Raw genomic sequence first — 56167 nt, 5'->3', positions numbered from 1 at the left:
CAAACGCGGTCGCTATCAGGGTCAGCATCAATCTCCGCTCTATGATTTCTGTGGCTGTTGGCAGTCGATCTAAAAAAGCGACCCCAAAAAAGATCAGTAAAATGTAGGTGCCACTGAACAACAGACCGACCTTAAACTCATTAATTAATACCAGAGTGGCGACAATAGGATATAGCCATAACATTTTGCCTGACGGAGCGTCGTTATACAGAAGTAACAATAACCCTTCGAACATTAAGACAGCACTTAGCCATAAGTCGGCGTATTGATGGTGCCGCTGGACTTTTATTACATAACTGATTGCTAAGCATGCCAAGGCACACAAAGCATGGAAAAAGCTTAAACCCCAGTTATTCTCAAGTGATTGAGCAATGGAACCATAAGTTAAACAGGCAGCGGCGATACTGGAGCATAAAAAGACAATTTTCTTTTTTCTTGTTGAGCGGATGTCCGCCATTTCTTCTAAGCGCGCTCCAGCCAATGTCGACATTACGTATCCTTGCTTAATTAACGTGTACGCTTATTCTAGGCGGTATTTTCGCGATAAATAGAACAACAAAGTTTCCAAATGTGATATCAGTCATTTTTAGTGCAAAGCCATCAGTGTGATTTGGTGCGAGTGTTCAAAGAGGAATGGTGGCGCATGCAGGTTTTCATGACGGTTCTTCATGGCTCTATATGGTTGGAATGATAACTCAAAGTAATGTATCTAGTTAGACGAATTTGTATTGATTATCCTAATTCTGTTCGGTGCTCGTTGATTGAGAGTATTGTTCACCAATCTCTGCTCTACGTATCGTCAAGGCATATGTCGTTTCGAAAATGCATTAGAAATATTTTTCCGAAACAGGGCGAAATATTGTTGTCGTTATGACCAATATGCGACTAGAATCCGCGCTAAATCACAACCTCATATCGAGCTTCGTTCGAGTCACTATTTTTAAACTGCTTCACAAAATTGTGAGGCAGTTTTTAGTTGTAGGAAAGGTTACAAGCATGCCTAAAAGCCAAAACATCAACCAACGAATGTCCATTGTGGCATTAGCTTGGCCAATTCTTGTCGAAATTTTGCTACGGACGGCTTTAGGAACCAGTGACGTGTTCATGCTGAGTGGCTACTCAGACAAAGCCGTATCCGCTGTTGGTGTGATCACGCAGATTACCTTCTTTTTAATCATCGTTTCGACGTTTGTCAGTAGCGGTACGGGGATTTTGATTGCCCAATACAATGGCGCTGGACGCGAGCAAGAGTCAGTGAGCGTTGGTGTTGCGAGTATTGCGTTGTCTGTGCTCGTCGGTGTGCTATTGAGTGTGATTGCCGTGCTTGGTGCGATATATCTACTCCCGTATTACGGCTTGGAAGCGCAAGTTGAGCAGTACGCTCATGAATATCTGCTGATAAGCGGTGCGATGACGTTTAACGTTACGATTGGCGTTGTTTTTACAACTATTCTGCGTAGTCATGGTTATTCACGTTCCCCAATGGTGGTGAATTTGATCTCGGGTGTGTTCAACATCATTGGTAACTATATTGCGCTTTACCAGCCATTTGGTTTACCTGTGTATGGCGTGCAAGGCGTGGCAATAGCAACCGTCGTCAGCCAAGTCATCGGTACGTTAATGTTATGGTTTATTCTCGCGCGCAGCAGCATTGAGCTACCAATGTCGACTATGAAACAAGTGCCCGTAGAGATTTACAAAAAGATCTTAAAAATCGGCGGCATGAACGCGGGTGAGGTGCTGTCTTACAACGTGGCGCAAATCTGCATTGTGTATTTTGTGGTGCAAATGGGGACGGCATCGTTAGCGGCTTTCACTTATGCGCAAAACATTGCCCGTTTCTCGTTTGCTTTCGCGCTGGCAATTGGTCAGGCAGCGCAAATTCAGACTGGTTACTACATCGGTAAAGGTTGGGTGAGCAGCATTTTAAAACGCGTACAAATCTACTTCTTAGTAGGATTTGTGGCATCAACGGCGGCAACCACACTGATTTACCTGTTTAGAGAAGAGATTCTGCGCGTATTTACCGATCAACCAGAGATACTCGCATTGGCAGGTTCGTTAGTCATGGGCTCAATTTTGCTCGAGGCCGGACGTGTGTTTAACCTGATTTTTATCGCGGGGCTCAAAGGCGCGGGTGACATCAAGTTCCCAGTGCAAATGGGGATTTTGAGTATGTGGGGACTAGGTGTGCTTTTCTCTTACATCTTTGGCATTCACATGGGGTATGGCGTTTTAGGGGCTTGGATGGCAATCGCACTCGATGAATGGGTGCGTGGTATCATCATGGCAAGGCGTTGGCGCTCTCAGGTGTGGACCAAGTTTAAGGTGAGCTAACGGTTTTCGGTATCGCGCATCACGCTTATTCTGTTGTTAGAAACCAAAAAAGGCACTGATAGTCAGTGCCTTTTTGTTATTTAAACTCGGGAAGACGTTAGAATTCGCACTCAGCTTTGAACACCATGCGCTCTTTGCTGTATGGATGATCCAGCTCTAGCATCTCAGCATGCAGGTGTAAGCGGTTGGCTTTTTCGCCGTATAAACCATCACCAACCATCGGCATGTTTAACCCCATGTGATGAGCACTGTGTACACGTAGTTGGTGAGTTCGCCCGGTTTTCGGATACATGTATACCTTGCTGCGCCCATCTTTGACTTCAATCAGTTGCCAGTAGGTTTCTGCATGTTTCCCGTGTTCAAAACACACCAGTTGACGTGGGCGGTCGTCGGGGTCACCACGCATTGGCAGTGAAATTTCCCCTTCAGGCTCGTTTAATACGCCTTCGAGCAGTGCCATATAACGTTTTTGTACGCCGCGAGCCATAAACTGTTTTTGCAGACTTTTGTTCGCGCGCTTAGTTAAGGCAAACACCAAAATGCCAGAGGTCGCCATGTCGAGACGATGAATCACAAACGGCCCTTCCACATCAGGGTACATCGCTTGTAGGCGCGTATAAGCAGAGTCCTTGATGGTTTTACCAGGCACTGAAAGTAAGCCCGAGGGCTTGTTGACGACGACCATAGCGTCGTCTTGGTAGATTATCTCTAGTTCTTTGTCTTCTGCCCAATTCTCCGCCAATGGATTAGGTTCGACATCCAGCCCTTGCATCATATGGCCCAAAATCGGCTGACATTTGCTGTTGCACGATGGGTAGAATTTTTTGTGTTGGCGAACTTCAGACTTTGGCGACACACCCCACCAAAATTCTGCCAGCGCCAGCGGTTTGAATCCGTATTTAAACGCGTATTGGAGCAGTTTTGGCGCAGCACATTCCCCTGCACCTGCTGGTGGTATTGGGTTTGTGGTGTCCGCAAAAATGTCCACCAAGTCGCGTGCTTCGCCATGGCTGTTTAGAAAGCGGTACTGTTTATGCAGTTTGTGCTGTAAAGCGTTGGAGAGCGTTTTGCGCTGTTCTTTCAGATGAGCAAGTTGCTGCTCTAACTCAGCCAAGCGCGCTTCTTTGATTGCAAGCTTTTCATCCCACGCTTGCTTTAAGTATTTGAGAACGTTTTTCTCGGCGACACTTTGCTTACCCAACTCATCCAATAAGATTTTGAGGTCATCGGCATTGAGTGTTTGCTCGCCCTGTTGACGCTGTCGTTTGCGTGCGGCGCGGCCGTCAATCATCACTTGGCGCTGTGTTTGCTCCTCTTGCTGATAAGCGGCGCGGTCGGCTTGGATTTGCGCTTTAAGATCCGCCAATTCCGGATTCGCGGCACAGGTTTTGTACTCCGTATTGGCGGCGTTGATGGCATCCGTTTCTGCGCGGAAGAAGCCTTCATCGGTCAGCATGTCGTACACAGGAGGGACAAATCCTGGAATCAAGTTTTGGTCAGCAATTTTGCCAGAAAACGCACTTAAAAAGCCGAGCTCGCCTTGAGGGCTTTCTACCAGCAATACGCCAAACATTTTGCCTCGCCCCGTTTCTTCATTAACCAAACCAAAATCGTGTTCGAAGTCGGTTTGCGCTAATAAATGCTGTTGCAATTGCTTTGCGGCTATAACGCAAAGAGGATGCGGCGTGTAGTAGAACGGAAACGTAAACTGCGTTGGTAATTCATAATCAGAAGTATCAGCAGTAAAACGAGTAAAACAATGTTCAGGCGAGTGCATGGTGGGTATCCGCGCGAGTAAAAATTCGAGCGAGGATTGTACCTGTTTGAGTCAGGATTGCCATGTCGGTGTTGGCACTCGCTCTTGGATTAAGAACAAGAGCGAGTGGGGAAGAGCTTATTGCAGTTTTTGTAATGCAAGCTTCCACAGTGCCGGTTTGTCGTAGTAGGTCGAGTGCGGCAAGGTCAAGTACTCGCCATTTACTTCTGCAATCATGGTTGGATAACCACCAACGTGTAACTGGCGCATCAACTGTCGGCTAGAGTGAATTCTCTCGTTTAGCTCGGCTTCGCTTAACGTCATGTTTTGCTCCCACGCATCACTTGCTAAACCTAGCGATTCTGCAATGGCTTTGAGTGTCGATGCTTCATTCACTTTTAACCCGAGTTGATAATGCGCAGATTGGATGGTCTTTAGCATGTGCCATGGATTCAGCCCCATTTTCTCCGCACTCAAGATCGCTTGTGTTGGTAGATAAGAATCAAGAACAAACGCATCTTCGCTTTTCACGCGTTGTAGATATGCTTCACCAAACGTTGCTCCGGTTTCGGTTGCGATACGAGCGTCACTGTTGATGATGTGCTGACGAAATTCAGGCTCAATTGCGCGCTTCTCAATCATGCCGCCGGGATGAAGCTCCACCTTAAATTGAGAGGTGTCCATCAAGGCTTCGATGAGTGGTGATGCCCCGTAGCACCAACCACACATGGGATCGAAGAAGTAATGCACGGTTACCATGACATTTCACCAGTATGCACTTTCGCACCGATTTCTAGCGCGATTGGCAATTGAGCTTCTGGGTATTTTGCAGACATGGTGTCAATGAGTTGAACGCTGTTATTGCTGTGTTTTTTCGCTTGCTGAAAATCCTGCAAGTATTGTTGCGAGTAGCGAATGGTGTCTGCGTTCAGCTTTGTGCCTGCTTTCATGTGACCAGGAATGACCACTTGAGGTTTAAGCGCAAGCATCTCGCTAAGTTGCTGCTCCCAAGCATTGATGGCGGTTTGGTCAGCGGCATCTGCCATCCACAAATGTACGTTTGAGTACACGGCTACGTTACCTAGAATTGCTTTGTTATCTGGAATCCATAGGTAAGGGCGGTGTGCTGATGTGCCATGGTTACCACGAATTTCAATCTTATGACCTTCTAGTTCCAATGATGCTTTGTCGTACGCGACAGGGATCACTGGTTTTACCGGTGCGTTTGCGCCAAGCTTTGGTCCCCAGTACGCCAGCTTTCCAGCCAATTTCTCTTTAATAATTTTTTGAACCGCAGGCGTTGTGATGATCTGCGCATCAGGGAACTGTTGGTGTAAGGCCTCTGCGCCAAAGTAGTAGTCTGGGTCCGCTTGGCTGATAAAAATGGTTTTAAGCGTTTTGCCTGAGTCCAGCACTTTAGCGGCAATGCGCATCGCGTCAGCTTTGGTGAAGCCAGTGTCGATAACCATGGCGTCAGTCTCACCGTATACCAAGGTTGAGTTTACGTGGAAGCTGTTACCGTCGGCGTTGTAAACCTCAAGAGTAAGGGGAGAGTGGTTTGCCGCTAGAACAGGACTTGCCATTAAAATGGATGCAGCAATCAAAGTGAATTTTTTCATAATAAGCTCCTAAAGAATTTGGGGCCAAGCGACTATGGCTTGGGTACGGGAGCTATATTAGGAAATTGATACGCTCGGAAAAATACACAATAATGTGCATCACTATTTCTTATTTCGAGCAAATGTATGGATAGAGTAACGGCAGCAAGAGTATTTGTAGATGTAGTGTATTCTGGCAGTTTTACCGCGACCGCCGAGCGGTTAGACATGTCTCGGCCAATGGTAACTCGTTATGTAGAGGCGATGGAGAACTGGCTGCAAACTCGTTTGTTACACCGCACCACGCGCAAGGTGTCCCTCACCACCGCAGGGGAGCGCAGCTTGCCTCAGATTGAGCGCTGGTTAAAACAGGCCGATACATTAACGTCGAACATTGCCGCTGATGGTGAGCTGTCCGGAAAAATCCGTCTTGCGTCTAGTACTTCATTTGGATTCTCACAGTTGATCCCCGTAGTAAACAGTTTCATGCACAAGCACCCCAAAGTGCATATCGACATAGATCTGCAAGATTCAGTGAGTGATCTAACCGAACAACGTATCGATCTGGCGATCCGAATTGCGTCAGATCCCGATCCTTCTTTGATTGGTAAGCCGATTGCGGTGTGCGAATCGGTGTTGGTAGCATCACCGCAATATTTACAAACTCACCACGCGATCGCGCATCCGCGAGATTTATCTTCACACGACTGTTTGGGATACAAAAACTTTGAGCGTCACGTGTGGCATTTGTCTCAGGGCGACCAGTTCGAATCGGTGGGAATTGAGTGTCGCCTAACCAGCAATGAGGCCACGGCGTTATTGCATGGCGCTTTACAAGGCATGGGTATTTCGATGTTGCCAACTTACTTGAGCAATATCTATCTCAAATCGGGTCAGCTTGAGTCGGTGTTGCCGGATTGGAAGCCAAATGGTCTCAACATTTACGCGCTGTATTCATCACGTAAACACTTGTCTCCTGCGGTGAGAGCTTTCATCGATCACAGTGAAGATTACTTTAAACAGCATCCTTGGTAATAGCGAAAGGCGTCGTCATCCCGACTTGAGATTCATACAAGATCCTGTACCTTACATGGATATATTTTCGCAGCGTCATTTAGAGTTTTAGTTAATGTCACAAGTTCGCATCAAATTTATTGCTTCCGATATGGATGGCACATTGCTTGACCAATACGGTCGTTTGGATCCGGAGTTTTTCGATCTGTTTTTGCAACTGGAAGAGCAAGGTATTTTGTTCTCCGCTGCGTCTGGTCGTCAGTATTACAGTCTGCGAGACACGTTCGCGCCAATCAAAGACAGACTGTTGTATGTGGCTGAAAACGGCACCTTAGTGATGTACCAAGACAAAGAGCTCTACAGTTGTACCATTCCTAAAGCGGAAGTGTTGGAGATTGTGAAAGCGGCTCGTGAGATTGACGGGGCGAACATCGTATTGTGTGGCAAGCGCTCGGCGTACATCGAAACGCATGATCAGCAATCGCTGGAAGAGTTTCAAAAGTACTACCACCGCTGTGAATATGTGCCGGATTTGCTTGAGGTCGAAGACGAGTTTATTAAGGTAGCAATTTGTCACTTTGACGGTTCGGAAGAGCTCCTGTTCCCGACCATGAACGCGAAGTTTGGCGCAACGCATAAAGTCGTAGTGAGCGCAAAAATTTGGCTGGATGTGATGAATGCCGAGGCGTCTAAAGGCGCGGCCATTCAGCACCTTCAAGAGACGATGAATTTTACTCCGGCAGAAACAATGACGTTTGGTGATTACCTCAATGACCTCGAAATGCTGCAAGTCAGTGAGCATTCGTACGCGGTTGCCAACGCGCACGAAGAGATTAAGAAAATTGCTCGTTATTCTGCGCCAAGCAACCAAGAGGCTGGGGTACTCAAAGTGATTAAAGAGAAAGTGTTAGCGAAGTAACGCTCATTTTTTCGATGTTATTTTCTTCTTCACGTAAAAGTCCCGCAGTGCATGCGGGGCTTTGTTTTTTGTGTGTGTGGTGGGAGGGGGTAGTAATGTTCCCGTTTTTTAGCGCACGTAGTTGGCAGTTGCGCTGACCAAAAAGTGCTGCAACTTTCCATCCGATTTTGGCACCCACAAGTCGTTATGATAATGGTAAATACGGCCATTGACGGTCACAGACAAGGTATTATCACCCGTTTGCTCCATGCGAATAAACTGATCCGAAGTGACCAAAAACGGCTCTTGCTCTTCAATGCTCTGGCCCGTTGCCAATACGAAGTAGCCGAATCGGTTGCCAGCATCCGGATCGGTTGAGTAGATTCGATGCCCAACTAGGCTGTAGTCGTCGTTGAGTGCCTGCTCAAGCGTTTTTTGCCCGATGGTTTCGTGCGATGGAATAAATACCCAAGCCAACACACCTGCCGCAATGACTGCCAGTAGAAGCAGTACTTGCATGAACTTTCTCATCATATATACCGTTTAACGTTGAAATTTCATTTTGTACATGCGCTTATCCGCTATGCTGATAAGAAAGTCAACATTGTCACTGTCTTTAGGGTATTGCGCTAAGCCCATGCTTGTTGAAAGTGTTGAGACTTTATCGGAGTTTAATATTTGTGCATCAAAGACGGTATTTATCTGCTCACGTACGTTCTCTTCATTGAGATGTTCACCTTCAAGGATAACCGCGAACTCATCTCCTCCCATGCGATAAACAGTAAAATCATTGAGTGCCATAGAATTAAGCCGCCTAGCGATTTCCCGCAGTACAGTGTCGCCAACTTGGTGTCCGTGTGTATCGTTGACTTCTTTAAAACCATTTAAATCTAGAATCCAGAGAGAAAAGGGCCTTTTTTCTTGAGTAAATTTGTTTAGGGTTATGAATAGTGCATTGCGGTTCCCTAGGTTCGTCAAAGGGTCGCTTAGCGCCAATTTTCTATGAAAATGGGATTCACGATAAAAGAAATAAGTTAGAGAGATAATCGACAAAACGAACGTCGCAAACAACATATATTGTGCTTGCATTAAGCGCTGGGTTTGACCTTTTTGTGCTTCATAAGCTTTACTGCTTAGACGAAAGTTTTGATTAACGAAGTCTATTAAGCCTAAATATAGTGTTTGAGTTGAACGATAAAATGCAGCAGCAGCTTGGCTATCACCTGTTCTAGCTTCTACTAGTTGTTTTTCTAGCTCTTTGAACTCTTCAAAAAGGTTAATGAAGTAAAGGTGCATGTTGTTCCGAGAAAAGAACTTATTGGCTTTCGTGCTACTGGTCAATAAGTCAAAGCGACTCCACGCTAACTCGTATTGAAGCTCTGCACCATCAATATTCAATACGTTTTCATCTAACCGTCTGGCCTCGCCGACAAGTTCTGATAGTTCTTTGGAGAGTTGGAATAAAAACCAAGTCGCTTGTTTTTGTTCGTTATTAAAATTTTGTGAGAGTGAACGTGTTTGCTGTAAAAGCACGACATTCGCGAGAAGCAAAGAAACGGCAAACACCACCAGCAGCATTTTGCTGGTGGTAGAATATTGCAATATTCTTTGTTTCTTAGAATAGGGTTCTGATAACTTCATTCTTATTATTTTTCTTTTATTTCATTTACTTGCCATACCATTTGCGCATGATATTTATTGTAGTTTAGCTCTGGATAGAGATTGAGTGGATATATCACCCAGAAAGGGCCTTTATTCCTGACTTTTATGTAATTCTGATCTTGTTGATAAGCCAGTATTGGTTGATATCGAAGAATATCTTGTCGGGACAATGTCGAGTGATAGTCGTTTAAGCTGCTGATATCAACCTGCTCTGGTACCTTTCCGTAGACGTGTGTAAGAAGCGTGCTGAGTTTAACGCCTAAAAACTCTGACGAGGCAGGAAGCCAAGGCAATGTCATCGTGTAGCTAGTGGTAGGTAAAGCTTGGATCTCTTCCAGTTCCAGTATGACACTAGGCTGCTGGCTACTACTAAATACGATCGTATTTGCAGACAAGAATGGCGCAACAAAAAACAGACCTAGCGCGACTATCTTTTTCATCATATGCCCTTTTGAGTTTTATTCTTTTTTCTTAGCTAGGACAAAGGTGCTAGCGGTAATTTATTTATAATTATAGAGCCAACCGGATGAGATTTTATAATACGTTATGTTTCAAAAATAACTGTCGGTTTACGTCACGTCAAGGTTATTAAGTTGCTTCTTAATTAAAAGCTCAGAGTATTGGGATGATGGTAGAGTTTCGTAATGATTTCGCGGTATTTAATTGGTTTTTAGTGCAACTTTGTGTCATTTTTAATAAAGATACTGTGTCGGAAATGAGAATTTAATAAGGCGAGAAATGGATGTCGAATTTGTTCTTAAGTTACATTATTTTACATATTTAAATCATCGATATTCAGATATGTATTTGTTAGTACGTAAAGAAAATAAAGTCACCTAGTTTTGGTGACTTTATTTTTTATTTCATGAGCTTACTTAAATTAACTATGCAAACAAATATTTTGCATGGAAGTTGAGGTGCTCTTCAATAAAGCTTGAGATGAAGTAATAGCTATGGTCATAGCCTGGTTGCATTCTCAAGGTTAGGTTTGAATCGTGTATTTTTGCCGCAGCAATCAGCGCTTCCGGTCTAAGCTGCTCATTTAAGAAGCCATCAGCATCACCTTGATCAATCAAAATTGGTAATGGTGATTGTTGTTGTTTTAGAAGTTCACTTGCATCGTATTGCTTCCAGCTTTCAAGCTCCTTGCCTAAGTAAGCAGTAAAGGCTTTTTGTCCCCAAGGGCATTGCATTGGGTTACTGATTGGACTGAACGCTGAAATAGAACGGTACTGTTCTGAATTTTTCAGACCAATGGTGAGCGCTCCGTGGCCGCCCATGCTGTGACCCGAAATCGACTTCACGTCAGAGACTGGGAAGTTACTTTCGATGATCGCAGGCAACTCCTCAGTCACATAGTCGTACATACAGTAATGCAGTGACCAAGGTGCTTGCGTCGCATTAAGGTAAAAGCCAGCTCCTTTTCCTAGGTCATAGCTTTCGTCGTCAGCGATACCTTCGCCTCTCGGACTTGTGTCTGGTGCAATGATCGCAATGCCAAGCTCGGCCGCCATACGAAATGCGCCCGCTTTCTGCATAAAGTTCTCATCGGTACACGTTAAACCAGAGAGCCAGTATAGCGCGGGTACGGGATTTGATTTCGTTGCGTTAGGTGGCAAGAATATCGCGAAGCGCATGGTGCAGTTTAGGGCATTGGATTCGTGTGTATATTGCTTGTGCCAACCGCCAAACACTTTGGCTTGGCTTACATTTTCAATGGTCATGAATAAACTCTCTAATTAGCAGAAGGAATTCAGGCTCCCCAAAAGGAGAGCCTGAGGCAGCATTATTGATCCATATGGATAACTGTTCGGATGCTCTTACCTTCATGCATCAGATCAAACGCTTTGTTGACGTCTGCTAATCCCATTGTGTGGGTAATGAACTCCTGTAAGCCGAATTCACCAGCCATGTAACGGTTTACGATTTCTGGAAGCTCAGAGCGACCTTTAACGCCACCGAAAGCGCTGCCACGCCATACACGACCAGTTACCAGTTGGAATGGACGAGTTGAGATCTCTTGACCTGCACCAGCAACACCAATGATGACTGACTCACCCCAACCTTTGTGACAGCACTCAAGTGCTTGGCGCATCACGTTTACGTTACCGATACATTCGAATGAGTAGTCAACACCACCGTCTGTCATTTCAACAATCACTTCTTGAATTGGCTTGTCGAATTTTTGTGGGTTGATGCAATCAGTTGCACCAAGTTGTTTCGCTAGGTCGAATTTGCTTTCGTTGATGTCTACACCGATGATGCGGCTGGCACCAGCCATGCGAGCACCGATGATTGCAGAAAGACCGATACCGCCGAGACCAAAGATTGCCACTGTGTCGCCTTTTTCAACTTTAGCTGTGTTTAATACCGCACCCATACCAGTGGTTACGCCACAACCTAGAAGACAAACTTCTTCAAGTGGTGCTTCTTTGTTTACTTTCGCTAGTGAGATTTCTGGAAGAACCGTGTACTCAGAGAAAGTAGAACAACCCATGTAGTGGAAGATAGTTTCGCCGTTGATAGAGAATCGGCTTGTGCCATCTGGCATTAGGCCTTTACCTTGCGTTTCACGAACGGCCTGACATAGGTTCGTTTTGCCAGATTTACAGAACTTACACTCACCACATTCAGCAGTGTAAAGTGGGATAACGTGGTCGCCAACTTCAACGCTTGTTACGCCTTCGCCAACCATTTCAACGATACCGCCACCTTCGTGACCAAGGATTGAAGGGAAGATACCTTCTGGATCGTCACCTGATAGTGTGAATGCGTCAGTGTGACAAACACCAGTTGCTACGATGCGTACTAGCACTTCGCCGGCTTTTGGAAGTTGTACATCCACTTCTTCCATTTTAAGCGGCTCACCTGCAGCCCAAGCGACCATTGCTTTTGATTTTATGTGAGTTTGACCAGGTTTGATTTCAAGCGACATTGGATGTTTCCTTTATATTTTCAGTATATGGAGTGACGTAATAAGCGTAGTTAAGGTTTGCTTACCGCGCTTCGTCGTTTTGTTGGTGCTCATTTTAGGTGTTTCAGTAAAAATGATAATCCGTCCATTTTGAAAATGATTTTTACATATGTGTAATAATGATAAGGTGAGCGTGTAAAAAGAGTGCGATGCCTCCTTAAAGCGGAAGGGAAATGGAAAAGGTGATTGACCTGAAGTTAGATAGAGGGGCTAAAGTAGAAAACTGTCAAACCATCAGCTAAGTAAGAGTGATTATGAATAAGACGGATCTGAGTGCCTATTTAACCAAGCTAGGCTTGCCTAGTGAATTGCCCGCCGATTTGGAGTCATTGCACAGAATTCACGTGGCGCAGCATCGTTGCCTGCCGTTTGAGAATTTTGACATCGCATTGCAGCGAGGCGTCTCTGTTGAGATTGAAGATATTATTCAAAAAACCGTGTACCACTCTCGCGGTGGTTACTGCTTTGAATTAAATGGTTTAATGCTTGATGTGCTCAACACTCTTGGGTTTGAAGCGCGAAGTTTGCTAGGGCGTGTACATGTGTCTGGTACACCAACAGGTCGTAGTCATCAAATCACGTTAGTGACTTTAGAGGAACAAACATGGATTGTCGATGTGGGTTTTGGCTCCAATACCCCTCGAGCGCCATTGCCATTTATCCTTGACCAAGTGATTCAGACGGATTTACAAACCTTCCGTTTTGTCAAAGATGCTCAGTTTGGTTATTTCCTCCAAGTGCTTTCAACCGATGGAACGGACGTGTGGAGCAATCTATACAGCTTTGACTTAGAGTTCGTGTGTGCTGGTGACATTGCATGTAGCAACTTCTTTACCTCGACTTCGCCTAATTCGCGTTTTACTAGCGCAAGAGTCGCTGCTAGAGCGACAGAAAGTGGGTTGGTGACGCTGCTTAACTACACACTCAGATGCGCCAATCATGAAGCGCTAACAGAAATAGAGCTAGAGCCAGGTCAAACCTACCTGGATGCGTTGAAAGAATATTTTGGCATTGAGCTTGATGCGCAATACGACGAACTTCGTCCGTTACCTGACGCGTAAAGTTTTCCCGTTTTCAAAGCGTAGCGCGACGAGAACAATGTAATCACTATTTGTCTAGAAGAGGTCGACAGGAATACAGCATGGCGAATTGGGAAGGAGTCAGCGAGTTTGTTGCCGTAGCGGAAACTAACAGCTTTACAGCTGCCGCGGCTAAACTGAAAACGTCAGTGGCACAAATCAGTCGCCGCGTATCGGCACTTGAAGAGCGCCTTGCGGTTAAGTTACTGCATCGCACGACGCGAAAAGTTTCTCTGTCTGAAGCTGGACAGCTTTATTATCAGCAGTGCAAACACTTGGTCGAAGGGCTAGAACTAGCTGAGCTTGCTGTAACGCAAATGCAAACCGAACCGCGAGGTTTGCTGCGTGTGACAGCGCCTGTGACCTATGGGGAAATGAACCTCGCACCGCTCTTGCATCAGTTTTTGGAGAAGTACCCGCGTGTGGACCTCGATTTAGTTCTGACCAATCAAAAACTGGATTTGATAGAGCAAGGGGTAGACGTGGCGATTCGTCTTGGCCGCCTGCAAGATTCTAGCATGATCGCAAAGCGTCTTTCGTCGCGTCAAAATTACGTGTGTGCTAGCCCTATGTATTTGGAGCGATTTGGCGAGCCTCACACATTATCCGAACTGGCTCGACATGAGTGCCTAGTTGGTTCGGTCGATTATTGGCATTTTAAGGAAAATAAACGCGATAAGTCTTTGCGCGTATCGGGGAGGATTAAATGCAATAGTGGTTTTGCGCTAATGGGCGCCGCCAAACGTGGTTTGGGTTTAGTGCAGTTGCCGGACTATTACGTTCAAGAAGCCCTAGATAACGGTGAGCTAGTCGAGGTGCTGACCGATTACCGAGACGACCGTGAAGGCATTTGGGCACTGTATCCACAAAGCCGAAATTTATCGCCCAAAGTGAGGTTGTTGATCGACTTTTTAGCGCAGGAACTAGCGGATTAGAGTTTTCATGAACTTTAATACAACTGAAGTTGCTAAAACGCCCGGTGATGCCGGGCGTTTTTATTAGGATGAGAGCTGGAATCGAAAAGACATGAATCACTATTGGTTGGATTCCGCGTCTTCACGTTTAATCACTTTGTGCCCATCTTCAGACACGCCTTGCTTCCAATAGCTGCTGATGTAGATATTCTCGCGATCGACTTCTTTTTCGTTGCGGAAATATTGGCGCAGCGTACGCATTGAATCGAACTCACACGCACACCATACCGAAGCGTTACCATCTAACCACTCGAGTTCGCGAACGCTATCAGCCAAGGTTTGCTGTTCAGTTAGCCAAATCAACTCCATACCGGCTGGCGTGTTTAGGGGTTGAATGTCGGCTGGAGACATCACGCTGATCACTGCATAGCCTTTGGCCTCTTCTGGCAGCGTACGAATTTTCGCAGAAAGTGCTGGAAGTGCCGTCATATCGGCAGCCATGAAGAACCAATCCGCCTCAGTATTTAAGTTGGAGATGCTACCTGGCCCAACAATGCTGATCGTGTCGCCTTTTTGCGCGGCCATTGCCCAACGCGCTGCAAATCCGCATTGCAGATCTTGCGTTACGTGTCGGACGAAATCCACTTCGATTGAACTGGTTTCTGGATGAAAGCGTCGAATTGTGTAAGTGCGCATGATTGGTCGGTCGTCTTCTGACAGGATGCTCAGATCCGAGCCACCCATATCGTTAAACAGTAATTTGATGTAACTGCCTTCGCAGTCACGAGGAAAGTGGCTCAGCGCCTCACCTTGCAAGGTAATGCGCTGCATGTTTGGAGTGATGGTTTCTGTGTCTGTGACAACAAGCGTTTTAGGTTGAGGCTTCTTTTTCATTGTTACTTTACTCGATAATTATTCTCTTTCTCATTTAAAGATTATCAAGTTCCCTAACAAGAGGGTAGCGTCTTTAAACAAATTTACACTGTGAATTAACGCCAAAGCCTCAAGAAAAATATTACCTCTATCCTTTCTCTAACCACGTAAAGTGAGTCATTTTTAACCATAAATGGACTTATATCATTGGAATCGTAGACAAAAGCAACAGCGCAGCCATGCTGTAGTTGAACCCCTTAACGCGTTTATCGGTGGTCAACCAACGCTGCAATTGCATACCTGCCGCCGTCCAAAATGTCACCGATGGCAAGTTGGCTAAACAGAAGATACCGGCGATAAAAGTCAGTTCGAGCCAAGAACCGCCACTGCTGTATACCGTAATGGCCGTCAACGCCATCGACCAACCTTTTGGGTTCACCCATTGGAATGCCACTGCCCCTAAAAAAGACATTGGGCGAAAATCGTGTTTTGCTTCGGTTTTGTCGCTGGTGGCGATTTTGTACGTCAAGTACAGCAAATAACTCAAGCTCAACACTTTCAAAATGGAGTGTGTAATTGGATATGCGTGGAACAGGCTCATCAAGCCAATACCCACCAAAATTAGCATGGCACCAAAGCCGAAGGTAATGCCCAACATGTGTGGGATAGTGCGTTTAAAGCCGACATTTGCCCCTGAGGTCATCAACATAATGTTATTGGGACCCGGCGTAAAAGTGGAGACAAAAGCGAACAACGCCAAAGCGCCCAGTTGATGATATTCCATAGATTGTTCCTTGAATCAGTTCTCGATAAGTTGAGAACAACTATAAGTAGAACTGAGGTCAATATTGTGCTTTTATTTGATGATTAGAAACTAAATAAGCAATGAAACATCATGATGGATAGATTTGACGAAAGAATATTGCAAGTGCTCAAACGAGACGGAAGAATCTCCAATGTGGAGCTGTCGGAACGCGTTGGTTTATCTCCGTCTGCAACCTTACGCCGAGTGCAAGATTTAGAGCGTAAAGGCGTGATCAAAGGCTACCGAGCAGTACTGGATAATCAGCAACTTGGCGTGGGTTTTGTCGCTTATGTGTCGATTGGTTTGGCCTCGCACTCTAAGCAGGCACAGCTGGGTTTCGAAGAGCATGTGCGTTTTGTAAACGAGGTGGTGGAATGTCACAACATTACGGGATCTAACGAATATCTCATACGCGTAGAGACGCAAAATCTCGCCGCTTATAAAGCGTTCCATGCTGATGTGTTGGGTGAGTGCGAACACGTCAAGTCGATCACAACCATGGTGGTGATGGACACACCAAAAGACGAGCGATAGCCAAACGAGGGTGACAGTTTTTGTGGCACATGAATTTGAAGTGACTCGAAAGAGTCAGTCGAGTATGAGAATGGTTCACAACAAATGCTGGAAAGCAGATGGCACTCTTACAATTTCCATATTTATTCTCACCTTCTAAATAATCCCATCCTGCTAGTTTTGCTTAAACCGCTTGTGTTTCAGAGCGGCGAGTCAGCAAAATTAAGGATGAACGATGAAATCACATGTAACACTTCCTCTTTTGAGCTTAAGCGCTGTTGCCGCATTGAGCTCATTTAACGTCAACGCCCATGGCTGGGTAGAGTTTCCAAGTGCTCGTCAAAATACGTGTTATTTAGACGGTGGCTTTTGGACCAACGAGATCCCTAACCAAGCGTGTAAAGCGGCTTTTGATGAATCTGGCGCGTATCCGTTTGTGCAGCGTAGCGAAATTGCAGCAAACGTACCAAATTACCGAGATATGGAGCATGTGAAAGCCGTGGTTCGCGACGGTGAGCTATGTTCTGCTGGCGATACAGCTAAGAAAGGCTTGAACATTCCTTCTCCAAACTGGCAGCGCACCAATGTTACGCCAGATGCAAATAACCAGATTGAATTGGTGTTTTACGGCAAAGCGCCGCACAACCCATCGTACTGGGAATTCTATCTCACCAAGCCAACTTATGATGATTCAAAACCTCTTACTTGGAGTGATTTAGAGCTGATCGACACCGCAGGTGATGTGTATGTTGATGCGGAAAAACGCTACCGTATTCAGGTGACTTTCCCTGCTGATCGTTCGGGCGATGCGGTGCTTTATACTCGTTGGCAGCGTATTGATGTTGCCGGTGAAGGTTTCTACAACTGTAGTGACATTACGTTAAACGGAACGGGCACGACGCCACCGACTGACCCTGTTGATCCAACCGAACCGGGCAATAATCTGACATCTCTGGGCTACTTTGTTCAGCAAGGTTTCGGACCAATAGAAGCGGGTGACACCATCCGTTTTCGTACGTTTAATGCGACAGGCAATGAAATTGTCGATATTTCACTACCAATCAGTGCAAACAATACGGCGACTTGGGCGGCAGAAATTGCGGATCAATTTAACGCGCAGCAAACGGGCGATTGGTATGTGGGCATTTGGCATCAAGAGATGAACCACTACATGTTCGATAATAAGAACGTGAATGCGAACCAAGTATTAGCGCCAAGCGCAGACTTCAGTTATGCGTTGTCACTGATCAAAGCGGATGTCACGCCACCAGTTGAACCAACCAACTTGTGGGACAAGACGGCCGTTTACAACCAAGGTGATGTGGTGACGCACAACGGTAAAGAATGGACTGCCCAGTGGTGGACGTCTGGTGAGGAACCAGGCACAACGGGTCAGTGGGGTGTATGGCGTTAAGCCATTTATTCGGGCCCTGAACAATAAAACCCTTCTCATGTGAGAAGGGTTTGTTTTTTCAGTCTAAAACGACCACTTTGGTTGAGTGGCTGTCTTGAAAATCAGAGCACATATCGTTATTCGCTTGCTCTCCACTCGCTCCAGTTGAGCATCGCGTAGTCTGCCAGTTTGAGCATCGGAATGTCTTCATGCGTATCTCCGTAGGCATAAACAGACGCAAACTCGTCGAGCGAAAACGCCGCTTTCACGCGTGAGACTTTTCTTTCTAAACTGCAATCACCTTGCTGGTAAAAGCCACTCAGTTTTGGCTGTTCTGAGATCAGTTCACTGCACAGCAAGTGGAAACCGTTCGCCTCACACCAAGGCTTGAGATACGCATTGAGTGATGCCGACACCACTACGATGGTATCGCCTCGGTGTTGATGCCAAGCAAGCCTTTCCATCGCTTCTGGCCGTAAGTACAGCGGGATCACTTCATGGGCAAACTGAGTGCCAATCGCTTCAATTTTCTGCGTTTCTTTCCCTGAAAATGCAATAAAACTGCTGAGAGGGCGCATAACACGAGCGGGTAACACTCCGAGTTTGTACAGCGCATAAAATGGCATGATAGCGACCTTTCCTACTCGTTTGCGCAGGCCATAAGCAGAATAGTGGAGGAAAAGGCTAAACATATCCTCTCGGGTGATGGTGCCATCAAAATCAAACAGTGCCAGTGACGGCTTAGTAGTATCGAGCAAACTCAGCGCCTATTTTTGGGTTTAAGATCATTTTGTGTTTATTGATAAAACACCGCCAACCAGATGGTTTCTTGCGTTGGGTCAGTCCAGCTCACTTTGTGTTTGGTATGAGCTGGAATCGTAACGTGATCGCCTGCCTCAAGTCGTTGCACGACACCTGATTCAAAAGTCAGCTCACCTGCTCCTTTAAGAACCAAGACCCATTCATGTTCTTCTTGATCGTACCAGCCACTTTTGGGCGAGGTTTGCCCCGTTGAGACAATGCGTTCTATACGCAGGTTTTTGTGGGTCAGCAGGTCTTCGAACACTTCCTCGTCGAGGTTATTCGGTAAGTCTTTAAAAAGATTCATGGCCTTTCCTTAGAGAATGATCAGTCCAAAAGGCGCAAGCAATTGCTCTTGTTGCCAATCACAAATTTTAACACCAAACAGAGAAACGCGGCGAACATCCAGCCCGTCCAGTTCGACATGAGTCAGATCACACTGCTCAACGTTAAAGGTTCCCCATTGTTCTGGCGAGAATTCGCAGCGAGATAAATCCGAGCCTTTGAGAGTTGCCCCTGCGAGGTTCGCACCGTTCCAACGGTTTTCAAAGAGGTCACATTTTTCTAGTAACACTCGCTCGAAGTTACAGTAGGTGAGGTTGCAGCCAGTAATAAAAGCAGAACAGAAAAACATGGTGTTACTGACGCGATTAGCAAAGTTCGCACCTTGGAAGTTTGCCCCTTTGAGATCGCACTTACGCAGCTCCAAGCCCATACAATTTGCGCCGTTAAACAGGCTCATCGCCAACATACAGTTCGTGAAGCTGGCATCTTTTAAGTTCGCGAAGTGAAAACTACACCCTTCTAGCGCTTTGGATTCGATAAAGCGACAGTCGATGAACTTAGCATCGCGCAGATCGGCATGGTCGAAACTGCACATATAAAAGTGGCAGTTTTTAAAGGTGGCATTCTGAAAATCGTGATGAGAAAAGTTTTCTCGTTCAAAAATGAGATCGGTTTTTAACATGTCTTCTCCTTAGCTGCGAGCAGACTAGCACTCCAAGTGACTGATTTTCCAGAAAAATAACTTCTTGTATTTCAGTGTTTTACAAACCCCTCAAATCGCGATTTTAAGGGGTCAAACGAGCGTTTTAAGTGGGTTGTTTTTTGAAAATAGAAGACGTAGAGGAAGAAGAAAGTTTTTGCTGGCTACGAGCCTTAACGAGAGGATTCGCATTTATGGGTATGCATGGCAACTCACACGCACAGTTTGCATTACAGAATTGTATCCGATTTGCATAATTTGTTGATCGGTATGGCGTTTCTCCATACAAAAAACCTATATTTTTCACAAATTGATTTCCATCAAAATAGTAGGGTTTCTATGTGCTAGATTGCGCACAGCTCAAAAAGATATAGATACCCGTGTGCTTCAAGGCGCTGAGTTTACTTGAAATCTCAGATCAGTTAGCAGGCACCCCTTTGGGTACGACATAACGAAGCCCTACGAAAGGAAATAAAAATGAAAAAAACAATCTGCAGTCTAGCAGTGGTTGCTGCACTCGTGTCACCAAGTGTTTTCGCTCATAAACAAGGTGACTTCGTTCTTCGTGTTGGTGCGGCGTCTGTCGTTCCAAACGACAGCAGCGATAAGATTCTTGGTTCTCAAGAAGAATTGAAAGTGGATTCAAATACGCAGCTTGGTTTGACGTTTGGCTACATGTTTACAGACAACATCAGTTTAGAGCTTCTAGCAGCAACACCATTCAGCCACGATATTTCAACAGACTTGTTAGGTCTTGGTGATATCGCGGACACCAAACACCTTCCACCAACGCTTATGGTGCAGTACTACTTTGGCGAGCCACAAAGTAAGTTCCGTCCATACGTGGGTGCAGGTCTCAACTACACCATGTTCTTTGATGAGGGCTTCAATAGCACGGGTAAAGGCGCTGGTCTTTCAGATCTTAAGTTGGATGACTCATTCGGTCTAGCAGCGAATATTGGTGTGGACTACATGATCAACGATCAATGGTTCCTCAACGCTGCTGCGTGGTACGCAAACATTGAAACAGAAGCAACTTACAAAGCAGGTGGAGAGAAGCAAAAAACCGACGTCAAAATTAACCCTTGGGTATTTATGATCAGCGGCGGTTACAAGTTCTAAGAAAAACCAGTAGTTACACGCACATTACTATTATTGGCATGACTTTGGGGGCGGTTACGGGGACTGCCCCTCTTTTTTATCCTCGTTTTGATTGCACATCATTTACTCCACTTAGCAACATGCAAAATTGGATCTTTACCTTGCAGATCATTTTATTGTCGGAAGATCGAAAAGTCCTACACTGATCACATAATTGAACAAGTGGACAATATAAATGAGCGACGACATCGCAAAGCATTCCTCCTCCAGATCTAAGCTGGTAAAAACTCTTTTCTTTACTCTCTGTGTTATCGCATTTGGTGCGATGTATTGGTCTTGGCAGTATTCAGACAGTCACCCAAGCACGGAAGATGCCTACGTTAGGGCAAAAATTCTGTCGGTAGCACCTCAGGTAAAAGGCCAAGTGGTTTCTGTGGATGTTAAAGATTTCCAATCCGTTAACAAAGGTGACCTACTGCTGAAGATAGATTCACGCCCATATTTGTTGGCAGTGAAGCAAGCAAAAGCGGCATACCAATTGGCGGTCCAGCAACATGACGTTGCCGATAAGCAGGTAACTGAAGCCGTTGCGGGCTTAGATGCGGCGCGCTCTAACCTGACAGAAGCGCAAGTAGAGTACAAACGTACGGATTCTCTAGTGAAACGCAAACTGGCGTCAGACCAAGATTTAGATACGGCGAAAAACAAACTAGCCAATGCTCAAGCGAGCCTAGAGCAAGCGCGCGCGACGGTAGAAAAAGCCATTGCGAACCGTGGTGAAGAAGGCGCAGAGGCTGCGGTTGTTCAACAAGCGGCGGCACAGTTAGCGCAAGCGGAGCTGAACTTGAGTTACACCGACATTACGTCACCAGTGGATGGCATTGCCGGTGAAATCAATACGCACGTAGGCTCGGTCGTTAGCGTGGGTCAAACGCTGTTCCCTGTGATTTTAAAAGACAGCTATTGGGTACGCGCGAATTTTAAAGAAACCGATCTTACTCATATTAAACCTGGCATGCATGCGGATGTGGTGATTGATATGTACCCAGACGTGGTGTGGAAAGCAACGGTAGAGCAACTGTCGCCTGCGAGTGGTACATCGTTCTCCTTGATGCCACCAGAAAACGCAACGGGTAACTGGGTTAAAATCAAACAGCGTTTCCCTGTACGTTTGGCATTAGAAGTACCGGCCGATGCGCCGCAACTTCGCGTGGGTGCGAGCTCAGAAGTCACCATTGATTTGCAAAGTAGCGTGCAATGAGCCATCAAATTACGGCAGACAAACGGGGGATTGCCACCGTCGCCGTGATGCTTTCTGCCATCATGGTGTTAATCGATATGACCGTTGCGAACGTGTCGCTATCGCACATGATGGGCGCGTTGGGCGCAACGGCAGACCAAATTACTTGGGTGCTGACGGGTTACAGCATGGCGGAAGCGATCTTCATTCCGATGACCAGTTTCTGGGTGTCGCGCTTTGGTGAACGCAAAGTCATGTTGGTTGCTGTGATCGGTTTTGTGATTGCCAGTGCGCTTTGTGGGCAAGCACAGTCTCTTGAAGAGATGGTGCTATTTCGCATTATCCAAGGCGCTTTCGGCGCGTCGGTGATTCCATTGGCGCAGTCGACGTTAGTGCAGATCTATCCGTATGAGCAAAAAGGCAAAGCGATGGCGATTTTCTCCATCGGCATTTTGCTTGGTCCTATTTTGGGCCCAGTTGTAGGTGGTGTGATCACCGACAACATTAACTGGCGCTGGATTTTTTACATCAACTTGCCATTCGGTTTGATCTGTACCTCTTTGATTTATCGCTATATCCATATCGACAACAAATCCAAACCTAACTTTGACTGGTGGATCATCGGTTACATGGCGTTAGGTGTGGGCGCGTTGCAGTTTGTGTTGGATAAAGGGAATGAAGACGACTGGCTCGACTCACGTATGATTCAGACGGCGATATTGCTCGCAGTCATGGGATTGGTGATGTGGATCTATCGCAGTTGGAAAACCAAAAGTCCAATAGCGCCATTGTGGCTACTGAAAGACCGAAACCTTATGGTCTCGTCATTGATGATTGCCGTGGTGTCGATGGCGATGTTTGGTCTGACGACTCAACAACCAATGCTGTTGGAAAGCTTGCTGGATTATCCGGTCTCAACCACTGGCTTATTAATGGCACCGCGAGGGTTGGCGTCGGCGGCGATGTTGATTTTAGTGATTAAGCTCAATCCGCAATTCGATCCCAGAATCAAAATAGTCTTTGGCTTAAGCTGCATCGGGATTGGTAGTTATTTGATGACGCAATACTCACTGCAGATCGATACATTTTGGATTGTGATGCCGAGTATGATTCAGGGGATGGGGCTTGGTTTAACCTTCTCGACGCTATCCACCTTGGCGTATTTAACGATTCCGAAAGAGCAATCTGTTGCGGCGGCGAGTATTTACAATCTGTTCCGTACCATTGGTAGCTCGTTTGGTATTTCTATCGCCACCACGTTCCAATATCGTGATAGTCAGCAGCAATGGCATGCGCTGGGAGAGGGTATTAATCCTTATAATCCTAACTTGCATGACTGGGCGGCCAATCAGGGGCTTTCTATTACCGATCCGGTTGCGTTAGACCAATACCAACAGATGTTGCAGCAGCAATCGCAAATGGTCGCGTTTGTGCACACCTTCCAGCTTGTGGGAGTGATGTTCGTGATCATGATGCCGATGCTGGTTTTCATCCGGTCGCGAGAATAACAACAAGTTCCGGTGAATCGTGTAAGAGAACGCCTCTCAAGTTGTATTTGCTTGAGAGGTGTTTTTTATTGGACGGTGTCAATGAAAGACGGACGTTTACTCAAACGTCACTTCATCAAAATGCGGATTGGCTTTGAGCGCGCGCATTGCGACTAATTGTTCAGTCGGGAAAGCGGTGTGCTCACCATCCATATCTAAAAACAAGCACTCTTGTCGCTGCATGTCGTAGCCTGTGTCGAACGCGTTGCCCTGATGAGTTTCACCATTTTTTAGCGTGATCTCGATAGGGAGCTTAAACATACAGGCGATTTCAATAAAATCGTATTGGCTGCAAGTCACCATAGTTTTCTCCTTTCAAACCGACGCAGTATTCAGAAGGTTTGAGAACCGCTTCCTTAAATAGAAGACGTTTGATTGAAACTGAATCTTCATCTTACACCTCATTTTGGTCACGAAATAGACATACACGTACGTTTTAATAAACCTACTGTTGAGCGTTCACAAGCGAGACAAAATAACGATATGTCTGAGACGATACTTAAGCGCACATACCTAACGAGTGAACAAAAGCCAAGTTCACTGATTCCGCCTCAAACCTACCATGCGCAGTTGGCGCACCGTGTTTACCACTCGCCTCAATTTGAAAACGGCCGCGTTAAAAACGAGATGCCAAATGTCCCTAGCCCGCAATCATTCTGGCAGGTGTGTTGGAGCTATCTTGGTGGTAGAACGCCATTGAGTCCTAACGAACATCTGCCACATTTCCCAATTCAACCTACGCAGTTTGCGCAGCGAAGTGAATCGATGCGCGTTACTTGGCTGGGCCATTCCACCATGCTGGTGGAGGTCGATGGCATTCGAATTCTGACTGATCCGGTATTTGATTACGCTTCTCCGTTCATCGCAAAAGCGTGGTTTGAACGCAATATTCCCAATACCCATGCCAGAGATTGTTTGCCGATTCCTGAAATTATCGTGATTTCGCACGATCATTACGACCATTTAGAAGCATCGACCATACGTTTCTACGCCGATAAACCCGTGACGTTTTATGTACCCTTAGGGGTTGGCAAGCATCTGATAAAGTGGGGCGTTTGCGCAGACAACATCGTGGAATTCGATTGGTGGGATAGCGTGCTCTATGCCGGAATCGAACTGATTTGTACGCCCGCTAACCATAATTCTGGTCGTACTTATTTCGATAAAAACTCGACCTTGTGGGCTTCTTGGGTCATCAAAGGTAAAGAAGAGACGCTCTATTTTAGTGGCGATTCAGCTTACGATTCGCACTTTTCCGAGATCGCACTGCGATGTGGACCAATCGACATTGCCTGTTTGGAAGTGGCTGCTGATGTGAAAGGCCAAGGTTATCCGGTCGAAAACTGGGGGCACATGCAGGCTCATCATACCGTGCAAGCGTTTCGCGATTTAAATGCGAAAAAACTGTTGCCAGTACATTGGGCTACATACGAACTGTTTACTCACCGCTGGGACGAACCGATTTTAGATTTGCTTACCCATTGTCAAAAAGAACATATAACGCTGCTGACGCCAATGCCGGGGGAGAGTTTTTACGTTCATCAAGAACATATAAATAAACAATGGTGGCGAGAAAAAGAAATAGGTGAGCCAGATATAATTTTGACTTAATAATATGTTCTTACTTCAATAATTATTTTAGAAATTAACCTTGTTATTTTCAGAATATAACAAGGTTTTTACTCGCTTACTCATCAATCACTTGAGGTTTTAACTCGACGACATTTCCTTCCGGATCATGAATATAGAGTGAGCGACCGAATCCTTGTGCGCCGTAGCGTTTCGCAAACTCTTCGGTTTCAATGCCGCGCGCACGCAGATATTCCAGTAATTCATCCTCGGAAAAAGGCGCCAATTGCAGGCAAAAATGGTCAATATTACGACCATTTTGAACTGGTGGCTTACCGCCGAGTTGGCCCAATTCGCTGTCTACCGTCACTACATCAATTAATGCGTTACCTGCCCTAAGTTGAGTTAAACCAAGTTCCGTTACTTCGCGTTCGACAGGGCAGCCCAAAATGTCTCGATAGAAATGCAACATAGCATCGAGGTTACAGGTCCTTAAAACAACATGATCAAGCGCTTTGATGGCGATTGGATTTTTGGTGGGCATGCTTCACTCCTTTTTGCATTGTGTTGAGGTAAGTATAAAGTGACCTTAAAAGTGGTGAGAGAAATGATCAAATTCCAGATGTTTTTTTCTAGAGCGAGTGCAGAAACACTGCAACTCAAAGCAAACAAAAAAGGCTAGCGTATTGCTAGCCTTTTGGAATATGGATGGGGCTATTACTCGTAATCAGAAGCGTAAGTTTCTTCGTAAGTGTGTGAGTAAAGCTCGAATAGGTTGCCGAATGGGTCTTCTAGGTAAACCATTTTCGCAGGCTTATTATCGTCTTCTGGGTGGTAACGCATGATGTCCATGCGAACTTTGCCACCTAGTGCTTCGGTGCGTTTGATAGCACCTTCAAAATCGTCTGTCTGCAAACAGAAATGGAAGATACCGATGCGAGAAAAATCCACTTCATGGCGCTCTTGACGCTCTTTCATTTCGAATAACTCAAGGCCAATGCCATCACTTGTCACAAGGTGCGCAATGTTGAAGCCTTTAAAGCCTTCCCCAAAGACCGCAATACACATTCTGCCAATTGCCGTTTCGCGTTCTTCAATCACTTTCGTGTTGCCCATAACGACTTTTAGACCTAGCGCTTGCGTGTAAAACTCAACCGCTTTGTCCATATCTCCGACCATAATACCGACATGATTCATTTTCATTTGTTTGCTCCCAACATGTGTGTTTGAACGTTGTCTTGTTTCGATGTGGGAGAGTATATGGCGTGATATTGATTACATGAAATTATCATAAATTATAAAAATGATAATTTTATTTAATGATGTGCGTATTGGGATTGATTTAGTGAGCTAAGGCCTCAACAGCTTGCCTCACCGAGGTGAAATGAATCTTGATAATGCACCGTTGCGCGAGGCTGAATTCATGCGATTGGATTAATGACGTAACCTCTTCTACGGACAGCGTTCGTTCTTTTAGATGTAAAAGAGTGGTGTTCGAGCCATTGTTTTTCAATTCAAACGTGTTGCCATTTGAGTCGATAACGTAATCATCTTGCCCAAAAATGAGGGCTTCGCATTCAGAGTCTAAGTCGGACTGGGAATGCGTGTAGATCAGCTCATCGTCGCCGTCTAGTTTTAGCAAGCATGGCCAACATACTGCGTGGTCTCTCATGGTTAACTCATTATTCATTGTTATTTAGAAACTTGACCCAGGTTGTTGCAAAAACGCTAACTCTTCGGGAGTGCTCTTTCTTCCCAGTATCGCATTGCGATGAGGATAGCGCCCAAACTGGTCGATGATGGCTTTGTGTTTTAGCTCAAAATCGTAGTTATTTTCAAGCCCTGATGCGCGAAACAATTTTTCAGCTTGGACATGAATGAGGCGAGATTCGCTGTGCATAAACGGCATGTACAAAAAGCTTAGCTGCTCGGGCGCTAATTCTTTGTCGTGACCTAACCGAATTGCCTCTTGAGCCAATGCTAATGCGAGTGGGTCTTGTGCAAACGCTTTTGGGGTGTTGCGATACACATTACGTGAAAACTGGTCGAGGACGATGATTTCGGCCAATCGTCCTTGTGCGCTGTCACGCCAATTAAACAGTTCACAACGAGCGGCTTGTTCTAATACCGAGGCAAATCGCGATGTAATACGCTTGTCCAGTTCTGGGTTGTTTTCAAACCAATTTTGGGGCGATAGCTCCTCGAACCAAAATTTGATGACTTCTTGGTACATGGATCTTCCTTCCTATTGCATTAGCTAAAGAATAAAAAGCCAGAAGGCGAGCTCCTGGCTTTCTGCGTGTTATCGACCGTAAGTCTCTACGATGTAACGTTCAAAATCGTCACACATTTGTTCGTCAGAGATGGCGTTGCTTGCCAGCTCTTTACTGCCGTCGACGACTTTAATCGCGGCGTTCAGTGAAGCGACTGATGCTCGCTCTCGCGTCGCAAGTGAGTCGATTTTCTTCTGCTGCACTTCCCATGCCTGTTCTGGCGACAGGTTACACACGTCTGCAAGGTATTTGGCATTGAAGCCTTCGCCAGTCAGGCTGACAATGGTTTCGTTGTGCGACAAGTGATTGCCTGCGTGCCAGTAGTGTTTTGCCAGCAGTGGGCCAATTTCTGGGTTATCCGTCAGGTAACCAAACTTCTCAAGGAAGTATGCACGGGTCTGATACACCGCCATGTGCGCGAGTAGATAACCTTGATACGCACAAGCTGCTTCGTCGGATAGCAAATGTGGAATCGCCATCAGTGGGCGAGGGCTGCATTCCAAACCAAGGATCTGTTTTTCACAATCGCGAGCTAGCTTAGTGATGCGCTCTGGCGTTAACTCGTCATCGCTCAGTTGATACAACGCGCGCTCAAAATATGGCACAACCAAGATGCTACGTTCTTCATAAGCTTTGAATGGCTGACGGCTGTTGATCATTGCTTGAATAATCTCATCAGGAACAGAATTCCCTTCATCATCCAGTGCGTACTGTTTTAGCCAATCGGCATCGGTTAACAGGCTATCACAGAACATCGACTGAGTTTCTGCATAAGCCATTGACGTCGGCGCAAACTCCTGCGAGAAACAAGGCGCGTTCATTTTTACGTTCGCAAAGTGTGCTGCGTGGCCACCTTCGTGGAACAGCGTGTTAATGCCATCGTAGCCGCTGCCCACTTGGTCTGGTTTGGCATTACTGGTGAAGTTCACCTGCGCTGCGACCCATTCGCCTTGATTATAGAAAGAAGGGATAGGGCCGTGGCAAAACCCATTCGGGTACTTACCTTTGCGATCTAGTAAATCCAGCGTTAGCGTCGCGCCAGAGTAATCAATATTTAGGCGACCAAATGATTCTACCCAGCGTCTCAGAGATTTTGAGAACGGCACGTATGGGTCAAGGTCACGCATAACGTTACCCGCGAATGAGTAAACAAAGTTGTAGCCTGCTAGTGCGCTTGCGCCTTTCTCTTTCGCCAAGTTTTCTAAGCTGTTGAGGTGCGCATCTCGCGTGCGTTGTTCGAAATCTTCCAAAATTTCGAATAGCTGCTCGGAGCTCATCTTTTCCGTTTTTTGCACGGAGTAATCAAAGAAAGTCGCATAACCCAGTGAGCGAGCGAACTGGTTGCGCAGTTTGATCAGTTCAATAAAGCCGTTTCGCAGTAGCCATTGTTCAAGGTTCAGCAACGCTTGATGAGCCGATTGGCGAACTTCTTCATGATTGCTGGTGCGAATGGTTGAGCTTAATACGGGCAGTGAACCTTCTACTTGCTCGCCGTTCTCATCGGTAAATGTTTGTACGTGGTTCTGTTTTTTCTCGAAGAGCTCAGCTTCAAAGGCAATGAGCTGATTTTTCAACGCTTGTGCTTTTTCGCCCTCGATAGCGTGAGATTCAAACATCGCCAGCCAACCCGAAAGACCTGTAATGGTTTGTTGTTTCTCTTGTGGGTCGGTAATTGAGTCCGCGGCTTCAAGCTGTTGTTTGATGGCAGTAATTTGCTCGGCGTTGCTTAAAAAGCTTGTCCATGCCGTTTGTGCTTGCGTCGAGCCATTATGGTCATCGCTGATCCCCATGTAAGTTTCCCAAAAGAAATCTTCTTTGGTGCGGTGAATCGCAAGGTAACGTTGATTGAGGTCGTTGAGGTAATCCGTTGCGGTCATTTTGATCCTTCAAATGGTTTCGTTATGTAGACAGTTGATTATTGCACGCTTGGTCGCGAGAAAGGAACGCTAATCTCATTTGTCGATTTTGCATCGCGTAAAGGTGATTTTACTATTTGTTTACATTTGGGTGAGTTAATAGGAGTTATGAGCTTGCAGTGTTAAGACTGGTATGGAGTTTACAGTTTATTAAGTAATTAATCTGCGGTGCGCTATCGATGATCCTTATCAGGTGTAATAAGATTTCCATATCGTGGCGATACAGTTGGAAACGATATGATAAATAAGACAAAAGTTACGTTATTGGCGGTAGGTACGATTTTAGTTGGATGTTCCACAGTCGCGCCACCAAGAAATGATGCGGTTGAAAGCATTCAACAAAAGTGTTCTGTGATTCTAAGCAATGATGTTGCGGGCGATCAGCGCTGGCAGACGTACAACGGCTTGCTTGTAGAATATGCCGTGCATGGCGTTAAGAGTCAGGCGCAACTGGAACGCTTTGAAGCGTTTGTGCAGCGAGTACAAAATGATGAATCTGGACAGTTAGTTACCGAGCTGATTGAAGTCACCGATTGGGGATGCTCAAACGGCAATTATCTTGAAGAGATGGGCTTGTTTATTCAAGAAGTTCAAAAGTAGAAAACCGAGCGTTAAGTCGCTCGGCTTTTCTGTTTGTGGAGCGCTTTGTGCGCTGGTTAGTCAGGACGTTTACTCCTCTGGATACTCGCCCATACCTTGCGTTTTACCTTCCGCTTTCCAATGCTCTCCAGGGGCAAATGCTTCATCGCATAAATCTACGGTGTAGCCCATTTCTGTGATTTCCTTCAAAGTGAGGTTATCAGCAATATTTGCAACTTCCCCCGATTTATTCCGTAACTCCATGTTGATCTCTCCTCTGTAGGTAGACGAGTGGCATCAATGCACAGTGAAGAATGCATTGGTAACCTTTGTTCTAAGTATATAACCCTCTGCTAAAAATGAAGGCTTAATCCTCTTTTTAAGTGTGGTTAATTGGATAATGCTTTGAGCTGCTTCCGTTATTTAGAACCGCAGCATCGCGATAGTTTGCCATTTGTGATTTATTGAGTGATTAAACGGTCAATTTGGAAACTCGAAATGGTGATTCTCGACCACGCTTTAGCACAACAAATTGTTGATCGAACCATGTCCATCATTGGTCACAATGTGAATGTGATGAACTCGGCAGGCATCATCATTGGCAGTGGCGACCCTAAACGTGTTGGGCAAGTGCATGATGGCGCGGTACTGGCGCTGAATCATGGCGATTCGCTAGAGCTTAATGAGCAGCAATGTTTGACGTTGCAGGGTGTCAAACCCGGTATCAATATGTTGTTGAAATTACATGGCGACGTGGTTGGTATTGTTGGTGTCACAGGCGAGCCGGAGAAAATCCGAGATTTTGCCAAACTGGTTAAAATGACCGCTGAATTGACAATCGAGCAAGCCGCGCTGGTGGAAAAATTTCAGTGGGACAGACGTCATCGCGAAGAGTTTATTCTGGCTTGGATCAATGGCAAATTGACCGATGAAGAGCTGAAAGATTGGGCGATGCGTCTTTCTATCGATGTTACTCAACCACGGGTGGCAACGGTGATTGAAGTCTCGACGCCGTCGGCCTCAAAAAGCATGAAGAGTGTGCGCAATATTGTTGAACTGCTTGAATACCCAGAGCGTAACAATCTAGTTGCGATTGTCTCGGTGAATGAAATTGTGGTGTTGAAACCGTGTCATTCCGCCAAGCAGTGGGACAGCCAAGTTGAAAGTGAGCGCATTGATAAGTTGATGTCGCGTTTAAGCGATCACGATTCGCATACGTTTCACATTGCGCTAGGACAGCTGTTTAATGAGCCTAAAGATGTCGCGTTGTCATACCAAAGCGCGAAGCAGGTATTAGCCATTGGCAAGCAGTTCTACCCAGAGAAACGTAAGTACCTGTTCGATGAACTTCGTTTGCCTGTTTTGTTAGCGCCGTTGGCGGATATTTGGCAAGGTGAACAAATTATTGATGGTGTGAAACGGTTGAAAGAGAAAGACAAATCTGGGCAATTATTGAAAACTCTAGATGCACTTTTTGAATGCAATGGCAATGTAACAGAATGCTCTAAAATGCTGTTTATTCACCGGAACACTCTGCGCTATCGGTTAGAGAAAATCACCGAGATAACAGGGCTACCAACTACCAATTTTGTGGGGTTAGCGGAGCTTTATATTGCTACTCGGCTCTCAAAAATGTCGTGATATTGTGCATCTGCACAATACGCGTTATTTTTTGACCACATCATTTGTCACTCCGCCTAAAGGAATTCGAAAGCAAACGATTAATAATTCATGCATCCCTACATGTTGAGTGAGCCAACACGGACTCGCTCAGCAAAATAAGAATAAATGGAGTTATCATGAACCTTATATTAATCCTGCTCGGGGTGATCGCATTTATTGTGCTCACGACCACCAAATTCAAATTACATCCCTTTTTAGCGCTGATCATCGCGGCGTTCCTTGCGGCATTTGCTTACGGCTTACCGGCAGATAGCATTGCCAAAACCATTGCTTCTGGCTTTGGCGGCATCCTTGGTTACATTGGTTTGGTTATCGTTTTAGGTACCATCATCGGTGTTATTTTGGAAAAAAGTGGTGCAGCGATCACTATGGCCGATACGGTCATCAAAGTGTTGGGTGAGCGTTTCCCAACATTGACCATGAGTATCATCGGTTACATCGTTTCTGTTCCGGTATTTTGTGATTCAGGCTTTGTCATTCTGAACTCGCTCAAAGAATCACTCGCGAAGCGTTTAAAAACCTCAAGCGTTGCGATGAGTGTGGCGTTGGCAACTGGCCTATATGCAACGCACACATTTGTGCCGCCAACTCCTGGACCGATTGCCGCTGCGGGTAACTTAGGCCTGGAATCTAACCTTGGTTTAGTGATTGGTGTGGGTGTGTTTGTTGCAGCGGTTGCGGCGTTAGCGGGTATGTTGTGGGCGAACCGATTCCAACATGTTGAACCAGATGGCATTGAAGCCGTAGAAGAAATTCAGCAAGACTGGCAAGCACTCAAAGCGTCTTACGGCAAATTGCCAACGGCGAGCCAAGCATTCGCTCCTATTTTTGTTCCTATCTTATTGATCTGTTTTGGCTCTATCGCGAAATTCCCAAGCCTACCGCTGGGCGAAGGTTTTGTGTTTGATGTTCTGATTTTCTTAGGACAGCCACTAACGGCATTAGTGATTGGCCTGTTCCTTTCTGTTCGCCTACTCAAATCAGACAACAAGATTGAAGAATTTGGCGAGCGAATCAGCCAAGGTATTATGGCTGCTGCGCCTATTCTTTTGATTACCGGTGCGGGTGGTGCTTTTGGCGCGGTATTAAAAGCAACGCCGCTAGGTGAATACTTAGGTACGACGCTATCGGCGCTGGGCGTGGGTATTTTCATGCCATTTATCGTTGCGGCTGCGCTAAAGTCGGCGCAAGGTTCATCAACGGTTGCATTGGTGACCACATCGGCTTTGGTTGCGCCTATGCTTACGCAATTGGGGCTCGATTCAGAAATGGGCCGCGTATTAACGGTGATGGCGATCGGTGCTGGTGCGATGACGGTTTCTCATGCAAACGACAGTTTCTTCTGGGTAGTTTCGCAGTTTAGCCGCATGTCGGTGGGCTTAGCGTACCGCGCGCAAACCATGGCTACGCTCGTTCAAGGTGTCACGGCAATGGCATTGGTGTACATTTTGAGCCTCGTTCTCTTATAAGTCTCTGGAAATACGTATGAAAGTGGTAATTGCACCTGATTCATTTAAAGAAAGCTTAACCGCCAAACAAGTGAGCGAGGCGATCAAAACGGGTCTTGCTCGCGTATGGCATGATGCTGAGTTTGTTACGGTTCCGGTCGCAGACGGTGGCGAAGGCACGGTTCAATCTTTGATAGATGCAACTCAAGGCGAACAAGTCTTCACAACAGTGACTGCGCCATTAGGGAATGATGTTGAAGCGTTTTATGGCATCCTCGGCGAAGGCGAAACTGCGGTTATTGAAATGGCGGAGGCCAGTGGGCTACACCTTGTGCCGAGTGACGCTCGCGACCCAAAACTGACCAGTAGCATTGGTACCGGACAGCTGATCAAACACGCGCTAGACAGAGGCATTCAACGTTTAATCATTGGTTTGGGCGGCAGCGCTACCAATGATGGTGGCGTGGGCATGTTGACCGCGTTGGGGGTGGCGTTTCTTGATGAATCTGGTAATGCAATTACCCCAAATGGAGGCGGGTTAGCGGCGCTTGCGTCCATCGATATTTCTGGTCTTGACCCTCGTTTAGCAACTTGCGAAGTGTTGGTAGCGTGCGATGTTGATAACCCACTCTGTGGTGACAAAGGCGCGTCGGCTATCTTTGGCCCGCAAAAGGGAGCGACCGTATCAGACGTTACTCTGCTCGATAACGCATTGCGCAAGTTTGGCGAGTTGACGGAACAAGCGACGGGTAAGCATGTACTGACTCGTGAAGGGGCGGGTGCTGCTGGTGGTATGGGCGCGGCCTTGCTCGGGTACACGCCAGCACGTTTGCAACCGGGAATTGAGATTGTGCTTGAAACGGTCAAACTTGCTCAGCATGTTGCGGATGCGGATATCGTATTTACAGGCGAGGGTCGAATCGATCATCAAACCGCACATGGCAAAACGCCGATGGGCGTTGCTCAGGTCGCCAAGCAGTGTAATTTACCAGTCATTGCATTAGCAGGCTGTGTGGGCGACAACTATCAGGCGGTTTATGAGTGCGGCATTGATGCGGTGTTTGCTTGTGTACCAAGGGCGATGAGCTTATCTGAGGCCATGAAAGAGGCTGACGTCAACGTTGCCAATTTAGCCGAAAACGTCGCGAGAATGTGGCAAATTAAGTTGCACTGAGGGCGATAACGATACGAGAAAACTCCACCTTTGCGTGGAGTTTTTTGTTGTTACCTGTTTGTGTGTGTCGGCATAAGTTCATTTAGTAAGAGCGAGTTAACAGGCATGCTTTGCTATCAATTTTGCCAGTGTTTGCATCGCGTGACTCCAATCGGTTTCATGACCAAAGTTTGCCACGCTGAGGCGTACGCAATGCCGATATTGCCCTTGAGTGCCAAATACGGTGCCGGGAAGTAGGCTGATTCTGTGCTTATTGCATGCTTGATACAACGCATAGCTGTCCGTGTCTTCGGGCAGTCGCAACCAAAGCAAGAACGAACCTTGCACGGCGTTGATCTGGTATCGATTTTTTAGAGGTTCGTATTCATCCAAGTATTGATGAAGCATCTGGATAAATCGGCGCATGTTGTTTTGATAAACCCGACCCATTCGCGCAGTATGCGTTCGATACTTGCCTGACGTTAGAAACGTTGCCACGGCGGATTGCATCAGGTTCAAACTGCCCATGTTCTCACACAGTAGATATTGCTCAATTTGATCTCGATATCGCCCCGCCAACATCCAACCAATTCTCAAACGCGAATCGAGCGTTTTGGATAACGAATTTACGTAAATTACGCGTTGCCTGTCATCGAGCAATCTCAAGCTTGGCAACGGCTTGTCATAGCTTAACCCGCCAAACACATCGTCTTCGATAATAGGAATATTGCCGGACGCCAATAGTAATTGTTGACGCTTTTCTAGCGGCATCATGGCACCAGTTGGATTGGTGAAGTTTGGCGTTACGATGATCGCTTTTATGTCCCATGTCGCCATTGCTTTTGCTAAGGCTTCGGGGCACATACCGTCGCGTGGGCAACTCGGAATTTCCACCACTTTGAGGCCGAGTGATTCTAGCATCAATAAGTTGCCAAAATAGCAAGGGGACTCCACCGCGACGATATCGCCTTTTTGTGTCGTTGCGCGCAGCGCTAGGCTAATGGCTTGTTGCGCGCCGTGCGTCACCATGATCTCATCCAACTTGGCTGGCGTGCCCAAATCTTGTGTGATTTTCGCTAGTTGTTTGATTAAGAGGTGATCACCGGGTGGTAATTGGTAATGGCTCGGTACATGCGTTTGCTGGCGGCTGTGGCGGCCGATCTCGGCGTACAAGCTTTTGATCGCGGGGGAGTCAATGTTTGGGTGGGCAGAACCGGTAGGCAAACGCTCTTGGTATTCAGGATAAGTAAGGATTTCTTTGCAGATCGAGAGCAAATCCACGCGAGTCGGATCCGGAATTGAGCGAGAGGTCGGCAAGGCGACTTTAACTCGATAACCCGATTTGGGAACCGAGTAAACCAAGTTTTGTGCTTCCAGCTCTTGATACGCACGAATCACGGTATTTTTACTGACGTTTAATTCTTGGCTCAACGAGCGAATGGAGGGCAGTCGATCATCCGCCTGATAAACGCCACCATTGATGGCTTGTTTGAGGTGTTTTTCCACCACGAGGTACTTATTCCCTTCACCGCTTCCCAATAAATCTGTACCCATAAAAACACTTCCATCTGTCACTTTTTGAAAACACTGTACCTAATTACATTAGCAGTATCTCAAAACATAAAACAAGCGTGAGTGAGGCGATCATGTTAATCCGAGCCATCCCTTTTGTATTTGTCATCCTTTGGGCTTCTGGATTCGTTGGTGCGCGTTTTGGTTTGCAATATGCCGAGCCAGCGACACTACTTTCTATCCGTATGGCATTCAATGTCTTATTGTTTTTGGTTCTTGTGGCGGTATTGCGTAGAAGGTTGCCGACAGGAAAAGATTTTTGGCACAGCTGTGTAGTTGGTGCGTTGATCCACGGTTTCTATCTGGGCGGTACTTATTTCGCTATCGCCTTGGGTATGCCTGCTGGGTTGAGTTCGTTGCTGGTGGGTATTCAACCGATTTTAACCGCGGCTTTGCTGGTGGCGTTTGTTCGTGAGGAATTTAAACCCTCGCAATGGTTGGGTTTGGCTCTTGGTTTTGTCGGTATCGCTATGGTGTTGATGGGCAAAATGGAGTGGCAATCCGAGCAGCATAAAGTGTTGGCCATTGGTTTGTGTTTATTGGCTTTGGTTGGTATCACGCTAGGGACGCTTTATCAGAAAAAACATTGCCAACAAGTGGATATGGTGGGTGGTGCGACGGTGCAATATTTGGCCGCGCTCGTCATGTTTCTGCCCGTTGCGATGCAGTTTGAAACCATGCAAGTGCAGTGGGAACTGGAGTTTATTTTGACTGTGTTGTGGTTGGTCGTCGTGCTCTCTTGTGTAGCTATTCTACTGCTGTTGTACATGGTTAAGAACGGTGCTGCATCGAGCGTAGCTTCTGTATTCTACCTGGTGCCGCCAACGACGGCGATTCAGGCTTGGCTCGCGTTTGGAGAGTCATTTGATTGGATGGGGATTTCTGGTTTCGTACTGGCAGCTACGGCGGTGTATTTGGTGGTTAAAAAGCCGGATCTGACGATAAAGAAATCGATTCAAACAGAATATACCTAAATTGGGTAGGGACATTTGCGTACCAGTGGGTACAATCTGCTTCATCTTAATCCGTGGAGCAGAATGATGAAGGTAAAGCCAGATCGAATGACCGCCATGCGTAGCATCATCGAGCAAGTAAAAGCGGAACTACCAATTTATGAACCAGAAACGTTTGTATGTGGACCAGAAGGGCAGTGCATTGGCTGTCCGAAGAAATTGTTGGAAATGGTCGATTCAGAAGTCACTTATTGGGAGTCAGCCATGGAGCGCGGCATTGTTCCGCAGTTCGATGAGATTCGTCGTTTTGGCAAAATGTGCACGAATGTTCGTCGTGGTCTGGTGCGAAATCATGTGCCTTTACTCAGTAACTAGAGAGTAAAAACCGTCTAATATCTGACACATAGCGTCGTTTTGTTACACTGCTCTTTGGCTGCTGTTCTCAAGTTTGAGTGGTGTTTGTCTCTTCTTACCCCTTAAGCCTTTAATCGTAAGAAATTGGCGATATATTGGCTCGGTCTCACATGGATGTGGGGCTATTGTCTTGGGCTAGTTGAGATAAGAAACGTGAAATCAAAGGGATTTACGCTGATGGAAATCACCATAGTGCTTACCACTTTGGCTTTCATCGCATTAGCTGCTTTACCAGTACTACTCGATATTCATCGCCAAGCATACGCTGCGATGCTGCACAGTTCTCAGTCTTCTTTGGGTACGGCTCTCAAATTCTTTCATGCTCAATCAGTGATTGATAACGCTTACGGCCAAGAGCACGTTCACTACATTGACCGACATGTCAAAACACGCAAAGGCATGCCAGAAGCGAGTGCCGATAGTATTCGAGCTTTGTTAGAAATCGATCTACCAGCCAGAGGTTATTCGAAAATTGACGTGCCGTGCAAAGGCAGTGATTTTTGCATCATCGGTCAGCAGCACCCAAACAGTGCTCATTTTGTCGCTATTCCTGATTATCAGTTCTTAGATAAATCGGGTGTTGATCGCGTGGTGTACATTTGGCCGCAAGGTTACACACTGGCAGAAGAAGCATGCTATTTCTACTACGTGAATCAAGCCTCTAACGATTCAATTGTTCGAGGGCATGTGACGCAAGGGTGTTAACCCCGAATAAGTGTTGCGAACAACGGTTATCGTGACTCTACAAATCTGGGCTTTTCGAACGGCTTTGCGCTTTATACAATATCATTTTTTGACTCATCAAGACTTTACCATTTGGCAAGGTCACTTCCCCAAGTTCTCCCTGATGTTCAAATCCAAACCGTTCATACAAAGCAATCGCTGGTGTGTTGGTTGTGTATACGTAGAGTGCGATTTGGTCGTAACCAAATTCCCAACCACGTGCGATCGCGACTGCCAATAGTTTCCGCCCCAATCCTTTGCCTCGGTAGTTTTTGTCGATGTGAATACCAAGAATACCGACGCGAAGGCGTTGCCCTCTTTCGTAACCGCACATCTCAGCTGGGTAGATTTCAACACTACCGATAAGTTTTTGGCGGTCAAACGCGACAAACTGAGGGATGGACTCGTTTTCCACACGTTGCAGGATTCTGCGAAGCGTTGCGTTATCGGGTGCAGGAGAAATCAAAAATTCCCCTTCGGAGTACACTCGATTCCACAGCGCGGTGAAGCGCGCGATATCGCTCACCTTGATGGATCTGATTTGCATTCATCTTCCTTGATTAGTGCAGGTTAGTAACGGTTAGGGGATAAGCTCAGATAAACAACGAATTTGGTTAGGAATGGCTTCGGCTGGTGCATCAGCGCCCGTTGGGTTAAACCAAATTGTGTTTACGCCCGCTTTCATCGCAGGGTAAATATCTTTGTGAGGTAAATCGCCAACCATGGTTATTCCACTCACGTTAACCCCTAACTGTTTTGCGATGGCGAGATAAAACTCAGGTTGGTTTTTAGCGATGCCGAGGTTGGCAAAACAAAAATAGCCATTTAAGTATTGGTCTAAGTCGACGCGAACAAATGCACGCTGAACCTCTTCCATGTTGGAATCAGATGCACTGGTCGCAATGTAGATGGGATGATTTTGGGAAAGTATTGCCAGTGTTTCTCTGGCTTGAGGAACTGCTTCTACGTGTTCCCAATCGCACATTTTTCCTTGTGCCTCAGGGAAATCTACCATCAAGGTGTTCCCCCAATCGAAAAGATAAATCATGTTCGAATCTCCTTATCCGCACATCATATCGTCTTTTTCTAAAATTAGGGGGTAAATTGCATCGATAAATACGATTTAGGTGGGTTTAGTCGTGAAAAGCGCTTAATTGTCGTTATCGTTACAAATGTTTCAGCATAATGCGTGAGTTAGTTTTAAAACCTTGATTATCGTAAAAGCGCTGTGCTGGCTGATTGAATTCCATCACTTCCAATCGAATTTGTGTGGCATTGGCGTCGCGCGCCCATTGCTCACAGGCTAGGAGCAGTTGGCGGCCGATTCCTTGCTGCTTTTGCGCTTCATCGACAACAATTGTTCCCACGCGACAAATTGGGTCTTTGATCAGAAAACTGACGGTGTCGTTTTGGGTGATCATCGCGGTTAAGAAGCCGAGAATTTGCTGTTCGCGTTCGGCAATCAAAAAGAGTCGCTCTTTGTTCTCTAGTGCTTGTGCAAGAAATTCTCGATCAGCTTCTGATGGCGCAACAAAGGCTTCTGGCGCATTCGCAAAATGCAGTGAATTAATTTGAAAATTAAGCTGAAAAATTTCGTCTAAATCATCGGGAATCGCTTGTCGGATATGGACTTGCATTCTATCTGCCCCCTGCAATATCGATAAATGATCCTGTGACATAAGAGGCTTCGTCACTTAATAGCCAAGCGATCGCATTTGCCACTTCTTCTACCGTGCCACCGCGTTTAAGAGGAATTTGAGGGCTGAGTCTATCTACTCGGTTTGGTTCTCCGCCGTCGGCATGCATATCAGTGTAAATGAAACCAGGTCGAACGCCATTGACGTGAATATTGCGCTCTGCCAACTCTAGCGAGAGCCCTTTAGTTAAGGTATCCATCGCGCCTTTTGATGTGGCGTAATCGACATACTCAAATGGCGCGCCTGAGCGCGACGCTCCAGAGGAGACATTCACAATTGCACCGCCTGCACTGAATCGCCTCGCCGCTTCTCGACAGCAGAGAAAACAGCTATTCACATTGGTGTTCATTACTTTCTGAAAGCGTTCCAAGCTGATTTCTGACAAAGGCGATTGAGTAAATAGGATGCCAACGTTGTTGACCAAGTGCGTCACTGCACCAAATTCACGTTCTGTTTCATCAAACAAGGAGAGCACTTGCTTCTCATCGGCTACGTCTGCGGCGATGGCAATCGCTTTTCCACCGTTTGCTTGTATTTCTGCCACAACTTGGTCGGCGGCCTCTTGCTGAGTGCGGTAATTAACGCAAACGCGATAGCCTTGCTCGGCCAGCTTTTTTGCCGCTGCGGCTCCAATGCCTCGGCTTGCGCCGGTAATGATGACTACTTTATTCAAAATACGTCCTTATTTATGTAGTGAGTAGATTTTATCGGCGTAGGGTTTGCCACCAATTTGGTATGCGTCTGGAATGACCTCAATGAGTTCGAAACCACATTTTATCAGGACACGCTCTGATGCAATATTGCCTTCAGTGACCGTCGCGGAAAAGTGGTTGATGTTATGTGTCGAGGTTGCCCAGTATAGAAGCGCTTGAAGAGTTTCTGTTCCAAACTGTTGGCCATGAAATTCCGGCAAAAGTAAGTAACCTACCTCTGCCTTACCGTTTTCAATAGCAAAGCCAGTGATGCCGATGGGTTGTTCAGATTGCTTATCGAGTATTACAAGGCAAAGCCAATGCTGGCAATTTGGGGTCCATGGTAATAATCGCGAAGCAAATTTTTTTCTTATTTCTGTTTCGCTGGGACGATCGAAACAGAGCGCAATAACCTCTTGTTCGGAAAGTAATCGTTGAAAGAGTTCCCAGTCACTGGCTTTGATGGGTCTTAATTGGCTTCTGTGCGTCTCGATGTAAACTGACATGCGTGTCCTTACTGCATCAATGTGGAGATTCAGTCTCTCATCCTCTTATCTGTTTAATCAAATAGTTGCATTCATAAAAGTGATTTATGTGGTGAATAGTTGGCTGGGTAATGGATTGTTGCCATATATTCATCTTTGAGATGCAAATAACAAAATTTCATACTTGAGGCATACAGAGCAACACGGAAATGATGTGGATCAAGAGAGGACTACCCATAAAGTAGTAATTTGCGACCTATAATTACATTTTATTTGGAAGTGTTGCTAATTATGTCAATAAAAAAACGATATGTTGCACTGCTGGTTGCTGCCGGCATTGGTGTGGGCTGGTTAACTTTGGGGGGGAGTGCGGCAGTAATGCATTACACCTCAGATACTGAATTTTGTCTCTCGTGCCACTCTATGGAAACCCCTTACAAAGAGTACCAAGGCTCAGTGCACTTCAGTAATGCGAAAGGCATTCGCGCGGAATGTTCTGACTGTCATATTCCTCAAGAACCAATGGATTACCTGATCACCAAAATTCGCGCGTCGAAAGACATCTACCATGAATTTGTGACAGGTAAGATCGATACGCCAGAGAAATATGAAGCACATCGTAAAGATATGGCTGAAACGGTATGGGCTCAGTTCCGTGAAAATGATTCAGCGACGTGTCGTTCGTGTCATGATTTCGATGCAATGGAAGAGTTTGAGCAATCACGTGATGCGGCGAAGATGCACGCTTACGCGAAAGCAAACGATCAAACGTGTATCGATTGTCATAAAGGTGTGGCGCACTTTGCACCAGAAGCAGAGCTAGACAGCAAGGCATTTGAAACGTTGATGAGCTTCACCACAAAAACATCACCTAATGCCAAGGTTGTTTACCCTGTGACTGAAATCGCAATGGGTGAGATGGGTAAAATTAACCCAACGACGAAGTTGGAAGTAATCAGCTCTGAAGGCGACAACCGCACTGTTAAGTTGAATGCATTCCAAATGAAAGGCGCAGAACAAGTGCTTTACATGGGAGAAGGTCAACGTGCCATCGTTGCAACGCTAACAGAGCAAGGCCAACAAGCGCTTGAAACTGGTGAATTTGAGGCAGATGTTTACGGCAACGAATGGCGCGCGGTTTCTCTAACTGGCGCTATTGATTCTCCAGTTGTTGACACGCTTGAACCCGTATGGTCATACGCAGAAGAGTTGGACAACGTTTACTGTGCAACTTGTCACGCGAAAATTCCTTCAAATCACTTCACAGTGAATGCATGGGGACCGGTAGCGAAAAGTATGGGTGATCGAACTGATATTTCAGCCGAGAACCTAGAAATTCTAACCAAGTTCTTCCAGCACCACGCGAAAGATGTGGTTGGTCACTAACGATAAATAGAAGGATAAGATTATGACTAATATGACCCGTCGCGGATTTCTAAAAGGCACTGGTATGGCGGCTGGTGCAATGGCATTCACTTCATTTGCACCTATGTCTGTTGCTTCTTCTAATGCTCGCGGCAAAGGCATTCTAACGGCGGGCCGCATGGGCCCAATGCTGTGTGAAGTGCAAGACGGTAAGTTGGTTTCGACTACTAATGCTCTTCCACAAACTGTACCAAATAGTCTACAAACTACTGGGCCTGACCAAGTGCATACCAAGGCGCGTGTGAAGTACCCAATGGTACGTAAAGGCTACTTGGCAAACCCATCGTCGCCAGAAGGTGTGCGCGGTAGTGATGAGTTTGTGCGTGTGTCTTGGGATGAGGCTTACAAGCTGATCCACGAACAGCACATGCGAATTCGCAAAGAATATGGCCCGGCTTCTGTGTTTGCAGGCTCTTACGGCTGGCGTTCAAGTGGCGTGCTGCACAAAGCACAAACCTTGCTGCAACGTTACATGAGCATGGCGGGTGGCTATTCAGGCCACTTGGGTGACTACTCAACGGGTGCTGCGCAGATCATCATGCCGCACGTTGTGGGCTCTATCGAAGTGTACGAGCAACAAACCACGTACCCAGTGGTATTAGAGCACAGCGATGTGGTTGTGCTTTGGGGCTTAAACCCAATCAACACTCTAAAAATCGCGTGGAGCTCAACAGACTGTGCTGGTCTTGAATTCTTCCATCAATTGAAAAAATCAGGCAAGACGGTTATTGCGATTGACCCAATTCGTTCTGAAACCATCGAGTTCTTTGGCGAGAATGCGGAGTGGATTGCTCCTCACCCAATGACCGACGTGGCAATGATGATGGGTATCGCACACACCTTGGTGAAACAAGGTAAGCACGATAAAGCCTTCCTCGATAAATACACCGCAGGTTACGACAAGTTTGAAGCGTACCTGATGGGCGAAGAAGACGGTGTAGAAAAATCAGCAGAATGGGCATCACAAATCTGTGGCGTACCTGCGAAGCAACTTGAGCTACTGGCTGACATCTTCAGTAAAAACCGCACCATGCTGATGGCGGGTTGGGGCATGCAGCGCCAACAATACGGTGAGCAGCGTCACTGGATGCTGGTTACACTGGCAACGATGTTGGGCCAGATCGGTTTACCGGGCGGTGGTTTTGGTTTCTCTTACCACTACTCAAACGGTGGTAACCCTGCTCGTGACGCTGGAGTACTTCCTGCGATTTCGGCATCGCTGGGTGGCGGCTCTTCTGCGGGGAACGACTGGGCGGTGTCTGGCGCGGTGCAAAGCTTCCCTGTGGCGCGTATTGTCGAGGCGTTGGAAAACCCAGGTCAATCCTACCATCATAACGGTCATGAACTGACGTTCCCGGACATCAAGATGATTTGGTGGGCCGGTGGTGCGAACTTTACTCACCACCAAGACACCAACCGTTTGATTAAAGCGTGGCAAAAGCCAGAGCTTATCGTTATCTCTGAACCATACTGGACGGCGGCTGCGAAGCATGCGGACATCGTTCTGCCAATCACCACATCGTTCGAGCGTAACGACTTAACGATGACGGGTGACTACAGTAACCAACACTTGGTGCCAATGAAGCAAGTGGTTGAGCCGCAAGGTGAAGCGCGTAATGATTTCGATGTATTCGCGGACATGGCAGAGATGCTAGCTCCGGGTGGCCGTGACGTATACACCGAAGGCAAAACTGAAATGGAATGGCTGTACGGCTTCTACAAGGCGGCGCAACAAGGTGGCCGTGGCTCTCGCGTAGCAATGCCGAACTTCAGCAAGTTCTGGGAAGATAACCAACTGATCGAGATGAAGTGGAACGAGAAGAACGCACAGTTTGTTCGTTACGCAGATTTCCGTGAAGACCCGATCATGAATCCACTCGGTACACCAAGTGGTAAGATCGAAATCTTCTCGAAAACCATTGAAGGTTATCAGTTGGAAGACTGTCCTCCACATCCAACGTGGATGGCACCAACCGAGTACACTGGCAATGCAAAAGACGGCGAGTTGCAGCTAATGACCGCGCACGCAGCGCATCGTCTACACAGCCAGTTTAACTACGCGAAGATTCGCGAAGAGTACGCAATTGCAAACCGTGAACCTATTTGGATTCACCCTGAAGATGCGAAAGCGCGTGGTATTAAAACGGGCGATTTAGTTCGTGCGTTTAACAACCGTGGCCAAGTATTGGTTGGTGCAGAAGTGACTGACCGAATCAAGCAAGGCTCAGTATGTATTCATGAAGGCGGTTGGCCGGATTTGGATCCGAAAACCGGCATTTGTAAGAACGGCGGTTGTAACGTGTTAACGTTGGATATTCCGACCTCTCGACTTGCAAACGGCTGTGCGGCGAACTCGGCACTGGTTCGTATTGAAAAATACACTGGCCCAGAATTAGAACTAACAGCGTTTGAACCACCAAGAAATGGTTAGAAAAAAGTAGCGCTTTAAAGCAAGAAGCCAGCGAATCGCTGGCTTCTTTTTTTATCTAGTCATCGTTCACATTAGCGCGAAGCAAGAGAAACAAACGGCATCTGTTTCTTAATCTGAAATGTCGGGAGTAAAGTAAATACAATCGCGACAAACAAGACTGAGCCTATTAAATCTTCAGGGCGATGCATGCCCAGCCATAAGCGGCTATATGCGACGCTCATTCCCCACATCCATAATGACAGTGCAGAGATATAGCACTTGTTCTGTAAGAACAACCCGCCAAAGAAAGCCAAACAAATCGAAACGAAAATCGTATGGCCGGATGGGAAAGAATAGTCTTTTTCGCCTTGCCAATGGCGCGTTCGCCAATCACTGACGTGTTCAGAAATCTGGTTAATTACGTTGGCTTGCTGCTTTGTATCCAACTGATAAAACGTTTCTGGTGTTTCAATCAATTGTTCTGCTGCGAGCAATTCCGTGTAGGGACGCGGGCTTTCTGTCATCAGTTTTAGCCCCGTTTTGCTGGCAAAGCCAATCACCAGTAACAACCCTAACATTGAGAGTTTTTGCATCCACTCAGTGCGATTTGGTTTAAAGCGAAATAAAGAAAGCAGTAGCAGTGTTAACGTAATTAAAAAGCCTTTGCTACCAGCAGAATCTGTGAGCAAAGTAAAAGTAATACCCAGACTTTCAGGCACCTGTGACGTGAGATTGTGATAAGAGCCAAACAGCGACATCGGGATGATGCCAAGAACAAGCAAGGCGAGCATCATCAATCCATATTTTTTGGTTTTCATTGAGAGCGTTTTGTTTTTATTGAGGGTTATTCAACCACGTGAAAATAAGGGGCTTATCTTACGTTATCTGGCGTGAAAAACTTATCAACGCTCTGTCAATTTGACGAGGGAATGAAGGTTGAGTGATGAATTGATGACATTTATCCGGAGGGTAAAGGCGCTCATCCTTAAGCGTTGGGGTCTTAATCCATCAGAGAAAGTAAGTACTCTGCTGCTTTGGTTGGGTTTTCTGCATGACAAATGGCAGAAACCAAAGCCAAACCGTGTACACCTGTCGCACTCAGGGCAGGAATGTTGGTTTCGTTAATGCCGCCAATGGCAACAATCGGCAGTGAAGTCGTCTCTAACGCCATTTTCAAACCATCAATACCCCAATGTTTTTTGGTGTTGGTTTTGGTCGGCGTCGCGAAGATGGCACTCAAGCCGATGTAATCAATGGGCAGAGACCCCGCCTCTGCCAACTGCTCTTCAGTCTCAATCGATAAGCCGAGAATCTTGTTTGGGCCAATCAATTGACGAGCGATCTCTGCTGGCATGTCTGACTGCCCGAGGTGAACACCATCGGCATCGACGGCAAGGGCAACATCAACACGATCATTGATGATTAACGGGACGCCAGTGCCTTCAAGGATCGTCTTCACGGCTTGAGCTCGTTCAATAAATGCACGAACGTCACCATGTTTTTCGCGCACCTGTACCATGGTGACCCCACCTTTCACGGCTTTTCTCACAACACGCTTTAGTGTGGCTAAATCTTGTTGGTCGTCGGTGACCAAATATAAACGATAGGCGTTCATTGTGTTTCCTTTGGGCCTCTCCTAGATGGAATGAGAGGCCGGTATTTATTAGAGCAAAGCTTAGCTCACTTGCAGCTTTAAGCGTTTTGCCAGCGTTTCTTCATCCAACTGGTAAAGCTCATCCAACAGGTTCATTTGCAGGCTACCTGGGCCGCGAGCTTGTTCCGCTGCAATCTCGCCAACAACGCCCAGTACCGCCGCTGCAGCAAGGCCGGTATCATCACCAACAGCAGCGAAAGCACCCGTCAGTGCCGTTAGTGTACAGCCCATTCCGGTTACGTAAGGCATCATCTCGTGACCATTATTCAACTGGACGGTTTGCTCTTTCGTGACGATGTAATCAGTCTCGCCAGAAATCACTACACTTGCACCATACTCTGCGACTAAGAAGTTGGCTGCGCCAAGTGCTGCGTCGCTGCTGTCTAACGCATCAACGCCTTTGCTTTGTGCTTGCTCGCCAGCGAGAGCGATGATTTCTGAAGCGTTACCACGAATGATCAACTTGTCTGCAAGGCGTGCGATTTCACGTGATGTCTCTGTACGTAGTGAGCTTGCTCCGCAACCGACAGGGTCGAGTACAACGATTTTACCATTGGCATTGGCTTGCTCTACGGCATAGCTCATACGTGGTGTCCAAACGCTGTCTAGGGTACCAATGTTGATAACCAGTGAACCCGCGAACGACATCATCTCTGCCATTTCCTGCTTGGAGTGCGCCATGATTGGAGAAGCGCCGATCGCTAATAGTGCGTTTGCTGTGTTATTCATCACCACGTAGTTAGTGATGTTGACGACTAATGGCTTTTGCTGGCGTACTGCGGTTAATGCTTGGGTGATTTGTTCAATTAACATGAGACTCTCCGATTAATCTTGCTGAGCGTTTAGACCTTGTTGCCAGAATGCCACTTCCATACGCGTTGCAGTTTTGAATACCTGAATCAGGTTTTGACCACGCTGACTATTGATATCGATTTCCGCCAATAACTGATTAAAGTGTTCTGCACCTTTTGCGACACCAGATTGGAATTCCTCACCACCGTAGAGGTTGATCCAACTTGCGTATGGGTTACCTTCGAGCACAGTGCTTTCGTCTTCAATCAGCATCTTACCGATTACGGCATAACCGATAGAGCATGGTGCTAGTGCCGCGTATAGATCAACAAGATCGCCCGTCATGCCAGCATCTAATACGTAACGGGTGTAAGCCACAGTGCCGAAATCTTCTGGCTCGTTTTCTAAGTCGGATTCTGTCAGTCCCCATTGCTCACAGTAAGTCACGTGGTGGGCGATTTCAGAATCGAGCAATGCGTGTACGCTTGGTAGGGCACGGCGCATGTCATCCAAAGTACGTGCTTTGTAGATCGCTAATGCGTAAGCTCGTGCGTACTGCTTTAGGAAAAGAAAATCCTGCTTTAGGTAATGCAGAAAACAAGGCTGAGCCAGAGTGCCTTGCGCCAATTGCTGCACGAAAGCATGCTCAGTGTATTCTTGCCAATCTTGGCGGCAAGCGTCGATCAAATCTTGGTATTTCATTATGAGTATCTCGTTATCAAAAGACCCTAGGCTTAGATCCTAAGGTCAGTAGAATTAGTCAAAGCTCGGTACGTAATCTTTCGCTTTTGGCAGTGTTTCGATGATGTTTTGTGAATACATGAACTGCGCATAATCATCGTAGCGTTTCAGATCTACTGCGGATGGACGAAGAGCGAAACGAGTTAGCGTGTCGTTCCAAGCGCGTTGGTTAAGCTCGTTGTTGAGCGTGTCTGGTGAATAAGCCACGAACTCTTTCCACGACTCTTTTGGATGGTTAATGATGTAAGTGGTCGCTTGCTCTAGTGCTTTGTTGAATGCCTTGATGGCTTCTTTGTCGTAGTTTTTTGCATTGGCTACGAAGACTAACTCGTCATACGCTGGCACGCCGTGTTCTTCAGGGAAGAAGGCCTTAGCTTTATAACCTTCTAGTGCCAGTTGGTTGGTTTCGAAGTTACGTAGACCGCCCCAAATCGCATCCACCTTGCCAGACGCAAGAGACGAAGACAGCGCCCAACCTACGTTGATGATTTGTACGTCAGAAAACTTCACGTTCTCTTGAGCTAGCATGGTGCCGATTGTCGCTTCTTCGTTGCCTGCGATCGCAATACCGATCTTCTTGCCTTTCAAGTCGCCAAGGTTTTCATTCTTACCGTTATCCAGCACCATCAACGTGTTGAGTGGCGTAGCAATCAAAGTCGCAGAGCGGATTAGTGGCAAACCCGCCGCGACATCGATAGTTAGGCTTGGTTGGTAAGAAATCGCCATGTCGACTTTACCCGCCGCGACCAACTTAGGTGGCGTGCTTGGATCTGCCGGCTCTTGAATGTTGACCTTCAAACCTTGTTCTTTGAAGTAACCACGCTCTTTGGCAATCACGATAGGACCATGATTTGGGTTGACGAACCAATCCAACATCAGTGTCATCTCTTTTTCTGCTGCAAGCACATTGGTTGATACCACTGAAGCGAGTAGAGCAGCAGCGCTCATAAGTTTGTTTTTATTCACGGGGTTCTTCCTTTTCTTTCCCAATTTTCTTTGGTTATTTTCTGTAATTATTTGCTTTCCCAAGGGATGGCTTTTTTCAATAATTTATCGGTGATGAAGTAGAGTGAGATAGACAGCACGGCTAGGATAAACAGCGCCGCAAACATCTCATCAATGATCATGCGAGCATTAGCTTGGAGCATCAGATAACCCAAGCCTTCACTTGAACCTACCCACTCACCGACCACTGCTCCAATCGGCGCAATAACGACGGCAACACGAATGCCTGAGGCTAAAGTTGGTAGGGCGGCTGGCAATTGAATATGACGAAGTAACTGCCATTTAGACGCGCCCATGGTCTTGGCAAGGTCGAGGTAACCTGTTGGTGTATTACGTAAGCCGTCGTAGCAACATGTGGTGACGGGGAAAAAGATGATGATCGCCGCCATGACGACTTTCGATGCAATGCCGTAACCCAGCCAAAGCATGAGTACTGGCGCGATGGCGAACACAGGGATCGCTTGGCTAGCAATCAGAATGGGCAGTAACCAACGCTTCAGCGGTTCGAACATCAGCATTTGCAATGCGAACAGCAAACCCATTGATAATCCAAGCGCCAAACCAAGTAAAATCTCTTGCGCGGTAACCCAAGTATGTTTGAGCAAGACATCGTAACGAGTGACCAATCTATCCAGCACTTCAATTGGTGAAGGTAAGATGAAGCTTGGCATGTCGAATACCACAACAACCAACTGCCACAATCCCAAGATCACCGCTGTGCTAATGACCAAGCGCAGAGCCGGATGGGTCACGCGTTCTTTTTTACTAATGCGTGCCGAAACGGAGTTGTACTGAGTCATATCACTCATAGTCTTTCTCCAGTTGATCCAAAATCTCTTGTTGTAACGCCGCGCACTCTCCATCGAGAACTCGGGGCGGCTTGGAGTCTGGAACGACCAAGTGCTGAGCTTGCGCAGGTGTGCCTTGCAACACATAGAGTTGGTGAGCTAATCGCACCGCTTCTTGTGGGTCGTGGGTAATCAGAACAACCGTCTTATCTTTCAGCAATTCGGCAGACAAGGTTTGCAACTTATGACGAGTAACCGCGTCCAGTGCAGAGAAAGGCTCATCCATCAGAACTAGAGGCTTGTCTTGCATCAGAGTGCGAGCAAGGGCAACACGTTGTCTCATGCCGCCAGAGAGCTGAGCTGGCTTAGCATCCGCGTAATCGGCGAGTCCCACTTGGCTTAGTAAAGTCAGTGCACGTTGTCTATTTTGCTCTGGTGCTTGCACTTGAGAAAATCGAGAACTGAGGCAGACGTTGTCTAACACATTCAACCACGGTAGCAATAAATCCTGCTGAGCCATGTAAGCGATACGGTCATGCAGTGCAGCGCCATCCGTTGTGATGAGTTCGCCATGCCAGTCAACTTGGTCATCCAGTAGGCCAGCTAAGTAACGCAATATTGTGGTTTTCCCGCAGCCACTGCGACCAAGTAACACTGTCCATTGATTAGCAGGAATAGTCATACTCAACCCTGCTAGCGTTGGCGTTTGGCTGTCTTTGTATCGCAGACTAGCATCGGAAAGCTGAATGCCAATCGCGTTAGCGAACATAAGTATGACCCGCAAAAAAGTGGTTCACAGGGCCATGGCCTTTACCTACATCCAATTCATCAGCGTGTGCGATAGCTTGGCTGATGTACTGCTTACCCAGGTGCACCGCTTTGTGTAGGTTGTTGCCTTGGCCAAGATAAGACGCAATGGCGGAAGAAAGTGTACAGCCTGTGCCATGAGTGTTTTTGGTTGGAAATCGCTTGGCGCTAATTAACTCGGCACTGTCTTGCATGATAAGCAGATCGTTGCTGTTTTCATTTTCTTCAAGGTGACCGCCTTTGAGCAGAATAGCTTTGGCGCCAAGCGCACGAAGGTCGGTAATCATATCGTTCATTTCAGATTCTGATTGAGGCATTGGCTTACCCGTCAATGCTGCGCCTTCGGGTAGGTTAGGGGTAATGATGTCTGCGAGCGGAATCAATTCTTCTTTTAAAGTGCGGATTGCCGACTGTTCCAGTAATAGATCGCCGCTGGTGGCCACCATTACAGGGTCAATCACGAGGTGTTTTGGCTGGTATTGTTTAATTTTGTCTGCAACGACTTTGATGATGTTGGAATCTGCCAGCATGCCCACTTTGACTGCAACGATGTTGAGGTCGGTAAATACTGCATCAAGTTGGCTCTCCACATGGTCGAGAGGAATGGGGAAAATCGCAGAAACGCCTTGGGTATTTTGCGAAGTAATCGCCGTGATTACCGAGCAAGCAAAACTGCCGGTTGCGGACATCGCTTTGATGTCGGCTTGAATACCTGCACCGCCACCACTGTCTGAGCCCGCGATGGTCAATACGATAGGGGTAGGCAAGGCTGGCGTGTGATGTGAATGAGGTTGTGATTGCTGCGTCATGGTCGCTCCTACTACAAGACGTATAGGAACTGACTTTGACCGTTGCAGATAGATCGATTTTTCGATCGCTATCGCTTACCTAAGAGGGGCGACGAAAGGCAAAGTGTGCATAGTTCCCTACGTCAGTGCTAACTGAATCAGGTTCAACGGGTCTCGAATTTCGATCTCAGCCAACACTTGTCGTGTGGCCCCCCGACTATTTCGTTCGGATGATAGCAGGACCATTGCGGAAGGGATACGTTTTTTGAGCGTAATTATAATGAGTATTCAATTATGCGAGGTGAGTGATAAAGTAAGCACCTAAATGGTTTGCTGGGTGGAATTTACTAGTGCAACGCTCTGGTGAATGAGCAGAACCTGGAATATTTAATAAATAATCGTGGTCTCGTTAAGCAAGGATTAGCACAAAACAAGGTTAAAAAACTGTTAAAATTTAACGTGTTGCCAATTTAACTTTGTTGAACTTTTTCACAGTTAATTAGGAAGGCTAAGACGATCATCGAGCAAGGAGACTTCATGCTTAATTCTGTAACAGCGAAGTCAGTGATCGATCATGCGCTCTTTTTGGGGGCTGATTTCGCTGAACTATTCGTTGAACATCACCAAACCAACACTGTCCAGATCGCATCTGGTGAAGTGGATAAGGTTAACTCGGGTATCGATTTTGGTATCGGTATTCGTCTTTTTTTCGGTCATAAGGTGCTTTACGGTTACACCAACAGCACAGATGAAGCCGAACTAAAGCGCGTAACCTCGCTGCTTGCTGCAAAAGACAAGCGTGAGCAAATCGCGTCAGCGGGTTCTTTGAATTTGAACCGCTACCCAATCCAACATGGTTGCCGCATGCCGCTAGGTAAGGATGCTAACCTAGATTCAAAAATCGCGTTTCTATTGAAAGTTGACCAAGCCGCACGTGCTGAGAGTGAACATATCAGCCAGTTTATTGGCAGCGTTCTTCAGCGCGAGCAACAAGTGTCTATCTTCAACTCAGAAGGTCTACACGTTGACGATACTCGCCACTACATTCGTGTTGCTGGTAACACTGTCGCGCAAAAAGGTAATGAGCAGTCTTCTGGTATGGAAGGTCCTGGCGCTCTTGCTGGTTGGGAATTCAGTGAACAGCTTGATGCCAAAGAGCTAGGTCAAACTATCGCGCAGCAAGCGTTAGTAAAACTTGGCGCGGATGCTTGTCCATCGGGTGAAATGCCGGTGGTGATTGGTAACGGCTTTGGCGGCGTTATCTTCCATGAAGCATGTGGTCACTTGCTAGAAACCACTTCAGTTGCGAAGAAAGCATCAGTCTTCCACGACAAGATGGGCGAAATGGTTGCTCACACCGCAGTGAATGCAGTCGATGATGGCACCATGACCAACGAATGGGGCTCGATTCACATTGATGATGAAGGTATGAAGACTCAGCGCACTCAACTGATCAAAGACGGTAAGCTAACCAGCTTCATGGTCGATAAAATGGGTGGCATGAAGACAGGTTATGAGCCTACGGGTTCTGGTCGTCGTCAAAACTACAAGTTCGCACCAACCTCGCGCATGCGTAACACCTTTATCGAAGAGGGCGAGCATTCACTTAATGACATGCTGGCAGGCATCGAACGTGGTATCTATGCGAAGAAGATGGGCGGTGGCTCTGTTCAACCGGGTACGGGGGAGTTTAACTTTGCTGTTCGTGAAGCCTACCTCATTGAAAATGGCAAAATCACCAAGCCTCTGAAAACAGCAACGCTGATCAGCACGGGTCCAAAAGTGTTGAAAGAAATCAGCATGGTCGGCAAAGACATGGCGCTTGCGCCGGGCATGTGTGGTTCCGTGAGTGGTTCAGTACCAACAACTGTCGGTCAGCCAACGCTGAAAGTAGATAACATTCTGGTAGGAGGCGGTAACTAATGAGCCAAGAACAACAACTTCTTAATGCGGTTGATTACGTCCTATCAGAAGCAAAACGCCAAGGTGCAGAAGCGGACGTCATTGTAAACCGTAACAGTAGCTTTTCTTTGAAAGCGAACCAAGGAAAGCTGGATGAGTACAAAGTAAGCTCAAGCCAAGTTCTGGGTGTTCGTGTTGTGAAAGATGCGCGTGTTGCAACAAGCTATTCTGAGTCGTTAGAGCAACCAAGCTTGGATTTAATGCTAACTAATGCGCTGCAAAGTGCTCGCTTTTCCAAGCAAGATGAACATCAGACTATTAGTTGCGTTAACAGCCAAATCACGACTGATGTTGCTGAGATTGTGCAAGAAGATACCACTTCTGTTGACGAAAAAATCGAACTGTCTCTCGCACTTGAGCAAGGCGTAGTGGCTCTGCCTCACGCTTCTAGCGCACCTTACAATGGTTACAGCGATGGCGAAACACAACTGATCATTGCCAATACTCAAGGCACATTGTGTCAACACTTCGAGCGCTCGTTCACTTGTTACGCGTATACCTTGTTTGAAAAAGACGGCAAACAGTCAATGGCGGGTAGAATGTCACTTGGTCGCCGTTTTGATGAGTTGAATCCAGCTTACTGTATCGAAGGTGGCTACAACCTTGCTCGTGATCTTCTGGAAGGTGCTCCGGTTGCGACAGGTAACTACCCTGCTATTTTCCACATTAATGCGCTAGCAAGTTTATTCGGTGCTTTCGGCAGTGCTTTCTCTGGCGTAAGCGCGATGAAAGGCATTACGCCACTGGGTGACAAGCTTGGTCAACGTGTTGCGAGTGATTTAATTACCTTTACTGATACGGCTTACATGCCAAATGGTATGGCAATCGCGAGTTTTGATAGTGAAGGCTTCGCTACTCAAGATAATGTCATGATTGCTAATGGTGAGTTGAAAACCTTGCTACACAACAGCCAGACCGCAAGTTATTTGGGCGCAGTCTCGACAGCAAGTGCCGCTCGCGGTGCAAAATCGAGCCTAGACGTATCAGCGAATCACAAAGTGATTGCGACAGGCAACAGCAGTGCGTCAGAAGTAAAAGCGGGTGAGTACCTAGAGTTAGTCGAGCTTCAAGGTGTCCATTCTGGTGCGGATGCAGTGAGTGGTGATTTCTCATTTGGTGCGAGTGGCTTCTTGTGCCGTGATGGAGAGCGCGTTCAACCAGTTCGTGGGATCACGGTAGCGGGTAACTTCTACAAGATGCTGCAAGAAGTTGAGGCAGTGGGTGATACTCAGTTAATTAACGATAGCCGAACTTTCTTCTCGCCAGACGTTCGTTTTGCTCGTTTGAGCATTGGTGGTAAGTAAACTTAGCATCCCTATAGAAACAAAAAAGAGGACTCAATGGAGTCCTCTTTCATTACCTAGCAACGTGTGCGCGAATAACTAGAATTCGCGTATGTCCAACTCATTGTGGATCAATACCACACACTGAGAAGCGAAAAGCATCTTAGGACCTAAGCTGATCTTCTCTGTGCCAAGGCGCTTTAAGCTGTTAAAAGACTTTTTCGGCATCGGTATATGGTCAGTTAGCAAGAAACATGGATTTTCACCAATTTCTGCATCACGAACAAATTCGCCTTTCTTATCCAACATATATAGTTGGTGATCTTCTGCCAGCTCTTGTACTAGGCGTTCAAAGCTCACTGTACGAACGGTAATACCAGGTTCGACTTCACGAAGTTGCTCTTTACCCATACCAACCGAAGCATCCAAAGCGCGAGCCACTGCTGCAATCAAGGTTGACTCATGGAAGCCGCCAATGTTGGTGATGTCGTTGGAGCGAATAGTAATGGTGCGTGAGAAGTCTTTTGTGCTTTCCAAAACCAAGTGAACAACCACATCTTCACGGTGTGATTGAGCAACGAACATAGTGTTCATCATGGTATGAGCAAGAATCTCTGTATGCGCTTCATTACCAACACCTTCTAACAGTGCTTTGCTGGTGGTTGGCGCCGCGCGAGCTCGTAAAACAAAAGAGCGCATGAATTTAGCCTCTATATAGGAAGAGTGAATGCGCGGAAGTATATACCCAAGCAGGGAAGGGATGCGAGTTTAATAGCAAATGTGAACTTACTTACAAAGCTTCGATTGTCGTGCGGAGTGCGCTGGTTAAAATAGAGGTAACCTGTTAGGAGCGGTATATGGAAATCAAACAGATAAATAAAGACATTTATAAAAAGAAAGTAAACCTTGTGATTGGCGGTTTTGTTGCGTTGCTCGCCATCTCCTCTCTTGCCTTTAGTACCTTGTTGATTGTTTTGTTTGGCAACACTGAAGTCGTACCAGAACAATCAACGGGCAATTTCCATTGGAATTTGATTGGTGTCGTTCTCGCAGTTGCAACTTCCCTCTCTTTATTGAATCACATTAAAACTCGACCATACATGGAAGAAGTGCTGTACGTTTGGAAACTCAAGCAACTGCACAACAAAATCTTTCGTAAACTAAAAAGCATTAAAGCAGCCGCGAGCAATGACGATGTAAAAGCGCTCACTACGCTTAAGTTCTATTACACCACGCAACGCCAAGTGTTTGAGCTAGACAACAACATATTAACGATGAGCAGTGTAAATAAAGAACTAGAGGCTATCGAGCAAATCGAAGCGGCGCAATCACTGAGTCTTGATATCACCAGCTTTAAAGAGAGCTGGGTAGACACATACTGATTGCCTATTTGTTACTTGAAGTTAACAACTGAGTGCTAAAATTAAGCGTTTGAGTGAGATTTAATCACTCGATGCTTTTTTTTAAGTTTTTTTCTAAAAAGGGGTTGCCAAGAAAAATCATCTCCCTATAATGCGCCTCCGTTGTCAGGGCAAAGCGGAAACGCAAAAGCAATTGGCAATAAGGCGAAAGAAAGCTTCTAAAAATTAATTTTAAAAAGTGTTTGACACTGAAAGTTAATTCCTTAGAATACGCCTCCGCTTCGATAGCAAAGCTTATGAAGCAAGCTCTTTAACAATATAGACCTATCAATCTGTGTGGGCACTCGTTGATGATAATCCAATTAGATACCTCGGTATCAAATTAGGTTTCAATGAAACGAAGTGACCATTGAATCTTCGGATTCAGCACAGTCAATTCAAACATTACTTTATGTAATGTTCAGTATTCATTGAGCCGAACAAAATCTTAAATTGAAGAGTTTG

The 56167-nt window shown here is 46.4% G+C and carries 59 protein-coding genes and 1 riboswitch (1 of these 60 cut by a window edge); of the genes, 23 read left to right on the top strand and 36 right to left on the bottom strand.

Annotated features, from left to right (window positions below):
* On the bottom strand, nucleotides 1-490 hold the beginning of the coding sequence (locus KI742_RS05715; RefSeq protein WP_025768745.1) for a GGDEF domain-containing protein. The gene continues 659 nt to the left of window position 1, outside the view; 490 of the gene's 1149 nt are visible here — the first part of the coding sequence; it begins with the start codon at nucleotides 488-490; the stop codon falls past the left edge of the window.
* A gap of 506 nt (nucleotides 491-996) precedes the next feature.
* Here KI742_RS05715 and KI742_RS05710 point away from each other — a divergent pair.
* Nucleotides 997-2337, top strand: a complete 1341-nt coding sequence (locus tag KI742_RS05710; protein ID WP_064354450.1) for an MATE family efflux transporter — start codon at nucleotides 997-999, stop codon at nucleotides 2335-2337.
* Between the two features lie 97 nt (nucleotides 2338-2434).
* On the opposite strand, the gene KI742_RS05705 is transcribed toward KI742_RS05710, so the two are convergent.
* The 3 genes from KI742_RS05705 to KI742_RS05695 all read right to left on the bottom strand — a co-directional run bounded on the left by KI742_RS05705 (nucleotide 2435) and on the right by KI742_RS05695 (nucleotide 5712).
* Nucleotides 2435-4114, bottom strand: a complete 1680-nt coding sequence (locus KI742_RS05705; protein ID WP_285385389.1) for a pseudouridine synthase — start codon at nucleotides 4112-4114, stop codon at nucleotides 2435-2437.
* 117 nt (nucleotides 4115-4231) lie between these two features.
* Nucleotides 4232-4852, bottom strand: coding sequence for a DsbA family protein (locus KI742_RS05700; protein WP_171342390.1), 621 nt, complete (start codon nucleotides 4850-4852; stop codon nucleotides 4232-4234).
* Nucleotides 4846-5712 (bottom strand): MBL fold metallo-hydrolase, encoded by an 867-nt coding sequence (locus tag KI742_RS05695; protein ID WP_017633829.1) that lies wholly within the window; start codon nucleotides 5710-5712, stop codon nucleotides 4846-4848. Before KI742_RS05695 ends, KI742_RS05700 begins: the two co-directional genes overlap by 7 nt.
* A gap of 126 nt (nucleotides 5713-5838) precedes the next feature.
* On the opposite strand from KI742_RS05695, the gene KI742_RS05690 reads away from it, so the two are divergent.
* Both KI742_RS05690 and KI742_RS05685 read left to right on the top strand, forming a co-directional pair.
* A complete protein-coding gene (locus KI742_RS05690; RefSeq protein ID WP_285385391.1) occupies nucleotides 5839-6726 on the top strand; it encodes a LysR family transcriptional regulator in 888 nt (295 codons plus the stop codon).
* A gap of 94 nt (nucleotides 6727-6820) precedes the next feature.
* Nucleotides 6821-7624, top strand: a complete 804-nt coding sequence (locus tag KI742_RS05685) for a Cof-type HAD-IIB family hydrolase (RefSeq protein WP_053303993.1) — start codon at nucleotides 6821-6823, stop codon at nucleotides 7622-7624.
* A 108-nt stretch (nucleotides 7625-7732) separates the two neighbouring features.
* Here the strand turns inward: KI742_RS05685 and KI742_RS05680 are convergent, their stop codons facing one another.
* The 5 genes from KI742_RS05680 to KI742_RS05660 form a co-directional block, all read right to left on the bottom strand.
* Nucleotides 7733-8122 carry a hypothetical protein gene (locus KI742_RS05680; protein WP_246542522.1) on the bottom strand — a complete coding sequence of 130 codons (390 nt, stop codon included), beginning with the start codon at nucleotides 8120-8122 and terminating at the stop codon, nucleotides 7733-7735.
* A gap of 24 nt (nucleotides 8123-8146) precedes the next feature.
* A complete protein-coding gene (locus KI742_RS05675) occupies nucleotides 8147-9244 on the bottom strand; it encodes a GGDEF domain-containing protein (protein WP_005383270.1) in 1098 nt (365 codons plus the stop codon).
* A gap of 5 nt (nucleotides 9245-9249) precedes the next feature.
* On the bottom strand, nucleotides 9250-9705 hold the full coding sequence (locus KI742_RS05670) for a hypothetical protein (protein ID WP_005374384.1): 456 nt from the start codon (nucleotides 9703-9705) through the stop codon (nucleotides 9250-9252).
* Nucleotides 9706-10149: 444 nt separating this feature from the next.
* On the bottom strand, nucleotides 10150-10989 hold the full coding sequence (gene fghA, locus KI742_RS05665; protein ID WP_064354455.1) for an S-formylglutathione hydrolase: 840 nt from the start codon (nucleotides 10987-10989) through the stop codon (nucleotides 10150-10152).
* Between the two features lie 62 nt (nucleotides 10990-11051).
* Nucleotides 11052-12200, bottom strand: coding sequence for an S-(hydroxymethyl)glutathione dehydrogenase/class III alcohol dehydrogenase (locus KI742_RS05660; RefSeq protein WP_017821027.1), 1149 nt, complete (start codon nucleotides 12198-12200; stop codon nucleotides 11052-11054).
* Nucleotides 12201-12493: 293 nt separating this feature from the next.
* Here KI742_RS05660 and KI742_RS05655 point away from each other — a divergent pair, with 293 nt between their 5' ends.
* Both KI742_RS05655 and KI742_RS05650 read left to right on the top strand, forming a co-directional pair.
* Nucleotides 12494-13300 carry an arylamine N-acetyltransferase gene (locus KI742_RS05655; protein ID WP_213873633.1) on the top strand — a complete coding sequence of 269 codons (807 nt, stop codon included), beginning with the start codon at nucleotides 12494-12496 and terminating at the stop codon, nucleotides 13298-13300.
* Nucleotides 13301-13380: 80 nt separating this feature from the next.
* Nucleotides 13381-14253 (top strand): LysR family transcriptional regulator, encoded by an 873-nt coding sequence (locus tag KI742_RS05650; protein ID WP_285385394.1) that lies wholly within the window; start codon nucleotides 13381-13383, stop codon nucleotides 14251-14253.
* Between the two features lie 99 nt (nucleotides 14254-14352).
* On the opposite strand, the gene KI742_RS05645 is transcribed toward KI742_RS05650, so the two are convergent.
* Both KI742_RS05645 and KI742_RS05640 read right to left on the bottom strand, forming a co-directional pair.
* Nucleotides 14353-15126: a siderophore-interacting protein gene (locus tag KI742_RS05645; RefSeq protein ID WP_045603380.1), complete on the bottom strand. Its 774-nt coding sequence runs from the start codon at nucleotides 15124-15126 to the stop codon at nucleotides 14353-14355.
* Nucleotides 15127-15304: 178 nt separating this feature from the next.
* Nucleotides 15305-15889 carry a LysE family translocator gene (locus KI742_RS05640; RefSeq protein ID WP_064369529.1) on the bottom strand — a complete coding sequence of 195 codons (585 nt, stop codon included), beginning with the start codon at nucleotides 15887-15889 and terminating at the stop codon, nucleotides 15305-15307.
* A gap of 114 nt (nucleotides 15890-16003) precedes the next feature.
* Here KI742_RS05640 and KI742_RS05635 point away from each other — a divergent pair, with 114 nt between their 5' ends.
* Both KI742_RS05635 and KI742_RS05630 read left to right on the top strand, forming a co-directional pair.
* Nucleotides 16004-16444, top strand: coding sequence for an Lrp/AsnC family transcriptional regulator (locus tag KI742_RS05635; protein ID WP_031780811.1), 441 nt, complete (start codon nucleotides 16004-16006; stop codon nucleotides 16442-16444).
* A gap of 214 nt (nucleotides 16445-16658) precedes the next feature.
* Complete coding sequence (locus tag KI742_RS05630) at nucleotides 16659-17837, top strand: lytic polysaccharide monooxygenase (RefSeq protein WP_085569482.1); 1179 nt, start codon at nucleotides 16659-16661, stop codon at nucleotides 17835-17837.
* 116 nt (nucleotides 17838-17953) lie between these two features.
* On the opposite strand, the gene KI742_RS05625 is transcribed toward KI742_RS05630, so the two are convergent.
* The 3 genes from KI742_RS05625 to KI742_RS05615 are packed head-to-tail and all read right to left on the bottom strand — an operon-like array spanning nucleotide 17954 to nucleotide 19584.
* Nucleotides 17954-18574, bottom strand: coding sequence for an HAD-IB family hydrolase (locus KI742_RS05625; protein WP_285385396.1), 621 nt, complete (start codon nucleotides 18572-18574; stop codon nucleotides 17954-17956).
* A 38-nt stretch (nucleotides 18575-18612) separates the two neighbouring features.
* Nucleotides 18613-18924: a cupin domain-containing protein gene (locus tag KI742_RS05620; RefSeq protein WP_025522087.1), complete on the bottom strand. Its 312-nt coding sequence runs from the start codon at nucleotides 18922-18924 to the stop codon at nucleotides 18613-18615.
* Nucleotides 18925-18933: 9 nt separating this feature from the next.
* On the bottom strand, nucleotides 18934-19584 hold the full coding sequence (locus KI742_RS05615) for a Qnr family pentapeptide repeat protein (protein WP_238803641.1): 651 nt from the start codon (nucleotides 19582-19584) through the stop codon (nucleotides 18934-18936).
* A gap of 495 nt (nucleotides 19585-20079) precedes the next feature.
* Between KI742_RS05615 and ompW the strand changes: the two genes are divergently transcribed.
* The 3 genes from ompW (at nucleotide 20080) to KI742_RS05600 (ending at nucleotide 23451) form a co-directional block, all read left to right on the top strand.
* Entirely contained in the window at nucleotides 20080-20724 is a 645-nt protein-coding gene (gene ompW / locus KI742_RS05610; protein ID WP_064354457.1) for an outer membrane protein OmpW, read from the top strand.
* A gap of 214 nt (nucleotides 20725-20938) precedes the next feature.
* Nucleotides 20939-21964, top strand: a complete 1026-nt coding sequence (locus tag KI742_RS05605; RefSeq protein WP_054702114.1) for an HlyD family secretion protein — start codon at nucleotides 20939-20941, stop codon at nucleotides 21962-21964.
* Nucleotides 21961-23451: an MDR family MFS transporter gene (locus KI742_RS05600; RefSeq protein WP_005383288.1), complete on the top strand. Its 1491-nt coding sequence runs from the start codon at nucleotides 21961-21963 to the stop codon at nucleotides 23449-23451. Before KI742_RS05605 ends, KI742_RS05600 begins: the two co-directional genes overlap by 4 nt.
* Nucleotides 23452-23547: 96 nt before the next feature.
* On the opposite strand, the gene KI742_RS05595 is transcribed toward KI742_RS05600, so the two are convergent.
* Nucleotides 23548-23793, bottom strand: coding sequence for a Rho-binding antiterminator (locus tag KI742_RS05595; protein WP_005460845.1), 246 nt, complete (start codon nucleotides 23791-23793; stop codon nucleotides 23548-23550).
* Between the two features lie 180 nt (nucleotides 23794-23973).
* Here KI742_RS05595 and KI742_RS05590 point away from each other — a divergent pair, with 180 nt between their 5' ends.
* The gene (locus KI742_RS05590) at nucleotides 23974-25101 is read left to right on the top strand and encodes an MBL fold metallo-hydrolase (protein ID WP_285385398.1); all 1128 of its coding nucleotides are present in this window, start codon (nucleotides 23974-23976) and stop codon (nucleotides 25099-25101) included.
* Between the two features lie 76 nt (nucleotides 25102-25177).
* Here the strand turns inward: KI742_RS05590 and KI742_RS05585 are convergent, their stop codons facing one another.
* From KI742_RS05585 to KI742_RS05565, 5 genes are all read right to left on the bottom strand, one after another.
* Nucleotides 25178-25603 carry a VOC family protein gene (locus KI742_RS05585; RefSeq protein WP_017634369.1) on the bottom strand — a complete coding sequence of 142 codons (426 nt, stop codon included), beginning with the start codon at nucleotides 25601-25603 and terminating at the stop codon, nucleotides 25178-25180.
* Between the two features lie 173 nt (nucleotides 25604-25776).
* Complete coding sequence (locus KI742_RS05580; RefSeq protein WP_005374344.1) at nucleotides 25777-26262, bottom strand: VOC family protein; 486 nt, start codon at nucleotides 26260-26262, stop codon at nucleotides 25777-25779.
* A 139-nt stretch (nucleotides 26263-26401) separates the two neighbouring features.
* Nucleotides 26402-26731, bottom strand: coding sequence for a DUF4144 domain-containing protein (locus KI742_RS05575; protein WP_017634368.1), 330 nt, complete (start codon nucleotides 26729-26731; stop codon nucleotides 26402-26404).
* Between the two features lie 24 nt (nucleotides 26732-26755).
* Entirely contained in the window at nucleotides 26756-27292 is a 537-nt protein-coding gene (locus KI742_RS05570; protein ID WP_151515199.1) for a DUF924 family protein, read from the bottom strand.
* Between the two features lie 69 nt (nucleotides 27293-27361).
* Nucleotides 27362-29209 carry a M3 family metallopeptidase gene (locus KI742_RS05565; RefSeq protein WP_285385400.1) on the bottom strand — a complete coding sequence of 616 codons (1848 nt, stop codon included), beginning with the start codon at nucleotides 29207-29209 and terminating at the stop codon, nucleotides 27362-27364.
* 276 nt (nucleotides 29210-29485) lie between these two features.
* Between KI742_RS05565 and KI742_RS05560 the strand changes: the two genes are divergently transcribed.
* Nucleotides 29486-29848 (top strand): hypothetical protein, encoded by a 363-nt coding sequence (locus KI742_RS05560; RefSeq protein WP_047102507.1) that lies wholly within the window; start codon nucleotides 29486-29488, stop codon nucleotides 29846-29848.
* Between the two features lie 69 nt (nucleotides 29849-29917).
* On the opposite strand, the gene KI742_RS05555 is transcribed toward KI742_RS05560, so the two are convergent.
* Nucleotides 29918-30091 carry a hypothetical protein gene (locus KI742_RS05555; protein WP_005374332.1) on the bottom strand — a complete coding sequence of 58 codons (174 nt, stop codon included), beginning with the start codon at nucleotides 30089-30091 and terminating at the stop codon, nucleotides 29918-29920.
* Between the two features lie 234 nt (nucleotides 30092-30325).
* Between KI742_RS05555 and KI742_RS05550 the strand changes: the two genes are divergently transcribed.
* The 3 genes from KI742_RS05550 to KI742_RS05540 all read left to right on the top strand — a co-directional run bounded on the left by KI742_RS05550 (nucleotide 30326) and on the right by KI742_RS05540 (nucleotide 34132).
* Nucleotides 30326-31468 carry a sugar diacid recognition domain-containing protein gene (locus tag KI742_RS05550; protein ID WP_005374330.1) on the top strand — a complete coding sequence of 381 codons (1143 nt, stop codon included), beginning with the start codon at nucleotides 30326-30328 and terminating at the stop codon, nucleotides 31466-31468.
* A gap of 158 nt (nucleotides 31469-31626) precedes the next feature.
* Nucleotides 31627-32979 (top strand): GntP family permease, encoded by a 1353-nt coding sequence (locus KI742_RS05545; RefSeq protein ID WP_285385402.1) that lies wholly within the window; start codon nucleotides 31627-31629, stop codon nucleotides 32977-32979.
* A gap of 16 nt (nucleotides 32980-32995) precedes the next feature.
* A complete protein-coding gene (locus KI742_RS05540; protein ID WP_285385403.1) occupies nucleotides 32996-34132 on the top strand; it encodes a glycerate kinase in 1137 nt (378 codons plus the stop codon).
* A gap of 96 nt (nucleotides 34133-34228) precedes the next feature.
* On the opposite strand, the gene KI742_RS05535 is transcribed toward KI742_RS05540, so the two are convergent.
* Nucleotides 34229-35665, bottom strand: a complete 1437-nt coding sequence (locus tag KI742_RS05535; RefSeq protein WP_285385405.1) for a PLP-dependent aminotransferase family protein — start codon at nucleotides 35663-35665, stop codon at nucleotides 34229-34231.
* A gap of 92 nt (nucleotides 35666-35757) precedes the next feature.
* Here KI742_RS05535 and KI742_RS05530 point away from each other — a divergent pair, with 92 nt between their 5' ends.
* The 3 genes from KI742_RS05530 to KI742_RS05520 all read left to right on the top strand — a co-directional run bounded on the left by KI742_RS05530 (nucleotide 35758) and on the right by KI742_RS05520 (nucleotide 37755).
* Nucleotides 35758-36657 (top strand): DMT family transporter, encoded by a 900-nt coding sequence (locus tag KI742_RS05530; RefSeq protein WP_017634359.1) that lies wholly within the window; start codon nucleotides 35758-35760, stop codon nucleotides 36655-36657.
* A gap of 66 nt (nucleotides 36658-36723) precedes the next feature.
* Entirely contained in the window at nucleotides 36724-37011 is a 288-nt protein-coding gene (locus KI742_RS05525) for a hypothetical protein (protein WP_285385419.1), read from the top strand.
* A gap of 153 nt (nucleotides 37012-37164) precedes the next feature.
* Nucleotides 37165-37755: a type II secretion system protein gene (locus KI742_RS05520; protein WP_225455765.1), complete on the top strand. Its 591-nt coding sequence runs from the start codon at nucleotides 37165-37167 to the stop codon at nucleotides 37753-37755.
* Nucleotides 37756-37792: 37 nt separating this feature from the next.
* On the opposite strand, the gene KI742_RS05515 is transcribed toward KI742_RS05520, so the two are convergent.
* The 5 genes from KI742_RS05515 to KI742_RS05495 form a co-directional block, all read right to left on the bottom strand.
* Nucleotides 37793-38320, bottom strand: a complete 528-nt coding sequence (locus KI742_RS05515) for a GNAT family N-acetyltransferase (protein ID WP_047102510.1) — start codon at nucleotides 38318-38320, stop codon at nucleotides 37793-37795.
* 33 nt (nucleotides 38321-38353) lie between these two features.
* Nucleotides 38354-38821 (bottom strand): HAD family hydrolase, encoded by a 468-nt coding sequence (locus KI742_RS05510; protein WP_025768769.1) that lies wholly within the window; start codon nucleotides 38819-38821, stop codon nucleotides 38354-38356.
* A gap of 118 nt (nucleotides 38822-38939) precedes the next feature.
* Nucleotides 38940-39410, bottom strand: a complete 471-nt coding sequence (locus KI742_RS05505; protein WP_025768770.1) for a GNAT family N-acetyltransferase — start codon at nucleotides 39408-39410, stop codon at nucleotides 38940-38942.
* A gap of 1 nt (nucleotide 39411) precedes the next feature.
* Entirely contained in the window at nucleotides 39412-40143 is a 732-nt protein-coding gene (locus KI742_RS05500; RefSeq protein WP_285385406.1) for a glucose 1-dehydrogenase, read from the bottom strand.
* Nucleotides 40144-40152: 9 nt separating this feature from the next.
* Nucleotides 40153-40668 carry a GNAT family N-acetyltransferase gene (locus KI742_RS05495; protein ID WP_170897422.1) on the bottom strand — a complete coding sequence of 172 codons (516 nt, stop codon included), beginning with the start codon at nucleotides 40666-40668 and terminating at the stop codon, nucleotides 40153-40155.
* Between the two features lie 270 nt (nucleotides 40669-40938).
* Between KI742_RS05495 and KI742_RS05490 the strand changes: the two genes are divergently transcribed.
* Together KI742_RS05490 and KI742_RS05485 are read left to right on the top strand one after the other, a co-directional pair.
* On the top strand, nucleotides 40939-42033 hold the full coding sequence (locus tag KI742_RS05490) for a NapC/NirT family cytochrome c (RefSeq protein ID WP_005374302.1): 1095 nt from the start codon (nucleotides 40939-40941) through the stop codon (nucleotides 42031-42033).
* Nucleotides 42034-42055: 22 nt separating this feature from the next.
* Entirely contained in the window at nucleotides 42056-44503 is a 2448-nt protein-coding gene (locus KI742_RS05485; RefSeq protein ID WP_193837836.1) for a trimethylamine-N-oxide reductase 2, read from the top strand.
* A gap of 71 nt (nucleotides 44504-44574) precedes the next feature.
* Here the strand turns inward: KI742_RS05485 and KI742_RS05480 are convergent, their stop codons facing one another.
* The 8 genes from KI742_RS05480 to thiD all read right to left on the bottom strand — a co-directional run bounded on the left by KI742_RS05480 (nucleotide 44575) and on the right by thiD (nucleotide 51078).
* The gene (locus KI742_RS05480) at nucleotides 44575-45300 is read right to left on the bottom strand and encodes a phosphatase PAP2 family protein (RefSeq protein ID WP_262606669.1); all 726 of its coding nucleotides are present in this window, start codon (nucleotides 45298-45300) and stop codon (nucleotides 44575-44577) included.
* A 182-nt stretch (nucleotides 45301-45482) separates the two neighbouring features.
* Nucleotides 45483-46097, bottom strand: a complete 615-nt coding sequence (thiE, locus tag KI742_RS05475; protein WP_253657617.1) for a thiamine phosphate synthase — start codon at nucleotides 46095-46097, stop codon at nucleotides 45483-45485.
* Between the two features lie 60 nt (nucleotides 46098-46157).
* Nucleotides 46158-46949, bottom strand: coding sequence for a hydroxyethylthiazole kinase (gene thiM / locus KI742_RS05470; protein ID WP_151515186.1), 792 nt, complete (start codon nucleotides 46947-46949; stop codon nucleotides 46158-46160).
* A gap of 12 nt (nucleotides 46950-46961) precedes the next feature.
* Nucleotides 46962-47630: a thiaminase II gene (tenA, locus tag KI742_RS05465; RefSeq protein WP_053304011.1), complete on the bottom strand. Its 669-nt coding sequence runs from the start codon at nucleotides 47628-47630 to the stop codon at nucleotides 46962-46964.
* 54 nt (nucleotides 47631-47684) lie between these two features.
* Nucleotides 47685-48635: an ABC transporter substrate-binding protein gene (locus KI742_RS05460; RefSeq protein WP_285385407.1), complete on the bottom strand. Its 951-nt coding sequence runs from the start codon at nucleotides 48633-48635 to the stop codon at nucleotides 47685-47687.
* A gap of 47 nt (nucleotides 48636-48682) precedes the next feature.
* Nucleotides 48683-49483, bottom strand: a complete 801-nt coding sequence (locus KI742_RS05455; RefSeq protein WP_009706843.1) for an ABC transporter permease — start codon at nucleotides 49481-49483, stop codon at nucleotides 48683-48685.
* Nucleotides 49476-50231: an ABC transporter ATP-binding protein gene (locus KI742_RS05450; RefSeq protein ID WP_285385408.1), complete on the bottom strand. Its 756-nt coding sequence runs from the start codon at nucleotides 50229-50231 to the stop codon at nucleotides 49476-49478. The genes KI742_RS05455 and KI742_RS05450 overlap by 8 nt, the downstream gene beginning before the upstream one ends.
* On the bottom strand, nucleotides 50221-51078 hold the full coding sequence (gene thiD / locus KI742_RS05445; protein WP_151515184.1) for a bifunctional hydroxymethylpyrimidine kinase/phosphomethylpyrimidine kinase: 858 nt from the start codon (nucleotides 51076-51078) through the stop codon (nucleotides 50221-50223). Before thiD ends, KI742_RS05450 begins: the two co-directional genes overlap by 11 nt.
* Before the next feature lie 97 nt (nucleotides 51079-51175).
* A riboswitch (TPP riboswitch) is annotated at nucleotides 51176-51283 on the bottom strand.
* A gap of 311 nt (nucleotides 51284-51594) precedes the next feature.
* Here thiD and KI742_RS05440 point away from each other — a divergent pair.
* Together KI742_RS05440 and KI742_RS05435 are read left to right on the top strand one after the other, a co-directional pair.
* Nucleotides 51595-52980: a TldD/PmbA family protein gene (locus tag KI742_RS05440; RefSeq protein WP_017820998.1), complete on the top strand. Its 1386-nt coding sequence runs from the start codon at nucleotides 51595-51597 to the stop codon at nucleotides 52978-52980.
* Entirely contained in the window at nucleotides 52980-54323 is a 1344-nt protein-coding gene (locus KI742_RS05435) for a TldD/PmbA family protein (RefSeq protein ID WP_130545267.1), read from the top strand. Before KI742_RS05440 ends, KI742_RS05435 begins: the two co-directional genes overlap by 1 nt.
* 78 nt (nucleotides 54324-54401) lie before the next feature.
* Here the strand turns inward: KI742_RS05435 and trmY are convergent, their stop codons facing one another.
* Nucleotides 54402-55001 carry a tRNA (pseudouridine(54)-N(1))-methyltransferase TrmY gene (gene trmY / locus KI742_RS05430; protein ID WP_017634347.1) on the bottom strand — a complete coding sequence of 200 codons (600 nt, stop codon included), beginning with the start codon at nucleotides 54999-55001 and terminating at the stop codon, nucleotides 54402-54404.
* A 158-nt stretch (nucleotides 55002-55159) separates the two neighbouring features.
* Between trmY and KI742_RS05425 the strand changes: the two genes are divergently transcribed.
* Nucleotides 55160-55684 carry a DUF3087 domain-containing protein gene (locus tag KI742_RS05425; RefSeq protein ID WP_285385412.1) on the top strand — a complete coding sequence of 175 codons (525 nt, stop codon included), beginning with the start codon at nucleotides 55160-55162 and terminating at the stop codon, nucleotides 55682-55684.
* The last annotated feature ends 483 nt before the right edge of the window (nucleotides 55685-56167 follow it).

Source organism: Vibrio sp. D417a, assembly GCF_030248595.1.
GTDB lineage: Bacteria > Pseudomonadota > Gammaproteobacteria > Enterobacterales > Vibrionaceae > Vibrio > Vibrio alginolyticus.
Note: the sequence above shows the minus strand (reverse complement) of the source record. Positions and strands in the feature narration are given on the sequence as shown.

Coding starts and splice junctions, on each gene's coding strand:
- KI742_RS05655 (WP_213873633.1), top strand. CDS start 12,494: ATGAATAAGACGGATCTGAGTGCCTATTTAACCAAGCTAGGCTTGCCT.
- KI742_RS05700 (WP_171342390.1), bottom strand. CDS start 4,852: ATGGTAACCGTGCATTACTTCTTCGATCCCATGTGTGGTTGGTGCTAC.
- ompW (WP_064354457.1), top strand. CDS start 20,080: ATGAAAAAAACAATCTGCAGTCTAGCAGTGGTTGCTGCACTCGTGTCA.
- KI742_RS05540 (WP_285385403.1), top strand. CDS start 32,996: ATGAAAGTGGTAATTGCACCTGATTCATTTAAAGAAAGCTTAACCGCC.
- KI742_RS05620 (WP_025522087.1), bottom strand. CDS start 18,924: ATGAATCTTTTTAAAGACTTACCGAATAACCTCGACGAGGAAGTGTTC.
- KI742_RS05710 (WP_064354450.1), top strand. CDS start 997: ATGCCTAAAAGCCAAAACATCAACCAACGAATGTCCATTGTGGCATTA.
- KI742_RS05570 (WP_151515199.1), bottom strand. CDS start 27,292: ATGTACCAAGAAGTCATCAAATTTTGGTTCGAGGAGCTATCGCCCCAA.
- KI742_RS05530 (WP_017634359.1), top strand. CDS start 35,758: ATGTTAATCCGAGCCATCCCTTTTGTATTTGTCATCCTTTGGGCTTCT.
- KI742_RS05595 (WP_005460845.1), bottom strand. CDS start 23,793: ATGGTGACTTGCAGCCAATACGATTTTATTGAAATCGCCTGTATGTTT.
- KI742_RS05435 (WP_130545267.1), top strand. CDS start 52,980: ATGAGCCAAGAACAACAACTTCTTAATGCGGTTGATTACGTCCTATCA.
- KI742_RS05660 (WP_017821027.1), bottom strand. CDS start 12,200: ATGTCGCTTGAAATCAAACCTGGTCAAACTCACATAAAATCAAAAGCA.
- KI742_RS05600 (WP_005383288.1), top strand. CDS start 21,961: ATGAGCCATCAAATTACGGCAGACAAACGGGGGATTGCCACCGTCGCC.
- KI742_RS05480 (WP_262606669.1), bottom strand. CDS start 45,300: ATGAAAACCAAAAAATATGGATTGATGATGCTCGCCTTGCTTGTTCTT.
- KI742_RS05555 (WP_005374332.1), bottom strand. CDS start 30,091: ATGGAGTTACGGAATAAATCGGGGGAAGTTGCAAATATTGCTGATAAC.
- KI742_RS05635 (WP_031780811.1), top strand. CDS start 16,004: ATGGATAGATTTGACGAAAGAATATTGCAAGTGCTCAAACGAGACGGA.
- KI742_RS05670 (WP_005374384.1), bottom strand. CDS start 9,705: ATGAAAAAGATAGTCGCGCTAGGTCTGTTTTTTGTTGCGCCATTCTTG.
- KI742_RS05680 (WP_246542522.1), bottom strand. CDS start 8,122: ATGCAAGTACTGCTTCTACTGGCAGTCATTGCGGCAGGTGTGTTGGCT.
- KI742_RS05560 (WP_047102507.1), top strand. CDS start 29,486: ATGATAAATAAGACAAAAGTTACGTTATTGGCGGTAGGTACGATTTTA.
- KI742_RS05640 (WP_064369529.1), bottom strand. CDS start 15,889: ATGGAATATCATCAACTGGGCGCTTTGGCGTTGTTCGCTTTTGTCTCC.
- KI742_RS05485 (WP_193837836.1), top strand. CDS start 42,056: ATGACTAATATGACCCGTCGCGGATTTCTAAAAGGCACTGGTATGGCG.
- KI742_RS05565 (WP_285385400.1), bottom strand. CDS start 29,209: ATGACCGCAACGGATTACCTCAACGACCTCAATCAACGTTACCTTGCG.
- KI742_RS05590 (WP_285385398.1), top strand. CDS start 23,974: ATGTCTGAGACGATACTTAAGCGCACATACCTAACGAGTGAACAAAAG.
- KI742_RS05585 (WP_017634369.1), bottom strand. CDS start 25,603: ATGCCCACCAAAAATCCAATCGCCATCAAAGCGCTTGATCATGTTGTT.
- KI742_RS05490 (WP_005374302.1), top strand. CDS start 40,939: ATGTCAATAAAAAAACGATATGTTGCACTGCTGGTTGCTGCCGGCATT.
- KI742_RS05505 (WP_025768770.1), bottom strand. CDS start 39,410: ATGCAAGTCCATATCCGACAAGCGATTCCCGATGATTTAGACGAAATT.
- KI742_RS05605 (WP_054702114.1), top strand. CDS start 20,939: ATGAGCGACGACATCGCAAAGCATTCCTCCTCCAGATCTAAGCTGGTA.
- thiD (WP_151515184.1), bottom strand. CDS start 51,078: ATGACGCAGCAATCACAACCTCATTCACATCACACGCCAGCCTTGCCT.
- KI742_RS05440 (WP_017820998.1), top strand. CDS start 51,595: ATGCTTAATTCTGTAACAGCGAAGTCAGTGATCGATCATGCGCTCTTT.
- KI742_RS05685 (WP_053303993.1), top strand. CDS start 6,821: ATGTCACAAGTTCGCATCAAATTTATTGCTTCCGATATGGATGGCACA.
- KI742_RS05615 (WP_238803641.1), bottom strand. CDS start 19,584: ATGTTAAAAACCGATCTCATTTTTGAACGAGAAAACTTTTCTCATCAC.
- KI742_RS05705 (WP_285385389.1), bottom strand. CDS start 4,114: ATGCACTCGCCTGAACATTGTTTTACTCGTTTTACTGCTGATACTTCT.
- KI742_RS05525 (WP_285385419.1), top strand. CDS start 36,724: ATGAAGGTAAAGCCAGATCGAATGACCGCCATGCGTAGCATCATCGAG.
- KI742_RS05535 (WP_285385405.1), bottom strand. CDS start 35,665: ATGGGTACAGATTTATTGGGAAGCGGTGAAGGGAATAAGTACCTCGTG.
- KI742_RS05690 (WP_285385391.1), top strand. CDS start 5,839: ATGGATAGAGTAACGGCAGCAAGAGTATTTGTAGATGTAGTGTATTCT.
- KI742_RS05510 (WP_025768769.1), bottom strand. CDS start 38,821: ATGATTTATCTTTTCGATTGGGGGAACACCTTGATGGTAGATTTCCCT.
- KI742_RS05520 (WP_225455765.1), top strand. CDS start 37,165: ATGTGGGGCTATTGTCTTGGGCTAGTTGAGATAAGAAACGTGAAATCA.
- KI742_RS05695 (WP_017633829.1), bottom strand. CDS start 5,712: ATGAAAAAATTCACTTTGATTGCTGCATCCATTTTAATGGCAAGTCCT.
- KI742_RS05545 (WP_285385402.1), top strand. CDS start 31,627: ATGAACCTTATATTAATCCTGCTCGGGGTGATCGCATTTATTGTGCTC.
- KI742_RS05495 (WP_170897422.1), bottom strand. CDS start 40,668: ATGTCAGTTTACATCGAGACGCACAGAAGCCAATTAAGACCCATCAAA.
- thiM (WP_151515186.1), bottom strand. CDS start 46,949: ATGTTAATTGAACAAATCACCCAAGCATTAACCGCAGTACGCCAGCAA.
- KI742_RS05550 (WP_005374330.1), top strand. CDS start 30,326: ATGGTGATTCTCGACCACGCTTTAGCACAACAAATTGTTGATCGAACC.
- KI742_RS05630 (WP_085569482.1), top strand. CDS start 16,659: ATGAAATCACATGTAACACTTCCTCTTTTGAGCTTAAGCGCTGTTGCC.
- KI742_RS05450 (WP_285385408.1), bottom strand. CDS start 50,231: ATGTTCGCTAACGCGATTGGCATTCAGCTTTCCGATGCTAGTCTGCGA.
- KI742_RS05515 (WP_047102510.1), bottom strand. CDS start 38,320: ATGCAAATCAGATCCATCAAGGTGAGCGATATCGCGCGCTTCACCGCG.
- KI742_RS05650 (WP_285385394.1), top strand. CDS start 13,381: ATGGCGAATTGGGAAGGAGTCAGCGAGTTTGTTGCCGTAGCGGAAACT.
- trmY (WP_017634347.1), bottom strand. CDS start 55,001: ATGCGCTCTTTTGTTTTACGAGCTCGCGCGGCGCCAACCACCAGCAAA.
- KI742_RS05675 (WP_005383270.1), bottom strand. CDS start 9,244: ATGAAGTTATCAGAACCCTATTCTAAGAAACAAAGAATATTGCAATAT.
- KI742_RS05645 (WP_045603380.1), bottom strand. CDS start 15,126: ATGAAAAAGAAGCCTCAACCTAAAACGCTTGTTGTCACAGACACAGAA.
- KI742_RS05425 (WP_285385412.1), top strand. CDS start 55,160: ATGGAAATCAAACAGATAAATAAAGACATTTATAAAAAGAAAGTAAAC.
- KI742_RS05575 (WP_017634368.1), bottom strand. CDS start 26,731: ATGAGAGACCACGCAGTATGTTGGCCATGCTTGCTAAAACTAGACGGC.
- fghA (WP_064354455.1), bottom strand. CDS start 10,989: ATGACCATTGAAAATGTAAGCCAAGCCAAAGTGTTTGGCGGTTGGCAC.
- tenA (WP_053304011.1), bottom strand. CDS start 47,630: ATGAAATACCAAGATTTGATCGACGCTTGCCGCCAAGATTGGCAAGAA.
- KI742_RS05455 (WP_009706843.1), bottom strand. CDS start 49,483: ATGAGTGATATGACTCAGTACAACTCCGTTTCGGCACGCATTAGTAAA.
- KI742_RS05580 (WP_005374344.1), bottom strand. CDS start 26,262: ATGAAAATGAATCATGTCGGTATTATGGTCGGAGATATGGACAAAGCG.
- thiE (WP_253657617.1), bottom strand. CDS start 46,097: ATGAACGCCTATCGTTTATATTTGGTCACCGACGACCAACAAGATTTA.